This window comes from Rhizobium leguminosarum (assembly GCF_001679785.1).
Classification (GTDB): domain Bacteria; phylum Pseudomonadota; class Alphaproteobacteria; order Rhizobiales; family Rhizobiaceae; genus Rhizobium; species Rhizobium leguminosarum_R.
This window is the reverse complement of record NZ_CP016286.1, coordinates 4,102,501-4,160,171: the sequence shown is the minus strand read 5'-3', so window position 1 is coordinate 4,160,171 and position 57,671 is coordinate 4,102,501. Positions and strand designations below refer to the sequence as shown.

The following is a 57,671-nucleotide window of genomic DNA, read 5'->3' as shown; positions in this document are numbered from 1 at the left end:
CTGTCGCGCGAGAAGGCTCGCCGCGAAGAAAGCTGGGTCAAGCTCGAAGCCAAGTTCGAAGCTGGAGAACGTGTCGAAGGCGTGATCTTCAACCAGGTCAAGGGCGGCTTCACGGTCGACCTCGACGGTGCAATCGCCTTCCTGCCGCGTTCTCAGGTCGACATTCGTCCGATCCGCGACGTGACCCCGCTGATGCACAACCCGCAGCCCTTCGAAATCCTCAAGATGGACAAGCGCCGCGGCAACATCGTGGTTTCGCGCCGTACGGTTCTGGAAGAATCCCGTGCCGAGCAGCGTTCTGAAATCGTTCAGAACCTCGAAGAAGGCCAGGTTGTCGACGGCGTCGTCAAGAACATCACCGATTACGGTGCGTTCGTCGACCTCGGCGGCATCGACGGCCTGCTGCACGTCACCGACATGGCATGGCGCCGTGTGAACCATCCGTCGGAAATCCTGAACATCGGTCAGCAGGTCAAGGTTCAGATCATCCGCATCAACCAGGAAACCCACCGTATCTCGCTCGGCATGAAGCAGCTCGAGAGCGATCCGTGGGATGGCATCCAGGCCAAGTATCCGGAAGGCAAGAAGATTTCCGGTACCGTTACGAATATCACCGACTACGGTGCGTTCGTCGAGCTGGAGCCGGGCATCGAAGGCCTGATCCACATCTCGGAAATGTCCTGGACCAAGAAGAACGTTCACCCCGGCAAGATCCTGTCCACGAGCCAGGAAGTCGAAGTCGTCGTTCTCGAAGTCGATCCGTCCAAGCGCCGTATCTCGCTCGGCCTCAAGCAGACGCTGGAAAATCCGTGGGCAGCATTCGCCCGCAGCCATCCGGCCGGCACTGAAGTCGAAGGCGAAGTCAAGAACAAGACCGAATTCGGCCTGTTCATCGGCCTCGACGGCGATGTCGACGGCATGGTGCACCTCTCCGACCTCGACTGGAACCGTCCGGGCGAACAGGTCATCGAGGAGTTCAACAAGGGTGACGTCGTCAAGGCCGTCGTTCTCGACGTCGATGTCGAGAAGGAACGCATCTCGCTCGGCATCAAGCAGCTCGGCAAGGATGCAGTCGGCGATGCCGCTGCTTCTGGCGACCTGCGCAAGAATGCCGTCGTTTCCTGCGAAGTCATCGCGGTCAACGACGGCGGCGTCGAAGTGAAGCTCGTCAACCACGAGGACATCACTTCCTTCATCCGCCGTGCCGACCTCGCCCGCGACCGCGACGAGCAGCGCCCCGAGCGCTTCTCGGTCGGCCAGGTGTTCGACGCCCGCGTCACCAACTTCTCCAAGAAGGACCGCAAGATCATGCTGTCCATCAAGGCTCTGGAGATTGCGGAAGAGAAGGAAGCCGTTGCCCAGTTCGGTTCGTCCGACAGCGGCGCTTCGCTCGGCGACATCCTGGGCGCAGCCCTGAAGAACCGCGGCGGCGAATAAGCCTCACCGCCTTTGAATTGAAGAACCCGCCGGAGCGATCCGGCGGGTTCTTCATTTTCAGGCGATGGAAAAGTATTATTCCCAGCCGACCATGCGCTGATAGAGCGCATAGACCGGGTCGGCGGCCGCGCCTGCCTGATAAGCCGACGGTTCTGTATCGATCATCCTCGGCGTCCTGCGCTCGGGCGCCGCGCCGGTTTCTTCGGCATCGGGCTCGGCATCCTCGCCCCCGGACTGCGCCTGCTGCTCGTCCTGCTGAGCGTCGTCGCGGTGATGCTGATGCTGGTGGTGCGTTTCGCCTGCCTTCTCGTTCGACGGCGTATCCTTGGCGAACTGGTAGGGCAGCTGGGTGTAGGCCAGCCCTTCCGGCATCTTTGCCGCAAGCGGCACATAGGAAGCCTCGGCCGTCTCGGGAACCGGCATCATCTGCGGTTGCGCGGAAATTTCTTTCGGCTGACGGGCTGCTGCCGCCACGGTCTCGATATCCATCTGCGGTGGGCGGAGCGCTGCGGACTGGCGAGGATCGGGTGGTGTGAATTCGGCTGGCTGCCTGGTCAAGGTTTCGGTCGCATCGCTGATGACGGCGTCGTCGAGGATCGCATCGATCTCCACTGCCGCCTCGACGGGAACATCCTCCAGCACGGTTTCGATGTCCTGCTCGCGGATGATGGTGGCGATCATCTCGGAGACTTCTTCGGTCATGGAGGCGACAATTCCTGCCCAGTTCCTGGGAATGACAGGATCCACCTTTTCCGACATCGCACCGGTTTCGATGGCAGGCGGCTCCGGCGTTGCCTGCGTATCATCGGCTGCTGCGGCTTCCGTCGACGAGGGTTGCCGGGTTTCAATCTCCTGCGACGCAGATTTTTCCGGGGCGACCTCCCTTGTGGTCGCTGGGGAGGATTGAGCCTGGTTTTCAGCCTTCGGCGCTTCCGGATCGGCAGCTTCCACGGCTTCGGCGATGACCGCTTCCTCGGTGGTCGCCGGAGCTGCTGCCTCGATCAGCGAATCGGCTGACGCGGGCGCCGCGTCTGCCGGCTGACGCATGGCGACAGGCAGCCTGTCCTCATGCAGTCTTATCTCGGGCAGCCGGATCTCGGGGCGAGCTTCGGCGCGCATCGGCGATGCATCGTTCTGGCCATAGGAGCGGACGACCGCGCGGGCGGCGAGATCGCGATCCTTATAGCGGACAATCTCCAGATAGGCGACGATGCGGGCTGCTTCCGGGCCTGTCGGGTTTTTCAGAGCTTCGGCAATGGTCCGCAGCGGCAGACCGTGGCCTTGCGCGGTCAGCTGGCGCTCGACCTCGTCGATTCTCGCGGCCGGCAGCCGCCGGATCGCATCGGCAAGCCGGGAGGCGAAGGCAAGATTGCTCTCATCATCTCCACGATCGAGCGAAATCGAGCGGCCTGCCGCATCGATGACATCGAAAAGGGCTTCGACCATGCGCTCGCGCGCCGCAAGGAGCAGAATATTGAGCTTGCCGGCAATGGCGGAATTGAGGTCTGCGGCTTCGACGGCGTTGACAGGCGCGGGGGCAATCACCGAGTGGCCGAGACCACTGGCGACGATCGCCGCTGTCTGACCCTGGGACGAAAAGCTTGCATTGGACGCTGCACGAACGGGAGTCAACATGGCATGCTCCTTTCGTAAAGTGACGATGAAAGCAGGCTCTAGAAAAGGACCGCGCTCATCCGGTCCCCCTGCATCCCAGCAGATCCTCCTGTCCGCATGACGCAGTTCCGGCGCCATCGAAATGCATAAAAATTAACAGGAATATTAATGAACAGGCGTTAACGAATCGCTAACGGCCGCCGGCAAGCCTGCCGTACGGCTATTGGCAAACGCAGAATGAAGGAAATTCGCTCAGCTATGGGCGAAGATATCGGCCTCTTCCCAGCCGAGCAGGTCGAGCTTGGCGCGAGTCGGCAGGAATTCGAAGCAGGCCGTCGCATGATCATAGCGGCCGTCGCGGATCAGGCGTTCCGTCAGCTTATCGCGCAACGCATGCAGATAAAGCACGTCGGAGGCGGCATATTCGAGCTGGGCCGGAGACAGCCTCTCGGCCGCCCAATCGGAAGATTGCTGCGCCTTGGAGACGTCGACGTCGAGCATCTCCTTAAGATTATCCTTGAGGCCGTGGCGATCCGTATAGGTCCGGATCAGGCGCGAGGCGATCTTGGTGCAGAAAACCGGGGTCGTGGTGACCTCGAAGGTATGGAAGAGCACGGCAATATCGAAGCGGCCGTAATGAAAGATCTTCTGGTGGGTGGGGTCTTCCAGCAGGGCGACGAGATTGGGCGCCTCTTTCTGACCGGCGGCGATGCGAATGATATCGGCGGTGCCGTCACCCGGCGAAAGCTGGACGACGCAGAGCCGATCGCGGCGCGGCACCAGGCCGAGCGTTTCGGTGTCGATCGCAATCGCGCCGGTGTAGCGAGCAATGTCGGCCGCGGAAATATCGCCTTCGTGATAACGTATGGTCGCTGCCATGAGACTGTCTTTCGTTCGATGCATCCCCTACAGCGCCGCACGTCTTTTCGAGAGCCGCAAAGGACGCTCTAGCGCTTGAATGGCTGCATAACTTTATGCAGCAGCGCTATAACGCAAAGACGCAGAATACGAAACCGCTTTCCTGCCGCGGACCGTTCAGAATGTCGGCGGCGTATTGATCCAGAGAAGCACGGTTTCGCCATCGTGACGGTTGCGCCAGGAATGATCGCGGCGGCTTTCGAAATAGAGTGAATCGCCGGGGCCGAGATCAAAGAACTGATCGCCGTCGAGCACCAGTTCGAGCCGGCCGGACAGAACATGCATGAATTCCTCGCCCTCGTGGCGATAGGCGCCCTCGCTGGCAGCACCGGGCGCCAGCACGAAACGATGGCAGTCCATCATCCTACGGCCTTCGGCGAGGAGCTGCACCGTGAGGCCCGGCGTCGTTTCCGGCCAGTTGCGCCATTCGCCGGCGCGTACTAGCGCCGGCACATCAGCGCTTTCCTCACCGGAGAGGCGGGAGACGGTGGTGCCGTAGTACTCCGCCAGATCGTGCAGCGTCTTGAAACCGACGCCCTGCGAGGTGCGCTCCAGCGTGGACAGCGTCGACGAGGTGATGCCGATGTCGCCGGCCACCTGATCGAGTGTCTTGCCGCTCGCATGGCGCAGGCTGCGGAGCTTGCGGCCGAGGCCGCTATCCTGGCTTGCCTCGGCGCCGTCGACGGAAGGTTCTTCGCTCTCCAACGCCTCTCGGATTGCCGCGGGATTAAGGCCCCGCTCGACACGATACCAGGAGATGCGCTTCAGCCGCGCCACATCGTCGGCGCTGTATTGCCGATGGCCGGTTTCGGAACGACCGGGAACCACCAGACCCTGGCTTTCCCAAAGACGCAGTGTCGAGGCCGACACGCCCGCCAGCCGCGCGGCTTCCGCCACCTTGTAGCGCACAGGCCCGTTATCGTTCATCCGCCAATATCCCTGATTCCAATCGCCCCAGAACCTCCATCAAAAAGCGTGATGTTTGAAGCAAAAAATGCCGCTTGATTTCTTGCAGGAAAAATGTAGGAACTTTCTACACATCTTGCAGAACTTATGCAAGATAGTTCTGAAGCCCCTTTCAGCGCAGGAGCGCATCGATGAACGCGACAAGCCTTACGGACCGGAAGAATGCAGCCATTTCACGTGGCGTCGGCATGACGACCCAGATCTATGCGGATCGCGCAGAGAATGCCGAGATCTGGGACAAGGAGGGCCGCCGCTACATCGATTTCGCCGCCGGCATCGCCGTTCTCAATACCGGCCACCGCCATCCCCGGGTCATCGCAGCGGTCAAGGATCAGCTCGACCGCTTCACCCATACCTGCCATCAGGTAGTTCCCTATGAGAGCTACGTACACCTTGCCGAACGGCTGAACGCGCTGCTGCCTGGCGATTTCGAGAAGAAGACGATCTTCGTCACGACGGGCGCCGAAGCGGTCGAGAACGCCGTCAAGATCGCGCGTGCCGCAACCGGCCGCTCGGCCGTCATCGCCTTTGGCGGCGGCTTCCATGGCCGCACCTTCATGGGCATGGCGCTGACCGGCAAGGTCGTGCCCTACAAGGTCGGCTTCGGCGCCATGCCGGGCGACGTGTTTCATATTCCTTTCCCGGTCGAGTTGCACGGCGTCACCGCCGATCAGTCGCTGGCGGCATTGAAGAAGCTCTTCGCCGCCGATGTCGATCCGCAGCGCGTCGCGGCCATCATCATCGAGCCGGTACAGGGCGAAGGCGGCTTCTACTCCGCACCCGCCGCCTTCATGAAGGCGCTGCGCGAGCTCTGCGACCAGCACGGCATCCTGCTGATCGCCGACGAGGTGCAGACCGGTTTTGCCCGCACCGGCAGGATGTTCGCGATGGATCATCACGAGGTGGCGCCCGACCTGACGACGATGGCAAAGAGCCTTGCCGGCGGCTTTCCGCTCGCCGCCGTCACCGGCCGCGCCGCGATCATGGATGCGCCGGGACCGGGCGGGCTCGGCGGCACCTATGGCGGCAATCCGCTTGGGATCGCCGCTGCCCATGCCGTGCTCGACGTCATTGCCGACGAAGATCTCTGCAACCGTGCCAACCAGCTTGGCGGACGGCTGAAGCAGCGGCTGGAATCGCTGCGCGAGACGGTGCCGGAGATCGTCGATATCCGCGGACCGGGCTTCATGAACGCCGTCGAATTCAACGACCGGACGACCGGACTGCCGAGCGCGGAATTCGCCAACCGGGTGCGGCTGATCGCTCTCGACAAGGGCCTGATCCTGCTCACCTGCGGCGTCCACGGAAACGTCATCCGCTTTCTTGCACCGATCACCATCCAGGACGAGATCCTCGGCGAAGCGCTGGATATTCTCGAAGCCTCGATGCTGGAAGCGAGCGCGGGCCGTTAAGCGCACCCGAACCGGACTTCAATGGCTCCCGGCAACCGGCAGCCGCACTCTCAAGGAGGATATGACATGGCTTTCACCACCGCACTGACCAAGCACGTTCCCTTCTCCTCGCCCTTGCTGCGCGATGCCGGCTATATCGACGGCGTCTGGACATCAGGCGATGCCACGAGGACTTTCGACGTGCTGAACCCGGCAACCGGCGAGCTGCTCGCCTCGCTGCCCGATATGGGTGCGGCCGAGACGCGGGCGGCGATCGACGCAGCCCATGCCGCCCAGCCGGGCTGGGCTGCCCGCCCGGCCAAGGAACGTAGCGCGATCCTGCGCAAGTGGTTCGACCTGATGGTCGCCAATGCCGACGAACTCGCCGCGATCCTGACCGCCGAAATGGGCAAGCCGTTCCCGGAAGCGCGCGGCGAGATCCTTTATGCCGCGGCCTATATCGAATGGTATGCGGAAGAAGCCAAGCGCATCTACGGCGAGACAATCCCCGCGCCTTCCGACGACAAACGGATGATCGTCATCCGGCAGCCGGTCGGCGTCGTCGGCACGATCACGCCGTGGAATTTCCCTGCGGCGATGATCACCCGCAAGATCGCCCCGGCGCTTGCCGTCGGCTGCACCGTGGTCTCGAAGCCCGCCGAACAGACGCCGCTGACGGCGATCGCGCTTGCCGTGCTCGCCGAGCAGGCGGGCATTCCCGCCGGTGTCTTAAACGTCATCGTCGGGGTCGACGGCCCGGCGATCGGCCGCGAGCTCTGCGGCAATGAAAAGGTGCGCAAGATCAGCTTCACCGGCTCGACGGAAGTGGGCCGCATCCTGATGCGGCAGTGCGCCGACCAGATCAAGAAGGTGAGCCTGGAGCTCGGCGGCAACGCGCCCTTCATCGTCTTCGACGATGCCGATCTCGACGCTGCCGTCGAAGGTGCGATCGCCTCCAAATACCGCAATGCCGGCCAGACCTGCGTCTGCGCCAACCGCCTCTACGTCCAGTCGAACGTTTACGACGCCTTCGCCGCCAAGCTTGCCGCCAAGGTCGCCGAGATGTCGGTCGGCGACGGCTTCAAGCCGGGTGTCGTGATCGGGCCGCTGATCGATGAACAGGGCCTTGCCAAGGTGGAAGACCACGTCAGCGACGCGCTTGCCAAGGGCGCCAAGGTGCTGACCGGCGGCAAGCGCATCGACGGCGCCGGCACCTTCTTCACGCCGACGGTGCTGACCGGCGTTGCGCGCGGCATGAAGGTGGCGCGCGAGGAGACCTTCGGGCCGGTGGCGCCGCTCTTTCGCTTCGACACGGTCGAGGATGTCATCAATCAAGCCAACGACACGGAGTTCGGCCTCGCCGCCTATTTCTACGCCGGCGATCTGAAGAAGGTCTGGCGGGTGGCGGAAGCGCTGGAATACGGCATGATCGGCATCAATACCGGCCTGATGTCATCCGAGACGGCACCCTTCGGCGGCATCAAGCAATCCGGCCTTGGTCGCGAAGGCTCGCGGCACGGCGCCGACGACTATCTGGAAATGAAATATCTCTGCATCGGCGGCGTTTGATTGCACCGAGGGCACGCGGCATTGGGCCGCGTGCCGTCAATAATGCGGCGGCCGGGTGATGCCAGGCGCTTCCAGCGACTGCTCTTCCAGCGACAGGAAGCGTTCGGTCAGGCGGTCGAGTTTGGTGCGCATCTGCTCGACCGTCTTCCATTGCTCGGCGAGTTGATCGGAAAGCTCTTCGATCGTCTTTGCCTGGTGGGCCAGCATTTCTTCCAGCCGGGTGATGTGGTTCGTCTCGTCAGACATCGATGCTCCTTTGCCGAAACCGGCAGAACAGATGGTTCTCCCAAAGCGGAAATAGGCCGCCTCGTCAATGCTTTCCATGCCCGGCGCGGCCACGGGCAAAACTGTACCGTTTGGTTACTAAAAGACCTTGCCGCGCCTGATGTTGTGGGGTAGCCCTTATCCATCAGGGAGGAATACTGATGGATGCAGGAAACGGCTTTCTTCATCCGGACCGGCTTTTTCCGGCTGATCCGGCAACACGGACCATCGCGCGAGACCTCTACGAGACGGTGCGCAATCTTCCGATCGTCAGCCCGCACGGGCATACCGAACCCTCCTGGTTCGCCGACGACAAACCCTTCGAAGATGCGGCCTCGCTGCTGGTCATTCCCGATCACTATCTCTTCCGCATGCTGCACAGTGTCGGGGTCAGCTTGGACGAGCTCGGCGTGCCGCGGCTCGACGACAAGCCGGTGGCAACGGGACGGGCGATCTGGCGGACCTTTGCCGCACATTATCATCTTTTCCGCGGAACGCCTTCGAGCCTTTGGGTCGACCACGCCATGTCGGCCGTGCTCGGCTGCACCGAGCCGCTGACGGCTGATAATGCCGATGCGCTCTACGACCATATCAATGCCCAGCTTGCGCTTCCCGAATTCCGCCCGCGGGCGCTGCATCAGCGATTCGGCATCGAAACGATCGCGACGACGGATGGCGCGCTCGACCCACTGGCGCATCACCAGAAGTTGGCGGCGGACGGCTGGATCGGCAAAGTGCGCACCACCTACAGGCCGGACAGTGTCACCGATCCCGACGCCGTCGGCTTCCGCGACAATCTCATCAAGTTCGGAGAGATCACCGGCACCGACGTCACGCGTTGGGACGGCTTGATCGAGGCGCATCGGCGCCGGCGCGCCTATTTCCGCCAGTTCGGCGCCACCGCGACCGATCACGGTGTGCCCACCGCCTTCACCGCAGACCTGCCGCTTGTGGAAAAACAGGCGCTGCTCGACAAGGCGCTGAAGGGTCCGCTTTCGGCCGAGGATGCCGAGCTCTTCCGCGGCCAGATGATGACCGAGATGGCCGGGCTTTCGGCCGAGGACGGCATGGTGATGCAGATCCATGCCGGATCGAGACGCAATACAGACCGCGGGCTTTTCTCGACTCGAGGCCCCAATATGGGCGCCGATATCCCGACACCCACGGACTGGGTTGGCGGCTTGAATGCGCTGCTATCAAAATATGGTCACGCACCGGGTTTGCGTGTGCTGCTCTTCACACTCGACGAGACGACCTATGCACGCGAGCTGGCGCCGATGGTCGGCCATTGGCCCTGCCTGATGATCGGCCCGCCCTGGTGGTTCCACGACAGCCCGCTCGGCATTCGGCGCTATCTCGACCAGGTTGTGGAGACGGCAGGCTTTGCCAATATGGCGGGTTTCAACGACGATACGCGCGCGCTGCTATCGATCCCGGCCCGGCATGACGTCTGGCGCCGCGAAGTCTGCCGCTTCCTTGCCCAGCTCGCCGCCGAGCACCGGATTTCCAAGCGGGAAGCCGAAATCGCCGCAGGCGAGCTCTCCTATGGCAATGCAAAGAAGGCCTACAAGCTGTGACCGAACGACTGCAAACTCTTTCCGGCCTCGCCTCGACGGCGAAGCTTCCCGCCTATGACCGCAACCAGCTGAAAAGCGGCATCCTGCATCTTGGGCCGGGCGCCTTCTTCCGCGCGCATTTCGCGCCGTTTACGGATGCTGCGCTCGCAGCCGCAGGCGGCGACTGGGGCATCGAGGTAGCAAGCCTGCGCACGCCCGATGTCGTTGACAATCTGAGCGCTCAGAACGGGCTTTATACGACGCTGATCCGCGACAGCTCGGGCACGACGGCTGAGGTGATCGGTTCGATCCTGAAGGCGCATGTGGCGCCGCGCGATCCGGCTGGCCTGCTGGCGCGGCTCGAAGATCCCGCTATCCGCATCGTCAGCATGACGGTGACGGAAAAGGCCTATGGTTTCGATCCGGCAACCGGCGGCCTCGACCTGAAGCACCCCGATATCGTCGCCGATCTCGCCAGCCGGCATGCGCCGCGCGGCGTCATCGGCTACCTCGTCGAAGGCCTTGCGCGCCGCCGGCAGAAGGGGATCGCGCCCTTTACGCCGCTCAGCTGCGACAACCTGCCGAGCAACGGCGCGGTTCTGAAACGCCTCGTCCTCGAATTCACCTCGCGCATCGATTCCGACCTGCATCGCTGGATCGAAGCGAATGTGCCCTTCCCTTCGACGATGGTCGACCGCATCACGCCGGCAAGCACCGAAGCGACCTATGCCGATGCCGAGCGGCTGACGGGCCGCACCGACATGGCGGCGGTCGAGACAGAGCCTTTTACGCAGTGGGTCATCGAAGATCATTTCGCCAATGGCCGGCCGGCCTGGGAAAAGGTCCGCGGCGCGCTGATGGTCGAGGAAGTCTCGGCCTACGAAAAAATGAAGCTGCGGATGCTGAACGGCGCCCATTCGCTGCTCGCCTACCTCGGTTATATCGGCGGCTATGAATTCATCCGCGACGTGATGGACGATGCAGCCCTGGCAGCACTTGCCTACCGCCACATGCACGCGGCCGCGCGTACGCTCGATCCGGTGCCGGGCATCGATCTCGATGACTATGCCAGCGAATTGATAGCGCGCTTTGCAAACAAGGCGATCGCACATCGCACCTATCAGATCGCCATGGACGGCACGCAGAAACTGCCGCAGCGGCTGCTGGAGCCGGCAAGCGAGGCTCTGGCGCATGGCGACAGGGCGGAGACCTATGCGATCGCCGTAGCGGCGTGGATGCGCTATGCGATCGGCGAGCACGGCAATGGTGATCGCTACCAACTGCGCGATCCCCGTGCTGCGGAAATCGCCGCTCTCATCGCCGATATCCCGCGCACAGGCCTGGCGATCTCGGCGGCTCTCTTCACCCTTCCCGGACTTTTCCCGGCGGCTTTGACAGGCCACCGGGCCTGGACGCAGGATGTGGCTGACAAGCTGGAGATCCTGATCCAGGACGACCGGCTGCCGCTGTTCTGAGATTTGGAGCCTCTGGCGCAGGCTCTGCTTCAGCCCAGGAGTGTCGTTTTGCGCAAGTATAGTAAGTCACGCCAACGCGGGGTGGCTGGGTTCTTGCAATGAGAGGGCGTGCTGTGGCCGCCCCCCTCTGCCCTGCCGGGCATCTCCCCCACAGGTGGGGAGATTGGCTGGGCTCACTGGCTTCCCCGGTAGTGTGCGGAAGGTTCTGCAAATTCACTGAGAGGGGCGGTCATGGCAGGCTGGTGATGTTCAACGTCACCTGATTCCCTGGAAGGAACGCCACCATGACCAAGACAGAAGATAAGACTGCTGTTGCTACCGTCAAAGACATTCTGCTTTCGAACCCCGATGGGCTGCACGAGGTGCTGCGCGCGGTGATGCAGGAGGTCCTTGAAGCCGAGATGGACGAGGCTTTGGGAGCCGCGAAAGGCGAACGCACGCCCGAGCGGCTCGGCTACCGCTCCGGCCATTACGGCCGCACGCTGATAACGCGGGTGGGCAAGTTGGAACTCAGGGTGCCGCAGGACCGCTCGGGACACTTCTCCACCGAGCTGTTCGAACGCTACCAGCGCTCGGAGCGGGCGCTGGTCGCCACGCTGGCCGAGATGTATGTGCAGGGGGTGTCGACGCGCAAGGTCAAGGCGATCACCGAAGAACTGTGCGGGCATGCGTTCTCGGCCTCATCGATCTCGGCGATCAACAAGCGGCTCGATGAAAGCCTAAAGGCCTTTGCCTGCCGCCCGCTTCAAGAGCCCTTTCCCTATCTCATCCTCGATGCCCGTTATGAGAAGGTCAGAGAGGGCGGCGTCGTCAGGAGCCAGGCGGTGCTGATCGCCGTCGGCATCGACTGGGACGGCCGGCGGCAAATCCTGTCCGTCGAGATGGCCGGCCGCGAGAGCCGCTCGGCCTGGAAGGACTTCCTGTTGGGATTGAAAGCCCGCGGCCTCAAGGGTGTCGAGTTCGTCGTCTCCGACGATCATGCCGGCCTCGTCGCGGCGATCGGCGAAGTCATTCCGGAAGCCGCCTGGCAGCGCTGCTATGTGCACTTCCTGCGCAATGCGCTCGACCATCTGCCACGCAAGCACGGCGACGATTGCCTGCAGGAACTGCGATGGATCTACGACCGGCGCGATCTCGCCGAGGCGAAAACCGATCTTTCCGCCTGGCTTGGCAAATGGTCGGGAAAATATCCACGGCTGACCGGCTGGGTCGAGGAAGCCATCGAGCAGACGCTCACTTTCTTCCGGCTACCGCGCACTCACCACAAGCATCTCAAGAGCACCAACATGCTCGAGCGCCTCAACGAGGAAATCCGTCGTAGAACCTACGTCGTGCGCATCTTTCCCAACACCGAAAGCTGCCTGCGCCTGGTCAGGGCGCTTGCCGTCGAAACCCACGAAAACTGGATGGAGGCCAATCGATACATCAACATGGACGATCTCAGAGAGCATAAGAAACTCGCTCTCCGCAATGCCGCATGACCAGTCTCATGACCGCCCTTTTTGCTGAACTTGACGCACATAACCGCTTCCCCAAACAATCAGCGTCCAGCCCGACGAAACGGTAGATGAGTAGGAAGTTTAAGCCACTTGCGATCTCCCCACCCGTGGGGGAGATGCCCGGCAGGGCAGAGGGGGGCTCACACGGCCTGCCCTCTCCTCGTCATCTCTGTCCTCAAAGCTTCGCTCGAAGGCAAAGAATGAGGTAATTCGAGTTCGTCAAGCCTTCACCCGCGCCATATCGGGATCATAGAGCGGCGACAGCGATACCTTGCAGGGGATGCGTTCCCGCGCGACATCGAGCTCATAGGTGCCGGAGAGCACGAAATCCTCGGTCACGCCGTCGGGGCTGCGGACGTAGCCATAGCCGATGGGCTTGCCCAGCGTATAACCGAAGCCGCCGCTCGACAGCCAGCCGACGCGCTTGCCGTCGCGATAGATCGTTTCGCGGCCGAGCAGCACGGCATCGGCATCCTCGGGAACAAAGCAGGCGAGGCGCTTCTTGACGCCGCCCGAAAGCTGCCGCTCGATCGCCTCACGGCCGCGGAACGGAATATTCTTCCGCATCTTCACCGCCCAGCCGAGACCGGCTTCAACAGGCGTATGGTCGGGACCGATATCCGACCCCCAGGCGCGATAACCCTTTTCCAGGCGGCAGCTCTCGATGGCGCGGTAGCCGGCATTGACGAGGCCGAGCTCGCCGCCTGATGCCATCAGCACGTCGTAGACCGTGGTCGCATATTCAATGGGAATATGCAGCTCGTAGCCGAGCTCGCCGACATAGGTGATGCGCAGCGCCCGCACGGGGCAGCCTGCAATGCCGATGGTCCTGACCTTGCCGAAGGGGAAGGCCGCATTCGAGACGTCGCTGCCCGTCACCTTTTCCAGGACGGCGCGGGAATTCGGTCCCATCAGCGACAGCACGGAATAGGCGGATGTGACGTCGACCAGCTCGGCATGCATCTCCGCCGGGATATTGCGTGCGATCCAATTGAAGTCATGGGTGGCGAAGCCGGTACCGGTGACGATGTAATATTCGTTCTCGGCGATACGGGCGACCGTCACGTCGCATTCGATACCGCCCTTGTCGTTCAGCATCTGCGTGTAGACAAGCGATCCCACCGGCCTTGCCACATCGTTGGCAGCGATCCAGGACAAGGCTGCCTCGGCATCCCTGCCCTTCAGCACGAATTTGGCAAAGGAGGTCTGGTCGAAGATGACCGCCGCTTCGCGCACCGCCTTATGCTCGCGGCCGACTGCGTCGAACCAGTTCTGCCTGGTGTAGCTGTAGATATCCTTCGGCTCCTCGTTGGCGAAGAGATCGGCAAACCAGTTCGGCCGTTCCCAGCCGAGCTTTTCGCCGAAACAGGCGCCCTGCGCCTTCAGCCGGTCATAGAGCGGCGATTTGCGGCAGGGTCGGCCGCTCGAATGCTCCTCGAACGGCCAGGCCATGGTGTAATGTTTGCCGTAGGCTTCGAGCGTGCGTGTCCGCACCCAATCGGTATCGAAATGCGGCCGGCCGAAACGGCGGATATCGACCGGCCAGAGATCATAAGGCGGTTCGCCCTTCGTCACCCATTCGGCAAGCGCCATGCCGGCACCGCCAGCCGAGGCGATGCCGAAGGCGTTGAAACCGGCGCCGACGAAGAAATTCTTCAGCTCCGGGGCCTCGCCGAGAATGAAGTTGCCATCCGGCGTGAAGCTTTCCGGGCCGTTCAGCAGCTGCTTGACGCCGACGTTTTCCAGCGCTGGAACGCGGCCGAGCGCCTGTTCCATGATCTGTTCGAAATGGTCGAAATTGCTGTCCAGCAGCGTGTAGTGGAAACCTTCGGGGATGCCGCTCTTTGCCCAGGGAATGGGATTCGGCTCGTAGCCGCCCATGACGATGCCACCGACCTCTTCCTTGTAGTAGGTCAGGCGATCGGGATCGCGCAGCGTCGGCAGGTTGGAGGGCACGCCGAAGGATTCGGTTATGATGTATTGATGCTCGACGGAGACCAGCGGCACGTTGACGCCGAAGCGGGCGGCGAAGGCGCGCGTCCATTGACCGGCACAGACGACGACGCGCTCGCATTCGATGCGTCCTTGCGCCGTGATGACGGCGCGGATCTTTCCCTTGTCGATTTCAAGGTCGAGGACTTCGGTATCCTCGAAGATCGAAACGCCCGACATACGGGCGCCCTTGGCCAGCGCCTGGGTGATGTCGGAGGGATTGGCCTGGCCGTCGGTCGGGAGGAAGGCGGCGCCGACGAGATCGTCAACCGTCATCAGCGGCCAGAGATCGAAGGCTTCCTGCGGTGTCAGCAACTGCATTTCGAGGCCGAAGGACTGGGCGGTGGTCGCTTGGCGCCTGACCTCGGTCCAGCGTTCCTCATTGCAGGCAAGGCGCAGGCCGCCATTCATCTTCCAGCCGGTGCCGAGACCCGTTTCCTCTTCCAGCCGCTTGTAGAGATCGACGGAATAGCCGAGAAGCTGGGTGATGTTGGCGCTGGTGCGCAACTGGCCGACGAGGCCGGCGGCGTGGAAAGTGGTGCCCGAGGTAAGCTTCTTGCGCTCCAGCAGCACGGTATCGGTCCAGCCGAGTTTGCCGAGATGATAGGCCGTCGAGCAGCCGATGATGCCGCCGCCTATAACCACGGCTTTCGCCGTCTTCGGTAATACCTTCGTCATTTATTGGTCCTGTTCAAAGGCTTGATAGGCGCGTTCGAAGCGCGCGAGATTTTCGGCCGTATAGCCGGCGTAATCGAAATCGATGCTGGAATGAATTTCCGAAATCATGCTCCAGAGCGTCTCGCGCAGCAGCGAGGCGCATTTCATCGCGGCGTAGCGCCTGTTGAGATCATCGGTCAGCGGCCGGTCGAAATAGGTCTCCAGCATCGTGTGCTCGGCCGCTTCCGAGAACTCGTTGTTGGAGGCCAATCCGCCGAGATCGAAAAGCGGCGTGTTGAAACCGGCATAGTCCCAGTCGATCAGCCAGAGCCGCTTGCCGTCATCGAGAAAGTTGGCGGCCAGCAGGTCGTTGTGGCCGAAGGCGATCTCGAAAGGCCCTGCCGCTTCTTCCAGCGTCTCAGCCCTACCGACGAGCCCCGGCAGCAGCGGAAGATAGGTGCTTTCCGACGCCTTCAGATTGGCGGCGTAATCGCGGATGACGTGGAAGACCCAGAAGATCATCGCCTGGCCGCGGAAATGCCGGGCGATGTCGCGATGGCAGGCACGCACCAGCGGCAAGACCCGGGCGAGCATATGCGGCGTCCTGATATCCTGCGGCGACAGCGCCCGCGCCTCGATATATTCGAGCACCAGGACCCCTGGCGAATGGTGGATGACGGCAGGCGATATGCCGGCCGCATGGGCGGCACGGCTCGCGGCAAGCTCGTTCTGCCTGTTGATGTGATGAATCGGAATATCGGTACCGAGCCTCACCACGCAGCGCGCGACGGCATCGCTGACCAGATAGTTCCTGTTGGTGATGCCGCCGGCTATCGGCGCGATTGCGATCGGCCCCTGCCAGATGCCAAGCGCATGAATCCTATCTTCAGGCGTCATGCTTGTTCCCCTTGCGGCCCCTCGCGAAAATGATGGGCCAGAGGAGGATCGGCTGTCAAGCAGCCGAGCGCTTAGATCGTCTTGCCAGCCGCGTCGAAGACGTGGCAGCGGGCCGGGTCGAAGGAAGCCTTGACATTGGCGCCGCGCTCCACCTTCTGCTGGCCGTCAAGCGCGACAGTGAGGAGCTGGCTATCCGGCGTCGTAGTGTAGAGCATGGTGGCGCCGCCGAGATTTTCGACGAGATCGACGTTGACGGTCGACAGTGTGATTGCGCCTTCGGCCAGCGAAAGATGCTCCGGGCGAATGCCAAAGGTGACCTCCTCTCCCGCGCCGCCTTTCAGCCGGCGCGGCAAGCGGACGGAATTGCCGCAGACATGGATGCTGGTTTCGGTCTCGCCAACCTGCTCTATGCGGGCCTTCAGGAAATTCATCTTCGGGCTGCCGATGAAACCGGCGACGAAGCGGTTGGCCGGGTTGTTGTAGAGATCGAGAGGCGCTCCGACCTGCTCGATACGGCCGGAATTCAACACTACGATCTTGTCCGCCATCGTCATGGCTTCGACCTGGTCATGGGTGACATAGATCATCGTATTGCCGAGGCTACGGTGCAGGCGGGAGATCTCGACGCGCATCTGCACGCGCAGTTCGGCATCGAGGTTCGACAGCGGCTCGTCGAACAGGAAGATCCGCGGCTCGCGCACGATGGCGCGGCCGATCGCGACGCGCTGGCGCTGGCCGCCGGAGAGCGCCTTCGGCTTGCGCTCCAGCAGCTTCTCGATCTGCAATATCTCGGCGGCGCGCTTCACCTTCGGCTGGATATCGGCCTTCTTGTAACCCGCCGTCTCCAGGCCGAAGGCGAGGTTTTTATAGACCGACATATGGGGATAGAGCGCATAGGACTGGAAGACCATGGCGATGCCGCGCTTGGCAGGCGCCACCTCGTTCATGCGCTCGTTGTCGAGCAACAGCCCGCCGCCTGAGATCTCCTCGAGACCGGCGATCATGCGCAGAAGGGTGGATTTTCCACAGCCCGAGGGGCCGACGAAAACGACGAATTCGCCGGGATCGATCGTCAGGTCGATGCCATGGATCACATCCATCGCGCCGTAGCGCTTCTCGACCTTCTGAAGAACGACACTGGTTGCCATCTTCTCAAAACCCTCTCTTTTTATTTTACCGGTTACTTCGTTCTTGCGCGCCAATCGGCGTATTTCGGACTATCAGAACCCACCGGCAGCGGCACGTCGGCGCCGCTATCGGAAGACTGATAAATGGCGGTGACAAGTTCCAGCGCACGGCGGGCGTCCTTTGTCGTCACCGGCAGCGGCGCATGGCCGCTGAGGAAAGCGTGGAACTGGCCCATCTGGGTGGTGAAGCGCGGCGCGACCGGCTGCCAGTCGCCAACCACCCTGTCGATCTGCTCCTGAACGTCGTCGTTTGCGGCGATGATCTTCCAGGGGTCCTTGCCGGGTGTATAGGGTTCGTGGCTGCTCTCGAAAGTGACATTCTCGAAGTGCAGCCTGAGCCGGCTGATCTGCTCCTGCGAACCAAGCGTGCAGGAAAGCGAGACAAAGGCGCCGCTTTCCATCAGCAGGCTGGCGGAGGCACAATCCTCGACCTCGATATCGTTGACGCGGGTGGCGACGCGGCCGAAGACCCTGGCAGCCGGACCCATCAGATGCATCAGCATGTCGTGCAGGTGCAGCGCATGGGTGACGAGCACGCCGCCGAGCTCCGTCGCCCATTTGCCGCGCCAAGGCACGGCGTAATATTCGGGCTTGCGCAGCCAGAAGGTTTCGACCGAAGCGGTATAGGGCTTGCCGGCAATACCGGCGTCGATGATCCGCTTGGCCTTCTGAATGCCGTCGCCGTAACGGTACTGGAAGATCGGCATCAGCACGCCTTTGGCGGTCTTTTCCGCTTCCATGATGGTATCGACGGCGGCAAGCGAGCCCGTCAGTGGCTTTTCGCAGACAACATGCTTGCCGGCGGCAAGCGCTGCGACCACCTGTTCCAGATGGATGCCGGGAGGGGTGCAGATATCGATGATGTCGATCGTGTCGTCGGCCAGCAGCTCCGCAAAAGAGGTGGTGCGCCGTTCGATGCCGAACTCGTCGCCGACCGCTGCCATGCGCCGCTCGTTCAGGTCGCAGATCGCCACGACCTTGAACTTGTCGGAATGCGGCAGGTAACCCTCGACGATGTGGGAGCGGCCGATGCCGCAGCCGACGATCGCGACCGTCCTGATGCTCATGTCGCTCTTTCCCGTCATCGCCATCAACGCTTCATGCCCGTCGTTGCGATGCCCTCGATCAGCAGGCGCTGGAAGAACAGGAAGAAGAAGAACACCGGCACGAGCGTCAGGGTCGACATGGCGAACAAACCGCCCCAATCCGATGCGCTGGTGGAATCCACGAAGGTGCGCAGGCCGAGCTGGATCGTATAGGTGTTCATGTCGTTCAGGTAGATCAGCGGGCCGAAGAAATCGTCCCAGGTCCAGATGAAGGAGAAGATGGCGGCCGTTGCCAGCACCGGCAGCGACAGCGGCAGCATGATCTTCCAGTAGATGCGCCAAGCGCTGCAACCATCCATCATTGCCGCCTCATCCAATTCGCGCGGGATACCGCGGAAGAACTGCACCATGAGGAAGATGAAGAAGGCATCGCTTGCGAGGAACTTCGGCACAACGAGCGGCAGGATGGTGTTCACCCAGCCGAGATCGAGAAAGAGCACATATTGCGGGATCAGCGTCACGTGATAGGGGATCATCAACGTGCCGAGCATGATCGCGAACCAGAAATTCCGGCCGGCAAAACGCAACCGCGCAAAGGCGAAAGCCGTCAACGAACAGGCAATGACGTTGCCCGTCACCACTAGCAGCGAGATGACCAGCGAATTCCAGAAGAACTGGCCGAAGCTGATATCCAGGCCATTCCAACCGCGCACATAGGAGGAGAGATCGATCGACGACGGGATAAGCGAGGTCGACGAGAAGATCTCGTTTTCCGGCCTGACCGATGCCGAAACCATCCACAACAGCGGATAGAGCATGAGAAGCGAAGCGGCGATCAGCAGGGCGTGAATGATGAGCGACGCCGGCAGGCTGCGTTTGGTGATGTCGGATGGCGGCCTGGCCGCAGTGACGGAAGCGGTCATCTCAGTCATCGTAGTGCACCCAATAACGCGAGGTCAGGAAGGAGAAGGCAGTGAAGATCGCGATGATCATCACCAGGATCCAGGCGAGTGCCGAGGCGTAGCCCATGCGGAAATTACCGAAGGCTTCCTGATAGAGGTAGAGCGTGTAGAACAGCGTCGAATTGATCGGACCGCCTGTACCGCCGGAAATGATGAAGGCCGGTGTGAAGGCCTTGAAGGCTTCGATCGTCTGGACAACGGCGTTGAAGAAGATCACCGGTGTCAGAAGTGGCAGCGTGATCTTGTAGAATTGCCGGAACTTGGAGGCGCCGTCGAGGCTCGCGGCCTCATACATATCCTGCGGGATCTGCCGCAGGCCGGCGAGGAAAATAATCATCGGCGAGCCGAACTGCCAGACGGACAGCGCCACCAGCGTATAGATCGAGTAGCTCGGATGCGAGATCCAGCTCGGACCTTCGATGCCGAAATGCGAGAGCGCGGCATTGACGAGACCATCGCTAGCGAAAAGCTGACGCCAGAGCACGGCAATCGCCACGCTGCCGCCCAGCAATGACGGCAGATAGAAGATGGCGCGGTAGATCGGCAGCCCGCGCAGGCCGCGATTCAGCGCCATGGCGACCAGCAATGCGAAGGTCAGCTTGAACGGCACCGAGAAAACGACATAGGTCAAAGTGACGTGCATGGCGGCCGAAAATTTCGGATCCGCCGTGGCGATGCGCACGTAATTCGCCATTCCCACCCACCGCGGCGACTGCAACATGTCGTAGTCGGTGAAGGAGAGGTAAAGCGACATCAGGGCCGGGCCGAGCGTCAGCCCAAAAAAGCCGACGAGCCATGGCAGAAGGAAGAGATAGCCGGGTGCATTGGCATTCCAGAGACGCCTGAAGCGCCCTTCGGCCACGGCCCCCTGATATCGTTCCACATTGATGGCCCCTGCGGGCGTGCGCATCGCATTGCTCATACGGGATCAACCTCGAGCGAGAATCTGCGTAATTTCGGTGACAAGCTGCTTACCGCCATCCGAAGGAGTCAGCTGTCCGAAGGCTACCTGTTCGGCGATGTTGCGCAGAATGAGCTGGCCTTCGCCTGCGCCGGTTGGCGGCGGGGGCGGCAGTGGGCCGGCCAGATCACCGAGGCCGGCGACATAGTCGAGCGGAACTTTGCCGGTTTCGTCGAGCTTGGTGGCGACGACATCGCGCATTGCCTTCGATTCCGGAATGCCTCGCTCGACGTCGAGGATCACAGCAGCATCCGGATTCTTGACGAAGAAGTTGACGTAGTCGACCGCCAGATCCATCACCTTCGACTGCGCCGAGACGGAGAAGAACATCGATGGCTTCCGGTAATGACCGCCCTTGGAGTCCGGCGTGATGCGCATGTAGTTGGTCAGGGCCAACTTATCCTTGACCATGGCTTGATAGCCGACGAACTGGTTGCTGTGCGCGTAGTCGCAAGCAGCCTTGCCTACGGTGAGCGGGCTGGTATCGATCGTATCCTTGTATAGGGCCTGGATATCAGGGGTGACGCAAGCTCCGGCTTCGCGGAACTTAGCCCACATATCGAACCATTCAGAAGCTTCCTCAGGACCGAAAGCGATCTTCGAGTCCGCCGTATAGAGCGCCTTGCCGCGTTGGCGGAGGTAGTTTTCAAGGGCCGGTTCGACACCGCTGCCGTCGGCAAAACCGAAGTAACCCTTGCGTTTACCGGCCTTGGTCATCTCAGCACCGATCTTGCCGAATTCTTCCCAGGTCGTCTTCTGCGTCGGTATATCGATGCCGGCTTCCTTGAAGGCCGCGGCGTTCACCACGGTTGCGGCCGAGTTGGCGCCGAGACTGACGCCATACAAATGGCCATCGACCTTGCCACCTTCGATCTGCGCAGGATCGAAATCCTCGAGCTGCAGCTTCGACGGCATGTAGGATTCCAGAGGGGCAAGGGCGCCACGCCGGGCATACTCGACAATATAGCGGTAGTCCATCTGGATGATGTCGGGGGCGTTGCGGCCGGCGACCTGGGTCGCAAGTCGTGGCCAATAATCGGCCCATCCGAGAAACTCGCCGTTGATGGTGGTGCCGGCATTTTTCGCCTTGTAAAGTTCCGAGACCTTATTGGTGCGGTCGGCGCGCGGCTGCGAGCCCCACCACAGGAGACGCAGGCGCGTTTCCTGTGCCAAAGCGCTGGTTCCCAGCGCCGAGAGCGAGAGAAGCGTGGCGCCTCCCGCGACGAAATTGCGTCTGCTTACACGGAATGTCATTTCTTTCCTCCTCTAAAGGGAAGCGCCTCCACACGCTTCCAAACCTAGTCACTCTTGCATAAATAACTAATTGGTTACAAGCTACGAGCAAAGCGGCGAGCGTGTCAAGCGGTGTCGCTCGCGGGGCTTTCAAATTCGGTTTTTACAATTTCGCACCGAAGGCTTATGAGCGCAACATATGAAGGCGGAGGTGGAGAAATGAACGACAGCGGGGGGAATGGGGAAAAGAAAAGGTCTCGGCGCCCATCTGCCGAACGGACGGCCCAACGCGATCCGGAGCGGACGCGCGCTGCGATCCTCGAAGCGGCAACCCGGGAATTTGCCGAAAACGGCATGGGCGGAGCTCGTGTCGATGCCATCGCCGAGCGCGCCGGCACCAACAAGCGCATGCTCTATCATTATTTCGGCGACAAGGAGCAGCTCTACCTCAAAGTGCTCGAAGAGGCTTATGTCGGCATCCGCACCGCCGAACGCGCGCTGCATATCGGCAACCGCAGCCCCGAGGAAGGCATTGGCGAACTGGCGCTCTTCACATGGCGTTACTTCCTGCAGCATCCGGAATTCCTCAGCCTGCTCGGCACGGAAAATCTGCATCGCGCCCGCTGGCTGCGCCAGTCCGTCCGGCTCAAGGAATTGCATTCGCATCTGATCGGCGAGCTTTCCGACGTGCTCGAGCGGGGAAAGAAGCAGGGGGTCTTCATCGAGACCGCCGATCCCCTGCATGTGTACCTGACGATCGCCTCGCTCGGTTATTTCTATCTGTCCAACCAATACACGCTGTCGACGATCTTTGGCCGCGACCTGATCGAGCCGACCCATCTCAATGCCTGGGAAAGACATATCGTCCACGTCACGCTCGCCTCGATCAAGCGCTAGAGCATTTCCGGGTTAGATTGCAGCATTCTGTTGGCTCAAACGGAGTCGGATGGTCGACCGGCCGGCGCGTGTCGTAGCCCAGCTCTACGGCCAAGCCGGCCGGTCGATCAGGCGGCCCGTTTCAGCCAACCCGAAGGGCCGGGCATCTTCCCGCCAGGATCAGAGGCGATCGGCTCGGACGTACCAAGAGGTATGCCCTTCGCCAATCGCCTCTGCCCTGACGAAAACCTGCTCCGGCAGAATGGCGCAATCTAACCCGGAAAGGCTCTGATCTCTAAAATCGGATTTGACTATTGACAGCCGCGCCGCTCTTCTGCCATCAAGTAACTGTTTAGTTACCGGCTTGGGAGGGCCGGGCCAGGACGCCCGCTCCCGCCGCAAAAATCTGCTGGGAGGAAAACATGGCACGCTTGGGGATCATCTTGCACGGCGTTACCGGCCGCATGGGTTACAATCAGCACCTGGTGCGTTCGATTCTCGCCTTCCGCGACCAGGGCGGCATCACGCTGAAATCGGGTGAGAAACTCGAGATCGACCCGATCATCGTCGGCCGCAACGGCGCCAAGATGGAGGAGCTGGCGAAAAAGCATAACATCAAGCGCTGGTCGACCGATCTCGATGCCGCGCTCGCCAATCCCGACGACACGATATTCTTCGACGCCGGCACGACGCTGATGCGGGCCGAGCTGCTGTCCAAGGCGCTCGATGCCGGCAAGCATGTCTATTGCGAAAAGCCGATTTCCGACGATCTGCAGGTGGCACTCGACCTTGCCCGCAAGGCGCGCGGCTCCGGCCTCAAGCATGGCGTCGTGCAGGACAAGCTCTTTCTGCCCGGCCTGCGCAAGCTGGCGCTGCTCAGGGATTCCGGCTTCTTCGGCAAGATCCTCTCGGTGCGCGGCGAATTCGGCTACTGGGTTTTCGAAGGCGATTGGGGCGTACCGGCCCAGCGCCCGTCCTGGAACTACCGCAAGGGCGATGGCGGCGGCATCATCCTCGACATGCTCTGCCACTGGCGCTACGTGCTCGACAATCTGTTCGGCGAGGTCAAAGCCGTATCCTGCCTCGGTGCGACGCATATTCCGCGCCGCATCGACGAGCAGGGCAAGCCCTATGACTGCGACACCGACGATGCGGCCTATGCGACCTTCGAGCTCGAGGGCGGCGCGATCGCGCAGATCAATTCCTCCTGGGCCGTCCGCGTCCGCCGCGACGACCTCGTCACCTTCCAGGTCGACGGCACGCATGGTTCGGCCGTCGCCGGTCTGACGAAATGCTGGAGCCAGCACCGCGTCAACACGCCGAAGCCGGTTTGGAATCCGGACCAGCCGCAGACGATCGACTTCTACAAGACCTGGGACGAGGTTCCCGATACGCAGGCCTTCGACAACGGTTTCAAGGCGCAGTGGGAAATGTTCATCCGCCATGTCGTCGAAGACGCACCGTGGCCCTATGGCCTGGAAGCCGGCGCCAAGGGCGTGCAGCTTGCCGAACTCGGGCTGAAATCCTGGGCCGAGCGTCGCTGGCTCGACGTTCCCGCACTGGAGTTCTGAGCCGTGACGACGATCAATCTCCCTCTCGACGGCAAGATCGTTCCCTATACGCTGACCGGCACGCCGATCGCGCTCGCCAAGCGCGACGCCAAGGCCTTTCCGCGCATCGCCTTTGCCGCCGCCCATGTCGTCGCCGATCCGCTCGCCGACAACGATCCGTGGCTGACGCCGGCGATCGATTGGGAGCGCACGCTGGCCTTCCGCCACCGCCTCTGGGATCTCGGCCTCGGCGTTGCCGAAGCGATGGATACGGCGCAGCGCGGCATGGGGCTCGGCTGGCCGGAAGCGCGCGACCTCATCCGCCGGGCGCTCAGTGAGGCGGCCGGCCGCAAGGATGCGCTGATCGCCTGCGGCGCCGGCACCGACCATCTGACGCCGGGACCCGACGTCACCGTCGACACGATCCTCAGGGCCTATGAGGAGCAGATCGAAACCGTGGAGGCGGCCGGCGGCCGCATCATCCTGATGGCGAGCCGGGCGCTTGCCGCCGCCGCCAAAGGGCCGGACGACTATATCCGCGTCTATGACCGGATCCTTCGCCAGGTCAAGGAACCCGTCATCATCCATTGGCTCGGTGAAATGTTCGATCCGGCGCTCGAAGGTTACTGGGGCAATGGTGATCATATCCAAGCCATGTCCACCTGCCTCGAGGTGATCGAAGCCCATGCCGGCAAGGTCGACGGCATCAAGATCTCGCTGCTGTCCAAGGAGAAGGAAGTGGCGATGCGCCGCCGGCTGCCGAAAGGCGTGCGCATGTATACCGGCGACGATTTCAACTACGCGGAATTGATCGCCGGTGACGAAGAGGGCCATTCCGACGCGCTGCTCGGCATTTTCGATGCCATCGCTCCGGCTGCCTCGGCAGCCCTCGAAGCGCTCGGCCGCAAGAGCAACCATGAATTCTTCGATCTGCTGGAGCCGACCGTGCCGCTGTCGCGCCACATCTTCAAGGCGCCGACCCGCTTCTACAAGACCGGCGTCGTCTTCCTCGCCTATCTCAACGGCCTGCAGGATCATTTCGTCATGGTCGGCGGCCAGCAGAGCACCCGCTCGCTGACGCATCTGGCCGAACTTTTCCGCCTGGCCGACAAGGCCCGGGTTCTCGCCGATCCGGAACTCGCAACGGCGCGCATGAAACAGGTGCTTGCCGTCCACGGCGTCAACTGAAACACGCGGAACGGGAGGAAAATGACATGCAGGTCGAAGGACTTTCGATCAACCTGGCGACGATCCGCGAGCAATGCGGTTTTGCCGAGGCCGTCGATATCTGCCTGAAACACGGCATCACCGCGATCGCCCCCTGGCGCGACCAGGTCGCCAAGGTCGGTCTCGACGAGGCGGTGCGTATCGTCAAGTCGAACGGCATCAAGCTGACCGGCCTTTGCCGCGGCGGCTTCTTTCCGGCGGCAAACGATGCCGACTGGCAGAAAAACCTCGACAACAACAGGCGGGCCATCGATGAGGCGGCAGCGTTTTCCGCCGATTGCCTCGTGCTCGTCGTCGGCGGCCTGCCGGGCGCTTCGAAGGACATCGTCGCCGCCCGCCAGATGGTGTTCGACGGCATTGCCGCCGTTTTGCCGCATGCGCAGGCTGCCGGCGTGAAGCTCGCCATTGAACCGCTGCATCCCATGTATGCCGCCGACCGTGCCTGCGTGAACACGCTCGGTCAGGCGCTCGATATGTGCGAGCAGCTCGGCGAGGATGTCGGTGTTGCGGTCGATGTCTACCATGTCTGGTGGGATCCCGATCTTGCCAACCAGATCGCCCGCGCCGGCCGCATGAAACGCATCTTCGCCCATCACATCTGCGACTGGCTGGTGCCGACAAAGGACATGCTGCTCGACCGCGGCATGATGGGCGATGGTGTGATCGACCTCAAAGGCATAAGACGGATGGTGGAGGCCGCCGGTTTCTTCGGCGCTCAGGAGGTGGAGATCTTTTCGGCCGAAAACTGGTGGAAACGCCCGGCCGACGAAGTGATCGCCACCTGCGTCGAGCGCTTCAGGAGCTGCTGCCAGGCCTGATTTTCATTATAAGTTTCATCACGCATGCAGGAGGATCATTCGATGGAGAAACGCCGTTTTGCCCTGATCGGTACGGGAAACCGCGGCACCACCATGTGGGGCAAGGATCTGCTTGCCGGCTGGCGCGAACATGTCGACCTGACCGCGATCGTCGAGAAGAATTCGCTGCGCGGCGAGCGCGCCCGCAACATGATCGGCAGCAATGCGCCGCTCTACGAAAACATCGATTCGATGCTTGCTGAGCAGAAGCCGGATCTCGTCATCGTCTGTACGCCCGACCATACGCATGACGATATCGTCGTGCGGGCGCTGGAGTCCGGCATCGATGTCATTACCGAAAAGCCAATGACGACCTCGGTCGAAAAGATTCGCCGGATTCTGGATGCCGAAAAGCGCACTGGTCGCCGGGTCGATGTGTCCTTCAACTATCGCTATGCGCCGACGGCTGCGAAGATCAAGGAATTGCTGAATGCCGGCGAGATCGGCCGGGTCACGTCGGTCGATTTTCATTGGTATCTGAACACCAAGCACGGCGCCGACTACTTCCGCCGCTGGCATGCCTATACGGAAAATTCCGGCAGTCTGTTCGTCCACAAGGCGACGCATCATTTCGATCTGCTGAACTGGTATCTCGACAGCGATCCCGAGGCCGTCACCTCCTTCGCCGACCTGCAGAATTACGGCCGCAAGGGCCCGTTCCGCGGCCCGCGCTGCAAGCTCTGTCCGCACGCGCATGAATGCGACTACTATCTCGATCTCGAGGCCGATCCCTTCCTTGATTCACTCTACGAGGATCCCTCGAAGATCGACGGCTACTTCCGTGACGGCTGCGTCTTCCGCGAGGACATCGACATTCCCGATACGATGGTGGTGTCGCTCCGGTACCGCAACAACGTCCATGTCTCCTATTCGCTGAACACCTTCCAGCCGATCGAAGGCCATCACCTTGCCTTCAACGGCACCAAAGGGCGGATCGAGCTTCGCCAGTATGAAGCCCAGCCCTGGGAAGAGCCGAAGCAGGACACGATCCTGCTCATCCGCAATTTCCCTGATGGTAAGGAGGCAGTGGAGCGCATCGTCGTTCCGCATTTCACCGGCGGCCATTACGGTGGCGACGACCGGATGCGCAACATGATCTTCAAGCCCGATACGGAAGACAGGCTCGCCCAGCGCGCCGGCACGCGGGCGGGTGCCATGTCGGTGCTCTGCGGCATTGCGGCGCTCGAGAGCTCGCGCACCGGCAAGGTGGTCGAGATTGCCGATCTCATGCCTGAACTTGCCAATGACGGTTCGCCAAATTCGCTGAGGACGTCGCGCTGATACCCTTCGCTAGAGCGTTGTTTTTACGCAATTTCCAGCAAAACCGCTGCGCACTTTTGCTGGAATTGCTCGAAGCCGCTCGACGCGCCTCAGGCGATGTTTTCGAGATTTGCCTGGTGGATCTGGTAAAGCAGCGGCTTGCCGGTCACGAAGCGCTCTATCTCATCCACCGCCATCTCGCCGAGACGGGTCCGTTCCAGCCCGATGGCGCCGGCAATATGCGGTGTCAGAAAGACGTTCGGCATATCGTAGAAAGAAGAGCCCGCATCCGGGATCTCCGGATCTGTGACGTCGAGGACCGCGTCGATGCGGCCGGTCTTCAGCGCTGAAAGCAGGGCGGCCTCATCGATGAGAATGCCGCGCGCCGTGTTGATGAGCGTCGCGCCGTCCTTCATCAGCGACAGCCTTCGCGCATCTATCATATGCTGTGTCGACGGCAGCGACGGCGCATGCAGGGAAACGATATCCGATTGCCGCAGCAATTCGTCGAGATCGACCTTTTCCGTTCCGAGGCCGGCGGCCTCGGCGGCATCAAGCGTCGGATCGGAAAGCAGCAGTCTATAGTCGAAGGGTCTCAAAAGCTCGATCACGCGCCGGCCGATGCGCGAAGCGCCGACGATGCCAACGGTGCGGCGGTAGTTTCCGATCGCTTCACGCTGCATCAAATGTGTCCGGTTGCGGTTTCGGTCGGCAACGTAGAGGTCGCGGAAACGGAAGACGCGCTTGCCGGCGAAGATGATCGCCGCCAGCGTGAATTCGGCCACCGGCACGGCGTTGGCCTCAGCCGAATGGCTGACCGGGATACCGGCTTCGAAGATGGCGTCGTCGATGACACCCTTTACCGTGCCCGCCGCATGAACGATGAACTTGAGATGCGGCGCCGCGGCGGGAATTTCGGGCCCGACATAGGGCCCGCCCCAGCCGGTGATCAGGATTTCCGCCTCGGCCAGCAGACGTTTCGCACGCTCGTCGTCGAAGCGCTGCAGCGGCTTGGAATCCAGCAGGCGACCGATGCCGCTCAGCCGGCGCAGGACCTCATCCGGCAGGACGTGCTGCGTGCGCGACGGTTGCATGGCAAGGACAATGGCCGGCTGGCTCATGGCATTTGTCCGGGCGCTTCGATGGCGCTGACTGTCACACCCTTTTCCCTCACCAGGGCCTCCAGCGCCGCAATCTCAGGCGCTTTTGGCGGTCTCGCCCAGGCGGACGAGAGGGCGGCGGGATCGTCAAGCGCTAGCACTGCCGTCACCAGGATGGTTTCGCCGGCCGGAATCTGCCCGCGCAGCTGCGGCACCAGGGTTTTCGCGACGATCACATTGGTGTTGGGCATTGCCTTCTGGACAATACCCGAACGTTTGACCGAAGAGCCGAGATCGAGAATGCCGGTGAAATCGGCTTCGCCGATCGCATAGGCAACGCCAGCCGAAGCGGACAGCGTATCCAGCTCGAAATCCCGGCGGCCGATGGCAAATCCGCCTTCGGCAATCCGCAACGGCCGGCTTGTCCTGATCCTATGGAGACGGATATGCCAGGGTGCGGCGGGCACGAGCCAGGTTTCGACGTCGACATCGGCAAAAGGCGACCATTTCGCATACAGCACCTCGCCTGCGATCTTGGCTTCCTCATTCGTTTCGCGCACGCGGTAGTGCAGGCCGTCATCGCTGAAGGCAAGCGCTGAATCGAAGGCGGCAAGCGCAAAGGCACGCTCATCGGCCTCGACGCTGAAGCCGTAGCGGGCGGAATACGCGAACTTCGCATATTTTTCCGTGCCGCACCGCATCTGCAGGTTTTCCTGGCCGGAAGACAGCGCCACGACATCGCCGCCCGCCCGCATGATCACCATGCCGGGATGACGCTGGGGGACGACATCGGGCGCCTGCTGCGGCTCCTTTTCCCTAGCGGTCCAGAAGGGATGATCATTGGCGATCGCGAGCGGCAGGAAAGCCTTCAATGCCCAGTAGGGCGAACCGGCTGAATTGTAGCTCTCCGACATCAGCAGGTTCGGGTAGCCGAAACCGATCGACAGCACGCCGTCGCGATCGGCAATCGGCCTGTCTTTCCACCAGCGCAGATGCTGCAGGCAAAGATGCTTGACCTCGCCCCAGGGCAGCGCCTCGACATCGGCAAAGGCGAGCGCCGACCAGAAGCCGGCGCAGGCAAAGCGATAGGTCAGGCTGCGGCCGAAGGGGATCGTCGCCCCGTCGGCGGCAAACCAATGCCGGAAATCCCGAGCGAAGAGGACCGCGCGCTCGCGGTAGCGCTTTGCATAATCGTCGTCGACGAGCTTCGAATAGATCAGGCCATAAAAATGCATGGCGAAGGGAATGTAGTGGTCGATGCGGCGCACATTTCCGTCGCGATACCAGCCGTCACCGATATAGAAGCCTTCGAGCTCCTCGAGATATTGCCGCGTCAGGCTGCGGTCGAAATCGGCGCCGAGACGATCGAGCGCGATATCGACGAAGATCCGGAAGAATTTCCAGTTGTTGTCGGCATAGTCGAACTGCCTGACATGCTTGAGGTAGGCGACGACATTGCCGCGGGCCCGCGCATCGAGCGGCTCCCAGATCTTTTCCGGCACCAGCGCCAGGGCAAAACCGAGAGCGGCAAGTTCGACCATGCGCTGATCGCGGCTATTGACCGTTCCCCAATATTCGGGATGGGCGGGATCGGTGCCGTTTGCGAGACCCTCGGCAAAACGATGCCAATGGGCAAAGTCTCCACCGCCGGCGCCGAGCGGCGCCAGTCCCCAGAGCGGGCGGGCGAAACCTTCGAGATCGGCGGCTGCCCGGTCGAAATGGGCGGCGGCGCCATTGAGCCTGACGCGGGCATTACCCTTCGAAAAACAGGCAAGCAGCGGATCGAAGAGCGCGAGCAGGGCACGGCTCATATCGGCGCGGGTTTCCAGCGGATTGCCTGCGAGCGGGTTGGCGCTGGCGGGATCATAGGTCATCGGTATCACTCACGGGGGGTTTTCGATGTTCGGAACGGTCCCTCCCGGAATAGGAACGACCGCCTGGCAGATGTGGCGCGCAGAGGCCGTCCTGTTGCGGAAACGGGATAGCATCAGCGAAACGGCTTCGCGCCCGAGAGCGGCGCGATCGACGCGCATGGTGGACAGCCGTGGATTGGTCATCAGCGCGCAGGGCAGATCGTCGAAGCCGACGATCGCGAAATCCTCCGGCACGCGCAGGCCGGCCTCGGTCACAGCCTCGAGCACGCCGACGGCAATGAAATCATTCATGCAGAAGGCGGCGGTAAAACCGGCATTCTCGGCAAGTGCTTCTGTCGTACGTTCATGCGCCTCTCGGCTGGCGCTGCCTTGAAGGGCCAGGGACACGAGACGGCCCTCGGCGCCAGGGACGGCGGCGATCGCCGCCTCGAAACCGCGCACGCGCTCCCGGATCGTATGGCGGTGAGAGCCGCTCAGATGCAGGATGCGGCGATGGCCGGCCTCTATCAGCCGGCTGGTCGCCTCATAGGCGCCAAAGAAATTAGCCGGCGAAACGCCATCGAACTGCATCCTCGGATCGGTGCCGTTGACAAGAACGGTGGGGGTCATGCTGGCTTGCAGCCAGTCGCGCAACATGTCGTTCGGATCGATACCGACGAGAAAGAGACCGTCAGCGCTCGCGGTCTGCATATAGTCGCGCACGGCATCCGGGGTGGTTCGATCCTCGCGGACCAGCCGGACTTCGAAGGGCATGCCCGCTTCGGCAGCGCCGGCGCGAAGGCCGTCGACGATCGCTTCATAAAAGACGCTGAGGGTGCCGGTGACGCCGTCGCTGGCAATCAGCGCCAGTCCCCCCGCAACGGCTTCGGAAGCAGGCTTGACGGGATAGCCGTTCTCGGCCGCCACCTTCAATATCTGCCGGCGCACGCTTTCGCTGATACCAGGTTCGTTGGCGAGCACGCGTGACACCGTGGAGACCGAGACACCGGCCAATGTGGCTATATCGGCCTGACGCGGCCGTCTGATTTTTTGGTCGTTCATGGAGCAAACATTATGCAAATAATGCAAATTTGCAAGAAAATGGGTGGTTCTTGCAAATAAAATTTTTTTGCGTAGTCTATTTGCTGAAATGCCCTGACAACGCCATTGGAGGATGGCAGCGGGCATGTTGGAACAAGGAGGATATCATGCAGGTCAATCGCCGTTCATTCCTGATGGGCTCAGCCGGCGCGGCCGCCGGCCTCGCCTTCGGCGCCGGAAGCGCCATTCCGGCCCTTGCCGAAGACGCACAGCTACGCGCCATGTGGTGGGGGTCCAACGACCGCGCCAAGCGCACGCTCGAGGTTGCCAAGCTCTATCAGTCGAAATCGCCTGGCGTCACAGTCGTCGGTGAATCGCTTTCGGGCGACGGCTACTGGACAAAGCTCGCAACGCAGATGGCCGGCCGCTCGATCGCCGACATCTTCCAGCTCGAGCCGGGAACAATCTCAGACTATTCGAAGCGCGGCGCCTGCCTGCCACTCGATGAATTCGTCCCCTCCGTGCTGGACGTCCAGTCCTTCGGCGCCGACATGCTGAAACTGACCACCATCGACGGCAAGCTCTATGGCGTCGGCCTCGGCCTCAACTCCTTCTCGATGTTCTTCGACACAGTCGAATTCGAAAAGGCGGGCATCCCTCTGCCGACCCCCGACCTCACCTGGGATGAGTATGCCAAGCTCGCCGTAGAACTCTCCAAGTCCTCCGGCAAGAGCGGCGGCCCCTATGCGGCACGCTACGCCTACGTGTTCGATGCCTGGCTGCGCCAGCGTGGCAAGAGTCTTTTTGCGAGGGAAAGCGTTGGGCTCGGCTTCACGGCCGACGATGCCAGGGAATGGTTCGACTACTGGGAGAAGCTGCGCAAAGCGGGTGGCACTGTTGCTGCCGACGTGCAGACGCTCGATCAGAATACGATCGACACCAATAGCCTTGGTCTCGGCAAATCAGTGATCGGCATGGCCTATTCCAACCAGATGATCGGCTATCAGCTGATCATCAAGAACAAGCTCGGAATCACCATGCTGCCGCGTGAAAAGAAGGGCGGTCCATCCGGCCATTATTACCGTCCGGCATTGATCTGGAGTGTGGGGGCGACGACCAAGCAGGGCGAAGCTGCCGCGAAGTTCATCAGCTTCTTTGTCAACGATCCCGAAGCCGGCAAGATTCTCGGTGTGGAACGCGGCGTGCCAATGTCGCCTACCGTGCGCGAAGCCATCCTGCCGCAGCTTAACCCGACGGAGCAGGAGACGATCAAATACGTGAACCTGCTCAAGGATCAGGTCGGCGAATATCCGCCGCCGGTGCCGATGGGCGCAACCCAATTCGACCAGCGTGTGCTGCGCCCCATTTGTGACGAACTCGCCTTCGAACGGGTCTCGCCCGCTGATGCGGCAACCCGGCTCATCGAAGAGGGTAAGGCAACGATCAAGGGATGATCGGTCGCCGGACGTGAGAGGAGAGGCCCGCAACACCCCGGCGGGCCTTTCTGATTTCCGGCTATCAGTTAGCCAGACTTTTGACCACGCGCCAGTCCGGCCGGCCGAGATCGAAGGGCCAGGCGTGCACATCCCGGTCGTTGAAATAGACCACTTCCTGCAGATTCGGGAAGGCGCTCTGCTTCAACGTAACCGTTTCGATCCACGGCTTCATATAGGCGTCGCCGCCTTCATAGCCGAGCTCCGCCACCCAGATGGGCTTGCCGTAGCCGGCAACGAGATCATATCCCTGCTTCAGCGCTTCAGAGAAGGTCCGGTGCTCATTATAGGCAAGCTCGTCGTAGCGCTGCAGGCCGAAGACCGAGAGCCCGACGAGGTCGACGTAATCGTCGCCGGGATAATAGGCCTCGAGGCCAGGCTCTCCCTTCGGCGACCACATGAGCTCGGTACCGGGCGCCTCCTGGCGGACGATGTCCATCATCCGCCTGTAGGCCGTGATATAGTCCTGCGGGTTCCAGCCGGACCATGAAAACCGCCTCGACTTGTCTTCCATCTCCTGCCCCCAGCGGACGATCACCGGGCTTTTCAGCGCCGATATCATCTGCGCGATCGCACGCATGTTGACATCATAATCACCGCGCAGAACCTTTGCGCGAAGCTCGGCGGAGGTCAGCCGCCAATCGACGTCCCAGGACCATGGCTCCACGGTGATCAGCAGGTTGCGGCCTCTGGCCTGTGCATAGGCATCGGCGATGCGCAACGTCTCGAGGTCGACGTCCTCCCACGGCAGGAACAGGGCTTCGGTCGCGACATTCGCCTGTGCGCCGAAATCGCCGTGCGGATCGTAGGCACCGAACTTGATCCCCTCGGCATGAAGGACGGGGCGCTTGTCGATGATCGTCCGCACGGCCGCCGCCGGGTTCGGAGCAATGCCGGCATATTGCACTTCGCTTCGGCCCGGCAGATCCGCGACACACAATAGCAGCAGCGCTATTGCGGCGGTCGAGAGGTTTTTGTTCATCAGCTTCTTCATGGCTCACCCTCCTTTTCGGGCTACTTCCTGGCTCAGCAGGATCTGCTTCAGTTCGCTTGCCTTCGCGCTCACGGTATCCGTGGGAACAAGCTTCTGGAACTCATCACCCTCACGCACCGATGCATGGCGGAAGACGTACCACTTGCCGTCCGGCTGGCGCCGCTGGTAGATCGTATTGCCGATCTTGCGGTGACCGAAACAGGTGCTGGCGCGGGCCGCGCCCTCGGCATTCGTCCAGGTGGCGCGCATGCAGAGCTGACCGAGATCGTCGACCACCCATCTGCCTTCGGCGAAGGACGGCTTCCCCTTGTCGTTGCTCCAGGCGACGAACCGCCGGCCGTCATCGAAGAAACGGCCGCCGCCGGTGTTCCAGGTCCAGGTCTTGTCGCCGTAGATCCGATAGAGCTCATAGGCGCTGAGCGGCGTCGGCGCGTTCTTTTTGGCAACCTCGGCGCCGTGCGCTGCCACCGGCAGGCACAGGCTGAGAGCAAGCGCTGCTCCCCATAGTCTCGATCCGATACTCATTACATCCTCCATACTCGACACTTGCCGGTTCCGCCGGCTCACGCACCCTGTTCGTCTCGGCCGGTTCTGCCGAAACCATTCCATCTCAGGTGGAATTTCACGATCCTGGTCTTGCCACCGCCGAGGCCGGCGCCGGCCACGGCAAATTGCGTTTCGGTGAAACTGACAAACGTCTGGCCGTGCGAAAGAGCTTCAAGGCCGCGCAGGCCGTGGCTCCCCGCCTGCGTGCCGCCGGCGACGAAAATCGCCAGCCCGGTGGCTGTCGCAAGCCACAGCCCGCGCGATTGCGGCAGCAGCGGCAGATCGTTTTCGACCGCATGGCGAACGACGATCAGCGCCGTCAGCGACAGATAGACCGAGAGGTTCATCATGGCGAAAACATAAAAACCCTGGGCGGCCGCGGCATCGGTCGCAAGCATCATTGCGGCGGCGGAAAGGCCGGCGAGCCCGATATAAGGCGCGATGACGCGCAGCGGCAAAGACCGCTGCTGCTGCCTTCCCTTCGGCGTGATGCGGAAATCGACGAAGGAGCCGCAGATATAGTCGCGGACAGCGGCAAGGCTGCCGGCCAGCGACCACGGCCAACGCAGAAAGATGAAGGCAAGCCCTTCCCAGCCGAGCAATTTCGCATCGTGCGGCCTGAAGGTTGCCGTTGCCCGCCAGAAGAAGGCAAACAGCGTCAGCACGATCGACATCGGCACGAAATGCAGCAGGAAATCCGGATAGGTGACATTGACGAAGACACGGCCCGTCAGCAGCGCGGCAACCGGCAGCAGGAACATCATGGCCATGAAGGCCGAAAAGAGCGGGTACCAGAGTTGCGAGAACACGAACTGGAACCTCAGCCGCCAGGGCAGGTGCATGATGTGGCGGCTGGAATGTTGCAACAGAATGGTGACCAGGCTGCGCGACCACTGGAATTCCTGGACGACGAGGTCGGTGAAATTTGCCGGTCCGTCGCCATGCGCGATCGCATCGACGGCATGCAAGCCACGCCAGCCGCCGGCATTCATCATCAGCGTCGTCGAATGGTCTTCCGCAAGTTCCGGGCCGAGGCCGCCGATCTGACGAAGGGCGGCGGTGCGGACCGCATAATGGGAGCCGATGCAAAGAGGCGCCCAGCCATTATTGTAACCCGTCTGCAGCGAACCGTGCAGGCTTGCCTCCGCATAGAGCCTGCCACGCGCCGCCCAGCTTGTCCCGGCATTGGCATCGCAAATGCTCGGAGCGGAGACATAGCCGATCTCAGGATCGGCGAAGGGGCGCAGAACTTCACGGAGGTAGGTCGGCGTCGGCACATGGTCGGCATCGAACTGGGCGACGAAATCGTAACGCGCATAGCCGAAATGGTCGTAGAAATAGGCGAGGTTGCCTTCCTTGCAACGCGTCCGGCGCGGCCAGGTGGTGCGATGATACTCCGACACACCCTTTCGGGTGGAGATCAGCACGCCGTGCGCCGCACACCAGCGCCTGGTTTCCTCCGAAGGGTCCTCGTCGGCGAGCCAGACATCGAAATCGACGCCGACCTGGTCGAGCATCGCCTGTAGCGTGGTGCGGACGACGGCAAAGGGCTCGGACGGCGCCTTGGTGACGACCATAGCCACCCGCCCTTCCGGCAGCCGCGCGCGAGGGCTGACCGTCCTCGCATCGAGAAAGATCAGGATAAAATAGGCCGGCACAAGCGTGATCCAGGCAAGCACGAGGGTGATGAGCACGAAGGTGGCCCAGGAAATGATATGGGCGGATTGGCACCACCAGATCCAGAAATAGCCGAGTGCCGTCAGCCAGCAGAGGATGCCGAAGCCATAGGCGACACGGTTCCAGCCGGTGAAAACAAGATCGAATGCATCAGCAGTGGCGGCTTTGGCCGTCCTGAAGCCGTGGCCGATTTGCGAAACGTTGCTCATGCCCTCATCTCCAGCCCGAAGGTGGGGCCGGCGGTGCGGATGATCGTATCGATATCCGAGAAAACCGGCGCGAAGCCGAGTTCCGCTTTCGCCCTTGCGGTATTGGCAAAGAGGATCGGCGGATCGCCGACGCGGCGCGCGCGATAACACACAGGGACTTCGCAGCCGCTGGCGCGATGGATCGCCTCGAGAATCTCGCGCACCGAGGTGCCCCGGCCGGAGCCGAGATTGACGCTGAGCGAGCCGCCGTCCGCCATCAGATGATTGACGGCGGCGAGATGCGCCTGCGCGAGATCGCTGACATGAATATAGTCGCGAACACAGGTTCCGTCCTCGGTCGCATAATCGGTGCCGAAGATATCGAGCCGCTCCAGCCTGCCGGCGGCGGCGAGAAGGGCGCGCGGGATGAGATGGGTCTCGGGTTGATGGCGCTCGGCGAGCTCGCCGTCTGGATCGGCTCCGGCCGCGTTGAAATAACGCAGTGCGGCAAAGCGGATGCCGTAGGCAGCGGCAAAATCCTCGAGCGCCATTTCGAAGATCAGCTTGGTGCGTCCATAGGGATTGACCGGGTGCTGCGGGCTTTCCTCCAGTATCGGCAGCGAGGCGGGGATGCCATAGGTGGCGCAACTGCTCGAAAAGACGATCCGGTCGATATCCTGGTCGAGGCAGGCCTCGAGCAGTGTCAGACTGCCGACGACGTTGTTCCGGTAATATTTCCTCGGCATCTCGACGGATTCACCGACATAGGCATTGGCACCACAATGGATGACGCAATCGGGCGAAAACTCCGCAAGGGTCCGGCGCAGAGTGGCGACGTCGGCAAGTTCCGCCCGGATGAGCGGCCCCCAGCGGACACTGTCGGCATGCCCTGTCGAGAGATTATCGTAGGTAACCGGGATCATGCCGGCGCGCGACAGTGCTTTGCAGATATGACTGCCTATGAAACCGGCGCCGCCGGTGACGAGAATGTAGCAGGGCATCTCATACGACCTCCGCCTTCTCTGTGCCGGCGAGCAGTCCGTCGAAATAGTCGACGGTGCGAGCCAGGCCGGCTTCGAGCCCGATGCGGGGCTGCCAGCCCAGCTCGGCCATGGCCCGGGAAATATCCGGCCGCCGCTGACGGGGGTCGTCGGTGACCGCAGGCAGGTGGACGATCCGGGAACGCGAGTTCGTCAGGTCCCGGATGATTTCCGCCAGACGCCGAACGGTCATTTCGGCTGGATTGCCGAGGTTAATCGGGCCGTTGCAGGCGCTGCCGGCGGCCGAAAAACGCAGGAAACCCTCGATGAGATCGTCGACATAGCAGAAAGAACGGGTCTGCTGGCCATCGCCATAGATCGTCAGATCCGCGTTGCGCAGGGCCTGTACGATGAAATTGGAAACCACCCGCCCGTCGTCCAGGCGCATGCGGGGTCCATAGGTGTTGAAGATGCGGCCGACCTTGATGTCGACACCGTAAGTCCTGTGGTAATCGAAGAACAGCGTTTCGGCGCTGCGCTTGCCTTCGTCGTAACAGCCGCGCGGTCCGATCGGGTTGACATTGCCGCAATAGGATTCGTGCTGCGGGCTGTGGATCGGGTCGCCATAAACCTCCGACGTCGACGACTGGACGACGATCGCACCGGTCTTTCGCGCGCAATCAAGGGTATTGACGGCACCAAGCACGTTGGTGAGCAGCGTTCCCACAGGATCCCGCTGATAATCGGGCGGAGAGGCGGGGGAGGCGAAATTGAAGATGAGCGATGCTTCGATATCGAAGGGCTGCCTAACATCATGCTCGACGATGCGGAAGCGGGTGTTCGATGCAAGATGAGCGACATTCGCACGGCGGCCGGTCGAAAAATTATCGAGGCATGTGACGCTGTGGCCGCGCTGCAGGAGCCTTTCGCAGAGATGCGAACCGAGGAAGCCGCCCCCGCCATTCACAAGGACGGTGCGTCGCCCTTGGAGCACCGGTATGCCTGATACTTTAGAATAGCCTTCGTTGGGAACGAAACTACGCATTACAAACTCCTTCCCAGGTATTTAGTCTTTTGTTTTATTTATGCACTGCATGCATCCGTTATCCGCACTCGATATTCATAAAACTGAGCGTCCACCCATGAATAACTTTGTAGTTACTCTTCGGATACCGAATTACTATTAAAATAATACAACGAACGCAGGCGAGGTCAACTTGAAAAACTCCAACCATCCAAAGTAATTACGCAAGTATACTTAAAGTAACAAATGATTAATCACTTTCAACGCTATACCACCAATACGCCTCTCATCCGCCTTCTCAAGCTTCACTCAATCCAGCTAATATATGAGGGAACGCAGCAGATTGGCCGAGCTCAACCGCACCGCCGGTCTTGCATCCGGAAGCGCCATATGCGAGGGGTTTGGTATGTTGAAAAAACAAGACGCAACGCAGCTCAAAGGCTGGCGCCTCCGCTCGGCGATGTTCGTCTGGGGAACGGCACTTCTTGCGATCGGAACGACGGCTTGCACGGTCGTTGACGACGATATCGCGGTCGTCGCGAAAAAGAACATCGGCGGGATCGAGGCGCCGCGCGTCTCGAAGGCCTACGCCTTTCCGGTAAACCGGGCCGAGCGCCCGGCTACGCCGACGGTCCGCACCGCAGCCTATCACGGCTCAGCGCCCTATATCTGCTCTCCAAGCGGCTTCGGACAAAAATCGCGCTGCTTTGCGCGTCCCTCGACCTGAAGCAAAAGCGCTAGATCAATTGCGCCAGCGGCCGGACATGTCGTCTTCGCCGGCGGGATGCTCATTGAAGAAGCGGGATGCCGCTTCCGTGCGGTTTCGCACGTTCATCTTCTTGTAGATGTTGCGGACGTGAACCTTCACGGTATTCTCGGAAAGATGCAGCTTGTCGGCGATGATCTTGTTCTGCGTCCCCTTGCAGATGAGATCCAGGATCTGAACCTCCCGGGTGGTCAAAGCGGAGATGCTGTCGCGTCTCAGCTTGAGCGCATTGCTGCGGGCCGCATCGACCGATTTTGTCTGATAGAGCGAAGGCTCCAGCTGGGCGTTTTTGTTGGTGAGGCGATTGAGAAGTGCTGACGGAAAATGTTCGCCGCCCTTCATCAGTAAATCCACTGCAGCCATGAAGACATCGAGCCGCAGATTGAGCGGCAGGACGCCATCGATGATCCGCGCTTCTACCAGCCGGCTGACATAAGTCTCGAGCATGTCGATAGCTTCGACGACAAGTCCGATCGAGGTTTCAGGGTGGTTTTCGCGGACAGCCTGCAACGCTTCATGGAGCTCCGGGCCGGGTATATGGTAGAATAAGACGAGTTTCATATCGCCGGTATCTTTTTCCAGCATTGGCTTTGTACTCGTTATGCTTGCCACATCACAGTTCGGAAATTTCTTTGCCAGTGCTTCTACCATGCATTCTGAAAAAAGATCCGCCTTTGCTACCACTAATATAGTATCTCCGGACGAACCCAACTTCCTTCCCTGGTCCGCATTCTCCATTCCTGAGCCTGTCATGAACATATACGCCTCCCCTAGCGTTACACTTTACTCAACTTGGCGCGATGGCGGGTATTAGTTAGTAAGAAATGCCGACCCCAAAGTCATCGCTTTATTTTTTAGACATTTCTTAATTATGTTAATACGGATTGAGAAGGAAGGAAATGGCCCAAAGTAATTAGTTTTAGCGGACTAAAAACGATACGATACCAAGCAACGGTTGCATTCTTACTGCGGTATATACTTAGAGGCTATATTTGCCTTCACTATAGATGAGAGCTAAATGTAATGTTTCAGTACAGATTGTTATATTTTCATCATGCATGAAGTGTCGGATATGAGACAGGCAGACCTCGAAAGCTGCTCCTCAGCCCAGCGGCGAATGCCGGAAGTCCTGGATTCTCGCAGCTTAGCGTCGCCCCGGCTGAAGAAGTCTCAACGCTCCAACTGCAGGGCTAGCCGGAAGTGGCAAATCGGCCTTAGCCCGAATTGGTATCTATCGGATCCATATTCTTTCCAGCATTCTGTGATCGTCGTCCAAGTGGCGGCATGGAGAAACCAGGTATTGTCTCGCGTTTTTGATACACGGTCTCCATTTAGGGCAACTCAACGAAAATAAACCCTTACTACTCCCTCTCCGTTCCAGGATTCGGAGCCGGATATGTGCGACCTTGTACTGAGTACGTATGTTCCCAATACCAACGGTTTGATCAACAAATCGCGAAAAGCTGCAGATGACCAGTATCGAATACATCTGCCGATGTTAACCGCATCGGAGCGAGCGCGAGTAAAATCCCATTTGAGATGAGAGGGATTTCGAAAAGCTGCTCCGGTTTTTCTGGAGAATGCAATGTCTGACGACACCGAAATCACGAAGGCCGGGGCGCTTGCCGACGGCTTTGCCAACAGCGCCATCAATTCGACTGAAATCGACGACGATTCGACCGGTTATGTCGGCGGCGTCGCCAATGGCGACAATCGCGATAATACCGACAACAGCGTCGACGTCGACGTCAAGGCGGAAATCGATGTCGCTACCAATAATGGCGACAACCGCGACAACGAATATGACTGGAGCTACAAGTCCGACGACGATACGAGCACCAAGACCACGACGATCACCGATACCGACACCAAGACCGACTACGACTGGAGCTATGACAGCAAGTCGTACAGCGACAACGACACCGACACCAAGACGATCACGGACACCGATACGAAGACCGTGACCGATACCGACATCAAGACCGTTACCGAGACGGATACGAAGACGATTACCGACAGCAACAACACCTCCGACAGCTTCAACAAGACGGACACAGACTTCGCCGTCATCGAGGACGTCAAGGACTCCAATCTCGGCGTTGCCGGGCACGACCTCACCTTCAACCTCGGGGACGACTTCTCCTTCACGCTCGACGTCGACAGCATCCTCAACGATTCGCTGAACGGCCAAGGCAACGACAGCGGCTTCAGCGCCGTCCAGGCGAACCATCTGGCTGACCAGGATAGCGCCTGGAACATCAAGATGGAGAACGAAGGAGCTCAGAACCACCTGAATGCCAATGGCGGCACCGCCAACAGCGCAGAAGGCATGGAGATGGACGGCAAGAGCTGGGATCTCAAGGCCGACGACGACGCCACCGGATCGAGCGCGGCCGACGCTTCGGCAATCCTTGCCAATTCCGGTTTCCACCTCGAGCTCGTTCAGGGCGCGAACCTGCTCAGCAATACGGTCGACTCCAGCGTCATCGGCGGCAATTCTCATGCCTCCGACGTCGGCGAGGATACCGGCACCTGATACTGACCTCCAACGACCAAGAGGAACTGCACCGGCTCCGCCGGTGCAGTTTGACTGCTTGAAAACGATTTGACGACCACACCACGGCTCCCGGCGGGCGCTACCAAGGCCGATCGTCATCTCGAATGGGAGGGCCGAACCATGCATATCGAGAAGATTTCGGAAATCATTGCGCACTTCATCGGTCTCTTCGAGATGACGACCGACGAGATGAGGTTGCGTACCAACTATGCCGAAGGCGCAGGACCGGGCGCGGATGGACCGGCTCTGCCGGATCAGGATGCCTTTACCGCCGCCTTCTCTTCCGATCTCCAGCTCAAGGATTACGATCCGGGCATCAATTACAAAAGCGGCAGCTACGAAATCGAATTTGGCCCGGCGCGCCATTTCGGCCGCGTCTTCGAAGAGAGCATCGAGAAGCTGGCGGCGATAGCCGGAAAGGACATCCCGTTACCGCATTTCGGCGACCCTACGGATATCGTGCTCACGGATGAGCCGGACCTGACAGTCTTTGCCGGGCCTGGTTCAGCGATCAGTCATGTCCTCCAGGTCAACGCCCTCTACGACGACGACTATCTCGATATGACGGATGGCGTCCATGCGCCTCGAGACACGAGTTTCGTCATCGAGCAGCTCGCGGATTTCAGCACCAAGGCCGAGATCTTCACGCCTTTTGCGAGCCTCCACCGGACAGATACCTATGATGGCGCCCTGAAGATCGCCGAGGATCTCCAAAACTATACCCGGAATGCCAGAAATACCGAGGATAGCGGGGTGACCTCGCCCGATAGCGACGTGACGCATCATTTCGCCACCACCGAACCCATGGACGACAAAGTCTATGTCAACGGCAAGGCCGAGACCGATATACCGGTCCTCGACGACTTCCTGCCCGATCGCGGTCTCGCCAAGCTCCCGGAAGAACCCGATGACAGCAATACATCCGTCGAGCAGACCGACCCGAGCGGCAGCAGCCTCGATGTCACCGCCGGTGCAAATCTCGTCGTCAACGTCGCCTCGGTGATCAATACCGGCGTCATCACCTCGGTCACGGCGGTGATGGGCAATTATCACCAGGTCGACGCGATCTCCCAGGCCTTTGTCTACAGCGACAACGACGAGATTGCTGCAACGCTGCATTCATCCGGCCATTCGGCCGAGGAAGTGGGGACGGTTGCCAAGAATATCGCCCTCTTCGAACACAGCACCTTCGAACCATCGAGCCATGCCGAGCCCGTTTCAGCCGAGTCGACCTTCCCGAACAGCTGGCGTGTCAGCGTCATCGACGGCGACGTCTCCTTCGTACAGTGGATCGAGCAATATCACTTCGTCACCGACAACGACACGATGACGGTCACCACCTCAGGGTCCGAAGCCACGGTTCTGACGGGCGGCAATACTTCGATTAATTTCTCCTCCTTTTTCCAGATGGGCCTGCAATATGATCTGGTGATCATCGGCGGCAATGTGCTCGACATCAACAGCATCACGCAGGTCTCGCTGCTCTACGACAATGACTGGGTGCGGGCAGAGGGCGACCTCGATCCCGGCGCCGACCTACAAACAGGCAACAACCTGATCTGGAATTTCGCCTCCATCCACAATGTCGGGACGGGCGGCCCGTTCGAGGCCATGCCCGACTACATGGCCGCGACGCAGAAGGCGATCGAAGATCGCGATGCCAACATGCCGGAAGGGCTGTCCTTCGATGTGAATTTCCAGGGATATGCCGGCCTCAACGTGCTCTACATCACCGGCAATCTCTACGACATGACGATCATAAAGCAGGTCAGCATCCTCGGCGATTCCGACGATGTGACCCAGGCGGCATCGACCATCCTCGAAAACAATCCCGACGCAACGGTTACGATCGACACGGGCAACAATGCGGTGGTCAACATCGCCGAGATCGTCGACTACGACAGTTTCGGCCAGACGACTTATCTGGCAGGCCAGCTCTATTCAGACGCCATCCTCATTCAGGGCGGGCTGGTGGAGCATGACACGACACAGCCGCAGCCGGCCGACGACAGGCTCGCCAATGAAGTCATCGCCTTTCTCGACAACGACGATCCGGCGGGCGGCGATTGCGCTGACGGCGTCATCAATGCCGGGAATGACTTTTCATGGTCGTCGACGCACCCCGCCGACGTAATGCAAGCCATGGTCGCCTGACCTTGAGTATTGCGAAGGAACCACGATGAACCAGATTTCGAAACAAATCTTTGCGGCAGGCAGCGCCCTCGATCTGAGATCGGGCACTATTCCCTCCGCTGCTCCCTCGGATGCGCCGATGACCGATGTGTGCATATCCGCGATCGACGAGGCGGTCGAGAACCTTCGCAGGCTGAGCGGCGCCGCTGCTTCGTCTCGCCATGGCCGCAAGGAGACGTCCGAAGCTGCGGCCAACGAGGCTGCCGATATCGGACGCGCAAGCGCTACGCGGGCGCCGCTCCCGGAAAAGATGGTGGTGCCGCAAGCTAAAGTGGAAACGGCACCTCCTGTCGCGGTGGCGCAGGGCCCGGCGACAGCAAAAACGCCGGAAGCGCCGGCCCGGCCGCAGATCGAAGCGCGGGTGACCCCCGAACTGCCGAAAGAGAAGACCGAGCTTAAATCGAGCCCGACGATGCCCTTCGGCAAGACCATCGAAGGAGAAAGCGGTCCGATCAGCGAGAACGACAGGCGGCTGCGCACCGGCGGCGGCGGAAACGGCAAGAATTCCGATCCCGGCGGGGGCGAGGGCGGGGGCGGGGGAAGCGGCGGCGGTTTTCACAAGCGTAGCGAGCCTGTGAATTTCGCCGCCAGCCTCTCGCGCGGCATGGCGGCGGTACGGCGCAATATGGTGGTCGTCATGATGTTCACGATCGCCATCAACGTCCTTCTGCTGGCGATACCGCTTTATCTCTTCCAGATATCCGACCGGGTGCTGACAAGCCGGTCCGTCGACACGCTCGTCATGCTCTCGATCGCCGTGATCGGCGCCGTGCTGCTGCAGGCCTTCATGGATTCGGTGCGGCGCTTCATCCTGATGCGCACCGCGGTGGAGCTCGAAGTACAGCTCGGCGCGCCGATTCTCAGCGCTGCAGCGAGGGCATCGCTGCATGGCAGCGGCAAGGACTATCAGACGCTGCAGGATCTGCAGCTGCTGCGCGGCTTCCTGACATCAGGCACGCTGATCGCATTTCTCGATGCGCCGCTGATGCCGTTCTTCGTGGTCGTCGTCTATTTCGTGCATCCGCATCTCGGCATCATCATCATGGTCTGCTGCGCGGTGCTTTTCGTCATCGCCTATCTGAACCAGAAATTCACCGCCCGGCAATTCGCCGAATCCAACGGCTATCTCAGCCGGGCGAATTTCCATCTCGATTCCATGTCGCGCAATTCGCAGATCATCAACGCAATGGCGATGATCCCCGAGGCCGTGAAGATGTGGGGCCGGGAAACGGCGGGTTCGCTGAAATCGCAAGTCGAGGCACAGGACCGCAATATCATCTTCTCCGGCATATCGAAGGCCTGCCGCATGATCACCCAGGTCACCCTGCTCGGCTGGGGCGCACATCTGTCGCTCGCCGGCGAACTGACGGGCGGCATGGTGATTGCGGCCTCGATCATCTCGGGACGCGCGCTGGCACCAATCGAAGGCGCCATAGAAGGCTGGAACCAGTTCAACCGGTCGGCAGCCGCCTACAGCAGGATCAAGGGACTACTGTTGAATTCGCCATTGAACTTCCCGCGCCTGCGTCTCCCCAATCCCGAAGGCCGACTCGATGTCGAACGCATTCTCTTCGTGCCGCCACCGCAAAAGAAGGTCATTCTCAACGGCATCTCCTTCTCGCTCAGGAAGGGGGAATCGCTTGCGATCATCGGTAATTCCGGGTCCGGCAAGACGACGCTCGGCAAGATGCTCGTCGGCTCGATCGTCCCGACATCGGGAAATGTACGCCTCGACCTGATGGATCTGCGCAACTGGGACCAGCGTCAGTTCGGCGAAAGCATCGGCTATCTGCCGCAGGACGTGCAGCTCTTTCCCGGCACGATCAAGGCCAATATCTGCCGCATGCGCGACGACGTCGACGATCACCAGATCTACGAAGCCGCGGTGCTCGCCGACGTGCACGAACTCATCGCAGGCTTCCCGCAGGGCTACGAAACCATCGTTGCGGCCGATGGCGCTCCGCTTTCGGGCGGCCAGAAGCAGCGCATTGCGCTCGCCCGTGCCTTCTTCGGCAATCCCAAATTCGTGGTCCTCGACGAGCCGAATTCGAACCTCGATACGCAGGGAGAGGCAGCACTGGCCAAGGCACTGATCCACGCCAAGAAGCAGGGCATTACCACCGTCACCATTACCCAGCGCCCGGCTCTTCTCCAATGCGTCGACAAGATCCTTGTGCTCAAGGACGGCACTGTCGCCATGTTCGGGGAAAGGATCGAGGTGCTGCAGGCGCTTTCCAAGAACAACAGCAATAACGGTCAACAAGCACCGCGCATTGAGGGATGAACGACATGGGACGGAAAAATCGGGAGACGACCGGTCCGGCGCAGCTCGAGTGGTATAGCGATGTGCCGCGCTCGATCCGTGTGCACAGCATCGTCGGCCTCACGGTTCTCTTCACCTCGTTCGGAGGATTCGGCTTCTGGGCGGCGACGGCGCCGCTCGCCTCCGCCGTTATCGCGCAGGGAAGCTTCGTCGCGACCGGCAACAACAAGATCATCCAGCATCTGGAAGGCGGCATCATCAAGGAGATGCGCGTCAGCGAAGGCGATACGGTCAAGGAAGGCGACATCCTGCTGACCCTCGATCCCACAGCATCCCGCTCGAACGAGCGAATGCTGCAGCTTCGTCGCCTGCGCCTTGAAGCTGTCGTCGCCAGACTCCGTGCCGAAGCGCAGGGCCTGCGCGAATTCCAGCTTCCCGATATCGTGACGAAGGAGGCCGGCGATCCTGATATCAACGCGATCATCCAGAGCCAGAACGTCGTCTTCCACAGCAAGCAGATCAAGCTCGAGGAGCAGCTCAATCTGATCGGGAAGAACATCGCATCGCTGGAATTCCGGTTCGCCGGCTATAGGGGCCAGCGGGAATCCTTTGAAAGGCAGCTGTCGCTGCTGACCGAGGAACGCGACTCCAAGGCTCGGCTGGTCAAGGTCGGCTATATGCGCAAGACGGATCTGCTGGCAATCGAGCGAGCGATCGCCGATGCGATGGGCGACATTGCTCGACTGAACGGCGAGCTGAACGAGAGCGAGGCGGAGATCGCCAAGTTCCGCCAGGAAGCCGTCATCGCCGTCAACACCAACAAGCAGGCGGCGCTCGATGCGCTTGAGACCGCCGAAACCGATCTGGACAGTGTGCGCGAACAAATGCGCGAGGCCGCCGGCGTGCTCGAACGCACCACTATCCGTTCGCCGGTGTCGGGCACGGTGGTGCGCTCCTATTTTCACACAGCCGGCGGTGTCATCACGACAGGAAAGCCGATCATGGAGATCCTGCCGTCACATGTGCCGCTGATCCTGGAAGCGAAGGTGCTGCGCACTTCGATCGACCAGTTGCATGAGGGAGAAACGGCGTCGATCCGCCTCACGGCGCTCAACCGGCGCACGACCCCTGTTCTGCAGGGCAAGGTCTTCTACGTCTCAGCCGATTCGATCGAGGAAAATGCGGGAGCTTCGGTCAAGGACGTCTATATCGTCCGCGTCGGAATACCCGATTCCGAGATTGCGCGGGTGCATAATTTCCATCCCGTTCCCGGAATGCCGGCCGAAGTGCTGATTCAGACGTCGGAACGCACCTTCTTCGAATATCTGAGCAAACCGATCACCGACAGCATGTCCCGGGCTTTCAAGGAGCGCTGATCGCTCGCGATCCCGCACGGGCGGACCTGTAAATATGACGGACTTGCCGTTGTTCTGATGTAATGTCCACATGTCATCCCTCGAGGGATGGATCCCCTCCGGGGAGAAAGGGTCAAACATGGCGGCGATGTCCGATGTCCTGCTGCGGGTCGGCCGCCTGAACTATGTCTGGACGAACACCGAAAGCCTGCTGATCTACATCATCGCCCATCTTCTCCGGGTCGAAAAGGATGCGGCAATCGTCGTGTTCCTGACGCTCAACACCACGCGCGCCCGGATCGATCTCATCGAGCGACTGTCCAAGCTCGCTTCGACCTCCCCTTCCGACCGCAAGGCGATCCTTTCAGCCATGTCGCGGCTGAAGAAGGAATCCAAGATCCGCAACAAGTACAATCACTGCATCTATTCCTTCGACGAAAAGGGAGAGATCTCGAGCACGCAGCTGATGCGGCTCGTCGAGGACGACAAGCAGATCCGTTACGGCAAGATCGAACAGATGGACGCGCGCGAGCTCGACCTTCTGGAAAAATCGATCGCCGAGATCGTCGCCATCAGCCGGACGCTCTGGGCCTTCATCCATGCGAGCCCGCGGATCTCCGGCGAGCTTTGATCTAATCCTTATGTACTCATGTTCTCAAAATCGCTGCACACTTTCGGGCGAGGTCCGTTGAAGCGCAGCATCCCTCAGGACTCGTTGTGCTCTATCGCTTTGAATCTGTGTATCATTTTCACCAAAACCGATTGCGATTTTGGCTTATGCGCCGGCTCAGGACTAATCCCATTTAGGCGACTTAAATCATCCGGACGGTTTATTTGAAGATCGGTGTTTGCCATTAGAATGAAACCTCCCGAGTGACGTATGGGGTCTTGGGGGGCGGACATGCGCATAGATATCATCGACACCATTGCGGGGTTCGAGGCGGTACGCGAGAACTGGGATCAGGTCTTCCTGGAAGATCCCGACGCGCAGCATTTCCTCTCCTGGATCTGGCTGAAGAACTATCTCTCCCGCCGACGCCGCTGGTTCATCCTCGCCCTTCGCGAACGCGATCCCGAAGCACCCTATGTCGCCTTCTTTCCGCTGCGCCTCATCACGCATCTAGACGAGAAGACCGGGCTCTTCTACGACGAGATCATCATGGCCGGGAATTTTGCGGCCGATTACACCGGCTTCATTGTCAGACCGGATTACGAGCATCACGCCATTGCCGGCTTTGCTTCGTTTCTCAAACATCAGAACTGGACTGACCTGAAGCTCGAATATTTCAGCGGCCCTGCTGGCCGGCGCGAGAAGATGATCGAGGCGCTGCAGGGGCCGGAGGTGATGTTTCGCGACAGCTCGCCCAAGAACAGCGAGAATATCGACAATACGATTTGCCCGATCGTCCCTCTGCCGGCAAGCTTCGACGACTATCTCGAACAGCGCATGAGCAGCCAGACGCGCCAGAAACTCCGGCGGTTCCTGCGCAAGGTCGAAGGCGACGATATTTACCGGATCACGATGGCAACCGCCGAGACCATCGATCGGGACTTGGACATCCTCTTCAATCTCTGGCGGATCAAGTGGAGTGCCCGCAAAGGCACCGAGCGGACCGAGCGGCTGATCATCACCACACGCGAAATGCTGATGGATAGCTTCAATTGCGACAATCTCGAGGTGCCGGTCTTTTGGCATGGCGACCAGCCGCTCGGCGCGCTGGCAAATATCGTCGATCGGCAGAAGAAGGCGATCCTCTTTTATATCACCGGCCGCGACGAGAACTGGAAGACGCCGTCTCCCGGTCTCATCCTGCATGGCTACTGCATCCGGCGGGCGATCGAGCACGGCTTCAAGACCTATGACTTCCTGCGCGGAAACGAACCCTACAAGTACATGTTCGGGGCGGAGGAAAGGCGGATCAGCTGCACCTTGTTCCGCACCCGCAACGGCCAGAATCTGCATGGCGTGCTCAACCCGCGCAGCGTTCGTTTCGTCTATGAACAAGCGCTCGACATGTACCGCAACGGAGCCCGGAGCAAGGCGGAGATCGCCTTCAACCAGGTCCTGCAATCGGCTCCAGGCCATACCGGCGCGGAATTCGGGCTCGCCAATCTGCTGTTCGACCGGGGCAAGCTGACGGAAGCACTGGCTGCCTACAAGGTTCTCGTCGAGCAGGCGCCCGATCCGACACCGATCCAAATGCGGCTTGGCGACACGCAGCTTGCGCTCCATCAATATGACCAGGCCGCAGAGACTTTCCGGCGGGTCGGCGAAATCGGGCCGCATCTTATCCAGGCACATTACAAGCGTGGCATCGCGCTTGCGGCCAGCAAACGGCTGGCCGAGGCGGAGGCCGTCTTCGCCGCGATCCAGGACGTGCATTCGGACGATCCGACCTCGCTCGATTATGCCGCCAAGGCGGGTGTTGCCCTCGAACGCCTGCGCTCGATCGCCGAACCCGCCGTTGGCAAGGCGGAGGACATACCGGAGACCATCGCCCGCTGGAACCGGGGACGGCAACTCAGCGAGCGACGCCGGCCACGTCTGCATTGATGTGGCCTTGCCATGGTGCGGAAATGCGGTCCGGCGGCTGGGACGCGCAGTCACCATGGTCTTTGATTTTGAGCTGCAATCGTTGCTAAAAGAAAGCGCGAGCCTATTTTTGCAATTCCTCAGTGAGAAGTCATGCAGACAATTGCAGACGGCGCCGAAAGGGAACGGCTTCTGGCCATTCTCGATTTCTGGCACAAGATCGAGTTCTTCATTCCTTACGATCTCTCCAGCCGCATCGTCTCCGGTGAAGGCCTAAGTGTTTTCTGGCTGCATGCGAAAACGCTCGGGGATGACGGTGCCGCACTCAGCCGTCCAGCGATCCCCGAGGAGAAGCAGATCACGGGTTTTACCCTGTTCCTCGGGGTTTTCAACAAATCCGAAATTGCCGATATCCGCAGACACTTCGATAGCGTTACAGCCGATATCGCCGAATATGACGATGCCGAACGCGGTGATCTCGATGGCGATACCTGCTTTGCCAGCCTGCAGCTCTCCCCCTTGGGAGAGCCGATGTTCGAAACATTTTCGGTTTCCACGCTTCCATGGGCTCTGGGACGGGTGCGGAAATCCGGCCTCTCCTCGCTCAGCCACGAGGCATTTGCCGACAGCAAGCGGCAGCTCTCGGAATTGCTTCAAAACTTTCGGGCTCAACGGCATCTGAGATCTTCGTCCGCCGAAGACACGGCAGATCAACCGATCGATGCCAACGAAATCCTGATGCTGCATGAATTGCTCTGCGATTGGGCCGGCTTTGCCTCGAAGCACGAAAAGCCCATCGCCGCTGTTGAAATACGCTATCGAGACCGGGTGGAAAAACCTGAGCTTATCTCCTTGCCGCCACCGCCTGATAGTAATGCGATCGATGCCGACGACGAGGACGAGAGTGCAAGCGTTGAAGACGACATCGGCATCCTGAACAGCTTCTTCATCGAGGACATCGAGCGGGCGATGATACGCGTCACGCATGGCGATATCCCCGCGCCGCTCAGACAATATCTCACCCCGCTGGCGCGTGAGAAACGGATCGACCTCTACTCGGAGGACGGACGCCGGGCGATCGTTCGGGCCTTGCATCCTGGAAAACTCAACCGCGGGCGCTGGCTCAGCGAACCGCACCACGCCATGAGCCTCATGCAACAGTTCGCGATCAATTCGGCAATCGACGACCTGTCGGAAACGGGACTGTTCTCGGTCAACGGCCCGCCAGGGACGGGAAAGACGACGCTGCTTCGCGACATGTTCGCGGATAATATCGTTCGGCGCGCCCGCATCCTGGCCTCCTTGAAGACGGCTCGCGATGCCTTCGATGGCGCGCCGCGCCGCGTCATTTTCTCGGACCGGAGCACGGCCTCGATATCGGCGCTGATCCCGGCCCTGGCAGGATTCGAAATGGTCGTCGCCTCCTCCAACAACGCCGCCGTGGAGAATATTTCGCGCGACCTTCCGAAGCGAATCTCGGTCGCGAGAACGTCTTCATTCCAATATCTGCAGACCATCGCGCACAAAATCGCTTGCCAGAAGGACAACGGAGCCGTCGTCAGGCTCTCCGATGGCGATCGCCCATGGGGACTGATCGCCTGTGCGCTCGGCAATTCAGGGAATCGCCGAGCCTTCAAGGAACGTTTCGCCTTCATGGAGATCGCCGACAGGCCGAAGCCCGGCTGGTCCGGTGCGGACAAACCACAGACCATCTGGGAGTGGCTAAAGGGTTATAAGGGGCCAAATTTCGCCGAAGCATCGGCGGCATTTCAGGCCGCCGACAAGATGGTTCGCGGCAAGATCGGCGAATATGCACGCTATGCCGATCTCCATGACGAAATCGCCCTGGTTTCGCAGGATGGTTTCTGCCGCGAGGCGCTTGAAAAGGTCAGAGCAGCTGCGGCCGAACTTCGACACGCACAGGACCGATGCGATATGGTTGCCGCCGATATGCTCCGCATCAGGGAAGGGTTGTCTCCTCTGAAGGAGGAGGAGTTGCTGCTCGACCGCGGCGCTCCTGCGTGGTGGGAGAAAGTGCTGTCGACCAACCCTGCCCGGCAGCATCGGCACAATGTCGTCGCCAATGCACGAAGACAGCTGGAACTGCGCAAGGCGCTGGCGGACTGCGAACATCACCTTGCGAAAAACCTCAGACCTGCGTTGGAACAGTCTTTGCGAAGACATCAACGTGCCGAACAGGCACTGCGGTCGCAACGAGAAATCTGGTCCAGGAAAAGGGAGGAATTCGGCCACCTAGGGGAAATTCTCAATCATCCCACCCTACCTAGGCGCCTCACCGATCTTGAGACCGATCAGTTCCAGATTGGCGGTCTGTGGCATCAGGACGAACTGGCAGGTCTGCGTTCGGCATTGCTTCAAGCAGCGTTGACGCTGCATGAAGCGTGGCTGGCCGATGTGGGCAAGAAAGGCGGAGGTTTTGGAGGAAATATCGTCGCCATCAACAAACTGCTTTCCAACAACGGCCCCGCCGACGGCGAGCACATTGCGTTGATCTGGCAGAGCCTTTTCATGATCGTTCCCATCGTCTCGACAACCTTCGCCTCCTTTGCCCGGCAGTTCCGCGGCCTCGACACCGGCTCGATCGGCTGGGTCTTCATCGATGAAGCTGGTCAGGCGGTGCCGCAAGCGGCCGTCGGCGCCCTGTTGCGGGCGCGGCGCGTCATGGTGATCGGTGATCCCCAGCAGATCGAGCCGGTCTTCACGCTGCCAAGCGCGCTGATCACCGCCACCTCGGCTCTCTCGCCCCACACGGCGGCAGGGCAATATTCGCCGAACACGGCGTCGGTGCAGATGCTGGCCGACGCCACCAACCGCTATGGGACAACGGTCTCAGGCGAGGAAGCCGACGGGCTCTGGATCGGCAGTCCCCTCAGGGTACATCGGCGCTGCGTCGATCCGATGTTCGGCCTTGCCAACCAGATCGCCTATCAGAACAAGATGGTCTTCGGGCTGGAAGAGCGCCGGCCGGCTGGTGACGCTCCACCGTTTTATGGCGACAGCGCCTGGATCGACGTCAGGGGAAGGGTGTCAGGCAAACAGGCCGTTCCAGAACAGACGGATTTCATCGTCGACGTTCTCACCGCCACCTATCGCCGGGACGGCGCATTGCCGGATCTCTATATCATCTCGCCGTTCAAGGAGATCAAGAACAGTCTGAGGCAAGCTCTGGCCCACGCGGCATGGATCGATCCGGACGGAAATATGCGCCCGTCTCCACCGAAGCTGTTGAGGTGGCTGAAGGAAAGGATAGGCACGGTGCATACCTTCCAGGGCAAGGAAGAAGACATCGTTTTCATGGTGCTTGGCGCCGATGCCGCTCACAGCGGAGCAGCAGCCTGGGCCGCGTCGAAGCCGAACCTTTTGAACGTTGCCCTGACACGCGCAAAACGCCGATTCTATATCGTCGGCGATCGCAGCCTCTGGGAAACCCTTCCTTACTTCAGGGAGACAGCGAGTGCCTTGGATACAATACAGGCAGCAGAATTCTTGGCTCGGAGTGAATTGAACTGAAGGATCCGAATTACTGCATCCTGGATGCCTGCCTCGACCCACTTTTGGCAATGCAAAAAGCCCGCACGAGGCGGGCTTTTTTGCGTATTGTTTTTATGGGAAGGTTTGGTTGCGGGGTCAGGATTTGTTGTTTTCTGTCCCGCTGCGTCGGCTACGCCTTCTTGCGGGCCCCTGAAGAGGCGTTAACTCCTCGACCCGTTACCAGATACGACAAAGCCCGCACGGGGCGGGCTTTGTCGTATTTGGTTGCGGGGGCAGGATTTGAACCTGCGGCCTTCAGGTTATGAGCCTGACGAGCTACCGGGCTGCTCCACCCCGCGCCAGCGCAAATCCGTGGGATTTGCTTATGTATTCTAACACAAAAGGCCGCTTGTGAGCGGCCCTTTTGTCTCGGCTTTGGGCCGTTTTTGTGATGAGAAGATTGTTTTACATAGTTGCGTTTTGCAGACCTGGCAGCGACCTACTCTCCCGCGTCTTAAGACGAAGTACCATGGGCGCAGGGGCGTTTCACGGCCGTGTTCGGAAAGGGAACGGGTGCAGCCACCCCGCCATAACCACCAGGTCGGCAAAGCGCAACTTTGTTGTTTTGAGAAGCTGGCAGGCGTTAGCCTGTTTTCTTTTTTGAACACGTCTTTGGATCTTTTCCGGCTGCGGGTGCTTGTGGCACCCATACAGGCCAGCGGCCGTCGCCAATCGTTTGGCGGGCCGTCCGCAGCGCCATTGGCGCGTCAGGACAAAAGGTCTGGCACATCGAACTTTGTTCGATGAGCATAGTCAATGAGAACGATCAAGCCGATCGAGCTATTAGTACCGGTAAGCTTCATGCGTTGCCGCACTTCCACACCCGGCCTATCAACGTGGTCGTCTTCCACGGCTCTGATAGGGAATACTCGTTTTCAGGTGGGTTTCCCGCTTAGATGCCTTCAGCGGTTATCCCGTCCATATGTAGCTACCCTGCTATGCCCTTGGCAGGACAACAGGTCCACCAGAGATATGTCCATCCCGGTCCTCTCGTACTAGGGACAGATCCTGTCAATATTCCTACACCCACGGCAGATAGGGACCGAACTGTCTCACGACGTTCTGAACCCAGCTCACGTACCGCTTTAATTGGCGAACAGCCAAACCCTTGGGACCTGCTCCAGCCCCAGGATGCGATGAGCCGACATCGAGGTGCCAAACAACCCCGTCGATATGGACTCTTGGGGGTCATCAGCCTGTTATCCCCGGCGTACCTTTTATCCGTTGAGCGATGGCCCTTCCACGCGGGACCACCGGATCACTATGACCGACTTTCGTCTCTGCTCGACTTGTCAGTCTCGCAGTCAGGCGGGCTTATGCCATTGCACTCGACGACCGATTTCCGACCGGTCTGAGCCCACCATCGCGCGCCTCCGTTACTCTTTCGGAGGCGACCGCCCCAGTCAAACTACCCACCATACACTGTCCCGGACCCGGATGACGGGCCGCGGTTAGACATCCATGACGATAAGGGTGGTATTTCAAGGATGGCTCCACGGAAACTGGCGTCCCCGCTTCAAAGCCTACCACCTATCCTACACATGCCGACACGAATGCCAGTGTAAAGCTATAGTAAAGGTGCACGGGGTCTTTCCGTCTGACCGCAGGAACCCCGCATCTTCACGGGGAATTCAATTTCACTGAGTCTATGTTGGAGACAGCGGGGAAGTCGTTACGCCATTCGTGCAGGTCGGAACTTACCCGACAAGGAATTTCGCTACCTTAGGACCGTTATAGTTACGGCCGCCGTTTACTGGGGCTTCGATTCAAAGCTTGCACCTCTCCTCTTAACCTTCCAGCACCGGGCAGGCGTCAGACCCTATACGTCGTCTTGCGACTTCGCAGAGCCCTGTGTTTTTGATAAACAGTCGCTACCCCCTGGTCTGTGCCACCCCATCATACTTGCGTAAAATGGGGTCACGCTTCTTCCGAAGTTACGCGTGCAATTTGCCGAGTTCCTTCAACATAGTTCTCTCAAGCGCCTTGGTATACTCTACCTGACCACCTGTGTCGGTTTCGGGTACGGTCTATACGGTGGAGCTATTTCCTGGAACCGCTCCGCTGCCCATCCAATCCAATTAGAATGAACAACTTGTGCAATCCGTCACTACCACCAGGCCCACGAATATTAACGTGGTTCCCATCGACTACGCATTTCTGCCTCGCCTTAGGGGCCGGCTAACCCTGCTCAGATTAACTTTAAGCAGGAACCCTTGGTCTTTCGGCGAGAGGGTCTCTCACCCTCTTTATCGTTACTCATGTCAACATTCGCACTTCCGATACCTCCAGGAGCCCTCACAGGTCTCCCTTCATCAGCTTACGGAACGCTCCGCTACCACGTGTATTGCTACACATCCTCAGCTTCGGTGCATGGCTTCAGCCCCGTTACATTTTCGGCGCAAAGACCCTTATTTAGACCAGTGAGCTGTTACGCTTTCTTTAAATGATGGCTGCTTCTAAGCCAACATCCTGGTTGTTTTGGGATCCTCACATCCTTTCCCACTTAGCCATGACTTGGGGACCTTAGCTGGAGGTTAGGGTTGTTGCCCTTTTCACGACGGACGTTAGCACCCGCCGTGTGTCTGCCGAGTAGTACTCCCCGGTATTCGGAGTTTGGTTAGGATCAGTAAGACGGTGAGTCCCCATAGCCCATCCAGTGCTCTACCCCCGGGGGTATTCGCTCGACGCTCTACCTAAATAGATTTCGCGGAGAACCAGCTATTTCCGAGTTTGATTGGCCTTTCACCCCTAGCCACAAGTCATCCCAATCTATTGCAACAGATGCGGGTTCGGTCCTCCAGTTGGTGTTACCCAACCTTCAACCTGCTCATGGCTAGATCACTCGGTTTCGGGTCTAATGCAACAAACTATATCGCCCTATTCAGACTCGCTTTCGCTGCGCCTACACCTACCGGCTTAAGCTTGCTTGTTACACTAAGTCGTTGACCCATTATACAAAAGGTACGCCGTCACCCTTTCAGGCTCCGACTGTTTGTAGGCATCCGGTTTCAGGTTCTATTTCACTCCCCTTGTCGGGGTGCTTTTCACCTTTCCCTCACGGTACTTGTTCGCTATCGGTCATGCACGAGTACTTAGGCTTGGAGAGTGGTCTCCCCATGTTCAGACAGGATTTCTCGTGTCCCGCCCTACTCTAGGACAATCATGATATCTACGCGTACGGGGCTGTCACCCACTACGGCCGCACTTTCCAGAGCGTTCCACTTTAATCACAATTGCCACTGGCCTGGTCCGCGTTCGCTCGCCACTACTTGCGGAGTCTCGGTTGATGTCCTTTCCTGCAGGTACTTAGATGTTTCAGTTCCCTGCGTTCGCTTCTTACACCCTATGTATTCAGGTGTAGATACCTTATCACAATACCTAGAAACCATTCGGGTTGTCACTCACGCTCGTTCTGCACTTCGTGCAGCGCTGCGTTAGCGCGCCGGACGACCGGCGACGCGCTCCGCGCTGTATTGGGAAACTCCCATACAGGCCAGAGGCCGTCGGCGATCATTCGCCGTAATGTCGGATCGAAGATCCGACAACCAGAATGATTTTCTAGGTATTTAAGGTGGGTTGCCCCATTCGGAGATCCATGGATCAAAGCTCATTCGCAGCTCCCCACGGCTTTTCGCAGCGTATCACGTCCTTCATCGCCTGTGCATGCCAAGGCATCCACCAAATGCCCTTACGACACTTAATCGTTCTCATTGCCAATGCTCATCGTCTCGTTGCCCGCTCCAGAAGGAACGGCAACAGACCGGGTTACCTTTTACAACCCAGTCAATCCAACAATGCCATTAACGTGTTCGACAGGTCTGCTTTATTGGAGCTACGCCGAGCAGCTCGCTTGCAGCCTGTCTTAAGACCAGCTTCTCGAGATATGATCCGATACCGCGCGGTCAGGCAACGGTAATCAAGTCGTCCGTCAGATGCCGTCCCTAAAGACAGCAAACAACAACGACCCAGAGCGACAAGCTTCCTTCCTACCTCCAGTCCCTCCACCACATCCGGCCGGCTAGGCCATCCATGGGTTCACAGGAACTGGGCTCGGACGCCTTGGGCAGAACCCAAAACACCTGGAAGCCTCCAGATCAATCTTCTCTTCACAATGTATGCAGAACACGCATCAGCCATAAGCTGATGCAAAACTTTTATTTCT

The 57,671-nt window shown here is 60.3% G+C and carries 40 protein-coding genes, 1 tRNA gene and 2 rRNA genes (1 of these 43 running past the window's edge); 20 read left to right on the top strand and 23 right to left on the bottom strand.

Going from position 1 to position 57,671, the window contains the following annotated elements; translation table 11 throughout:
- Positions 1–1,437: the 3' portion of a 30S ribosomal protein S1 gene (gene rpsA / locus BA011_RS20195; protein WP_003544285.1), read on the top strand. It extends 267 nt beyond the left edge of the window; 1,437 of the gene's 1,704 nt are visible here — the last part of the coding sequence; the start codon falls outside the window, past its left edge; the stop codon is at positions 1,435–1,437.
- Positions 1,438–1,512: 75 nt separating this feature from the next.
- Here the strand turns inward: rpsA and BA011_RS20190 are convergent, their stop codons facing one another.
- The 3 genes from BA011_RS20190 to BA011_RS20180 form a co-directional block, all read right to left on the bottom strand.
- A complete protein-coding gene (locus BA011_RS20190) occupies positions 1,513–3,072 on the bottom strand; it encodes a hypothetical protein (protein WP_065281750.1) in 1,560 nt (519 codons plus the stop codon).
- 231 nt (positions 3,073–3,303) lie between these two features.
- Positions 3,304–3,930, bottom strand: coding sequence for a ribonuclease D (locus tag BA011_RS20185; RefSeq protein ID WP_065281749.1), 627 nt, complete (start codon positions 3,928–3,930; stop codon positions 3,304–3,306).
- Positions 3,931–4,086: 156 nt separating this feature from the next.
- Positions 4,087–4,896 (bottom strand): MerR family transcriptional regulator, encoded by an 810-nt coding sequence (locus BA011_RS20180; RefSeq protein WP_065281748.1) that lies wholly within the window; start codon positions 4,894–4,896, stop codon positions 4,087–4,089.
- Between the two features lie 170 nt (positions 4,897–5,066).
- Between BA011_RS20180 and BA011_RS20175 the strand changes: the two genes are divergently transcribed.
- A complete protein-coding gene (locus BA011_RS20175) occupies positions 5,067–6,347 on the top strand; it encodes a 4-aminobutyrate--2-oxoglutarate transaminase (protein ID WP_065281747.1) in 1,281 nt (426 codons plus the stop codon).
- Between the two features lie 66 nt (positions 6,348–6,413).
- Complete coding sequence (locus BA011_RS20170; protein WP_065281746.1) at positions 6,414–7,895, top strand: NAD-dependent succinate-semialdehyde dehydrogenase; 1,482 nt, start codon at positions 6,414–6,416, stop codon at positions 7,893–7,895.
- Between the two features lie 36 nt (positions 7,896–7,931).
- Here BA011_RS20170 and BA011_RS20165 read toward each other — a convergent pair whose 3' ends face one another.
- Complete coding sequence (locus BA011_RS20165; RefSeq protein WP_064250150.1) at positions 7,932–8,141, bottom strand: SlyX family protein; 210 nt, start codon at positions 8,139–8,141, stop codon at positions 7,932–7,934.
- Positions 8,142–8,320: 179 nt separating this feature from the next.
- On the opposite strand from BA011_RS20165, the gene uxaC reads away from it, so the two are divergent.
- The 3 genes from uxaC (at position 8,321) to BA011_RS20150 (ending at position 12,671) form a co-directional block, all read left to right on the top strand.
- Complete coding sequence (uxaC, locus tag BA011_RS20160; RefSeq protein WP_065281745.1) at positions 8,321–9,736, top strand: glucuronate isomerase; 1,416 nt, start codon at positions 8,321–8,323, stop codon at positions 9,734–9,736.
- Positions 9,733–11,190, top strand: coding sequence for a mannitol dehydrogenase family protein (locus BA011_RS20155; RefSeq protein ID WP_065281744.1), 1,458 nt, complete (start codon positions 9,733–9,735; stop codon positions 11,188–11,190). The genes uxaC and BA011_RS20155 overlap by 4 nt, the downstream gene beginning before the upstream one ends.
- A gap of 284 nt (positions 11,191–11,474) precedes the next feature.
- Entirely contained in the window at positions 11,475–12,671 is a 1,197-nt protein-coding gene (locus BA011_RS20150; protein ID WP_065279141.1) for an IS256 family transposase, read from the top strand.
- A 237-nt stretch (positions 12,672–12,908) separates the two neighbouring features.
- On the opposite strand, the gene BA011_RS20145 is transcribed toward BA011_RS20150, so the two are convergent.
- From BA011_RS20145 to BA011_RS20115, 7 genes are all read right to left on the bottom strand, one after another.
- Entirely contained in the window at positions 12,909–15,359 is a 2,451-nt protein-coding gene (locus tag BA011_RS20145; RefSeq protein WP_065281743.1) for a GcvT family protein, read from the bottom strand.
- Positions 15,360–16,235 carry a phosphotransferase gene (locus tag BA011_RS20140; RefSeq protein WP_065281742.1) on the bottom strand — a complete coding sequence of 292 codons (876 nt, stop codon included), beginning with the start codon at positions 16,233–16,235 and terminating at the stop codon, positions 15,360–15,362.
- A 71-nt stretch (positions 16,236–16,306) separates the two neighbouring features.
- Positions 16,307–17,383, bottom strand: a complete 1,077-nt coding sequence (locus tag BA011_RS20135) for an ABC transporter ATP-binding protein (protein WP_065281741.1) — start codon at positions 17,381–17,383, stop codon at positions 16,307–16,309.
- Positions 17,384–17,415: 32 nt separating this feature from the next.
- On the bottom strand, positions 17,416–18,513 hold the full coding sequence (locus BA011_RS20130) for a Gfo/Idh/MocA family protein (RefSeq protein WP_186806468.1): 1,098 nt from the start codon (positions 18,511–18,513) through the stop codon (positions 17,416–17,418).
- Positions 18,513–19,400, bottom strand: a complete 888-nt coding sequence (locus BA011_RS20125; RefSeq protein ID WP_151343503.1) for a carbohydrate ABC transporter permease — start codon at positions 19,398–19,400, stop codon at positions 18,513–18,515. Before BA011_RS20125 ends, BA011_RS20130 begins: the two co-directional genes overlap by 1 nt.
- Positions 19,393–20,352 carry a carbohydrate ABC transporter permease gene (locus BA011_RS20120; protein WP_065281739.1) on the bottom strand — a complete coding sequence of 320 codons (960 nt, stop codon included), beginning with the start codon at positions 20,350–20,352 and terminating at the stop codon, positions 19,393–19,395. Before BA011_RS20120 ends, BA011_RS20125 begins: the two co-directional genes overlap by 8 nt.
- A gap of 6 nt (positions 20,353–20,358) precedes the next feature.
- The gene (locus tag BA011_RS20115; RefSeq protein WP_065281738.1) at positions 20,359–21,645 is read right to left on the bottom strand and encodes an ABC transporter substrate-binding protein; all 1,287 of its coding nucleotides are present in this window, start codon (positions 21,643–21,645) and stop codon (positions 20,359–20,361) included.
- Between the two features lie 198 nt (positions 21,646–21,843).
- On the opposite strand from BA011_RS20115, the gene BA011_RS20110 reads away from it, so the two are divergent.
- The 5 genes from BA011_RS20110 to BA011_RS20090 all read left to right on the top strand — a co-directional run bounded on the left by BA011_RS20110 (position 21,844) and on the right by BA011_RS20090 (position 27,415).
- On the top strand, positions 21,844–22,521 hold the full coding sequence (locus tag BA011_RS20110; RefSeq protein ID WP_065281737.1) for a TetR/AcrR family transcriptional regulator: 678 nt from the start codon (positions 21,844–21,846) through the stop codon (positions 22,519–22,521).
- A gap of 401 nt (positions 22,522–22,922) precedes the next feature.
- Positions 22,923–24,071 carry a Gfo/Idh/MocA family protein gene (locus BA011_RS20105; RefSeq protein ID WP_065281736.1) on the top strand — a complete coding sequence of 383 codons (1,149 nt, stop codon included), beginning with the start codon at positions 22,923–22,925 and terminating at the stop codon, positions 24,069–24,071.
- A gap of 3 nt (positions 24,072–24,074) precedes the next feature.
- A complete protein-coding gene (locus tag BA011_RS20100) occupies positions 24,075–25,238 on the top strand; it encodes a dihydrodipicolinate synthase family protein (RefSeq protein WP_065281735.1) in 1,164 nt (387 codons plus the stop codon).
- 26 nt (positions 25,239–25,264) lie between these two features.
- Positions 25,265–26,095, top strand: a complete 831-nt coding sequence (locus tag BA011_RS20095; RefSeq protein WP_065281734.1) for a sugar phosphate isomerase/epimerase family protein — start codon at positions 25,265–25,267, stop codon at positions 26,093–26,095.
- A 42-nt stretch (positions 26,096–26,137) separates the two neighbouring features.
- Positions 26,138–27,415: a Gfo/Idh/MocA family protein gene (locus BA011_RS20090; protein WP_065281733.1), complete on the top strand. Its 1,278-nt coding sequence runs from the start codon at positions 26,138–26,140 to the stop codon at positions 27,413–27,415.
- 89 nt (positions 27,416–27,504) lie between these two features.
- Here BA011_RS20090 and BA011_RS20085 read toward each other — a convergent pair whose 3' ends face one another.
- From BA011_RS20085 to BA011_RS20075, 3 genes are read right to left on the bottom strand one after another with little or no spacing between them, the layout of a single operon-like run.
- Entirely contained in the window at positions 27,505–28,515 is a 1,011-nt protein-coding gene (locus BA011_RS20085; protein ID WP_065281732.1) for a hydroxyacid dehydrogenase, read from the bottom strand.
- A complete protein-coding gene (locus tag BA011_RS20080; protein WP_065281731.1) occupies positions 28,512–30,368 on the bottom strand; it encodes a DUF2264 domain-containing protein in 1,857 nt (618 codons plus the stop codon). The genes BA011_RS20085 and BA011_RS20080 overlap by 4 nt, the downstream gene beginning before the upstream one ends.
- Positions 30,369–30,377: 9 nt before the next feature.
- Entirely contained in the window at positions 30,378–31,409 is a 1,032-nt protein-coding gene (locus BA011_RS20075) for a LacI family DNA-binding transcriptional regulator (protein WP_065281730.1), read from the bottom strand.
- A 146-nt stretch (positions 31,410–31,555) separates the two neighbouring features.
- Between BA011_RS20075 and BA011_RS20070 the strand changes: the two genes are divergently transcribed.
- Entirely contained in the window at positions 31,556–32,842 is a 1,287-nt protein-coding gene (locus BA011_RS20070) for an ABC transporter substrate-binding protein (protein WP_065281729.1), read from the top strand.
- A gap of 64 nt (positions 32,843–32,906) precedes the next feature.
- Here BA011_RS20070 and BA011_RS20065 read toward each other — a convergent pair whose 3' ends face one another.
- Genes BA011_RS20065 through BA011_RS20045 form a run of 5 tightly spaced genes read right to left on the bottom strand, consistent with a single transcriptional unit; the run spans position 32,907 to position 38,311 of the window.
- On the bottom strand, positions 32,907–33,875 hold the full coding sequence (locus BA011_RS20065; protein WP_065281728.1) for a glycoside hydrolase family 26 protein: 969 nt from the start codon (positions 33,873–33,875) through the stop codon (positions 32,907–32,909).
- 3 nt (positions 33,876–33,878) lie between these two features.
- Positions 33,879–34,400 (bottom strand): DUF995 domain-containing protein, encoded by a 522-nt coding sequence (locus BA011_RS20060; RefSeq protein ID WP_065281727.1) that lies wholly within the window; start codon positions 34,398–34,400, stop codon positions 33,879–33,881.
- A 38-nt stretch (positions 34,401–34,438) separates the two neighbouring features.
- On the bottom strand, positions 34,439–36,307 hold the full coding sequence (locus BA011_RS20055; protein WP_065281726.1) for a glycosyltransferase family 2 protein: 1,869 nt from the start codon (positions 36,305–36,307) through the stop codon (positions 34,439–34,441).
- Complete coding sequence (gene galE / locus BA011_RS20050) at positions 36,304–37,287, bottom strand: UDP-glucose 4-epimerase GalE (RefSeq protein ID WP_065281725.1); 984 nt, start codon at positions 37,285–37,287, stop codon at positions 36,304–36,306. Before galE ends, BA011_RS20055 begins: the two co-directional genes overlap by 4 nt.
- Before the next feature lies 1 nt (position 37,288).
- Positions 37,289–38,311, bottom strand: coding sequence for a UDP-glucuronic acid decarboxylase family protein (locus BA011_RS20045; RefSeq protein ID WP_065281724.1), 1,023 nt, complete (start codon positions 38,309–38,311; stop codon positions 37,289–37,291).
- A gap of 385 nt (positions 38,312–38,696) precedes the next feature.
- Here BA011_RS20045 and BA011_RS20040 point away from each other — a divergent pair, with 385 nt between their 5' ends.
- On the top strand, positions 38,697–39,017 hold the full coding sequence (locus BA011_RS20040) for a hypothetical protein (RefSeq protein ID WP_065282605.1): 321 nt from the start codon (positions 38,697–38,699) through the stop codon (positions 39,015–39,017).
- A gap of 15 nt (positions 39,018–39,032) precedes the next feature.
- On the opposite strand, the gene BA011_RS20035 is transcribed toward BA011_RS20040, so the two are convergent.
- On the bottom strand, positions 39,033–39,815 hold the full coding sequence (locus BA011_RS20035) for a helix-turn-helix transcriptional regulator (RefSeq protein ID WP_017962682.1): 783 nt from the start codon (positions 39,813–39,815) through the stop codon (positions 39,033–39,035).
- A gap of 826 nt (positions 39,816–40,641) precedes the next feature.
- Here BA011_RS20035 and BA011_RS20030 point away from each other — a divergent pair.
- The 7 genes from BA011_RS20030 (at position 40,642) to BA011_RS20000 (ending at position 53,488) form a co-directional block, all read left to right on the top strand.
- Positions 40,642–41,592: a fibrinogen-binding protein gene (locus tag BA011_RS20030; protein ID WP_065281723.1), complete on the top strand. Its 951-nt coding sequence runs from the start codon at positions 40,642–40,644 to the stop codon at positions 41,590–41,592.
- Positions 41,593–41,733: 141 nt separating this feature from the next.
- Positions 41,734–43,767: a hypothetical protein gene (locus BA011_RS20025; protein WP_065282604.1), complete on the top strand. Its 2,034-nt coding sequence runs from the start codon at positions 41,734–41,736 to the stop codon at positions 43,765–43,767.
- A gap of 25 nt (positions 43,768–43,792) precedes the next feature.
- Positions 43,793–46,090, top strand: coding sequence for a type I secretion system permease/ATPase (locus tag BA011_RS20020; protein WP_065281722.1), 2,298 nt, complete (start codon positions 43,793–43,795; stop codon positions 46,088–46,090).
- A 5-nt stretch (positions 46,091–46,095) separates the two neighbouring features.
- Positions 46,096–47,445, top strand: a complete 1,350-nt coding sequence (locus BA011_RS20015; RefSeq protein WP_065281721.1) for an HlyD family type I secretion periplasmic adaptor subunit — start codon at positions 46,096–46,098, stop codon at positions 47,443–47,445.
- A 118-nt stretch (positions 47,446–47,563) separates the two neighbouring features.
- The gene (locus BA011_RS20010; RefSeq protein ID WP_012759596.1) at positions 47,564–48,055 is read left to right on the top strand and encodes a hypothetical protein; all 492 of its coding nucleotides are present in this window, start codon (positions 47,564–47,566) and stop codon (positions 48,053–48,055) included.
- A gap of 270 nt (positions 48,056–48,325) precedes the next feature.
- The gene (locus tag BA011_RS20005; RefSeq protein WP_065281720.1) at positions 48,326–49,978 is read left to right on the top strand and encodes a GNAT family N-acetyltransferase; all 1,653 of its coding nucleotides are present in this window, start codon (positions 48,326–48,328) and stop codon (positions 49,976–49,978) included.
- A 132-nt stretch (positions 49,979–50,110) separates the two neighbouring features.
- Positions 50,111–53,488, top strand: a complete 3,378-nt coding sequence (locus BA011_RS20000; RefSeq protein ID WP_065281719.1) for a DEAD/DEAH box helicase — start codon at positions 50,111–50,113, stop codon at positions 53,486–53,488.
- 243 nt (positions 53,489–53,731) lie between these two features.
- Here the strand turns inward: BA011_RS20000 and BA011_RS19995 are convergent.
- The 3 genes from BA011_RS19995 to BA011_RS19985 all read right to left on the bottom strand — a co-directional run bounded on the left by BA011_RS19995 (position 53,732) and on the right by BA011_RS19985 (position 57,212).
- Positions 53,732–53,808 (bottom strand) — tRNA-Met (locus BA011_RS19995).
- A 127-nt stretch (positions 53,809–53,935) separates the two neighbouring features.
- Positions 53,936–54,050: ribosomal RNA gene (gene rrf, locus BA011_RS19990) — 5S ribosomal RNA — on the bottom strand.
- 221 nt (positions 54,051–54,271) lie between these two features.
- A 23S ribosomal RNA gene (locus tag BA011_RS19985) occupies positions 54,272–57,212 on the bottom strand.
- Between the last annotated feature and the right edge of the window lie 459 nt (positions 57,213–57,671).

What these genes read in the sequence shown, in the direction of transcription:
- BA011_RS20190 (WP_065281750.1), bottom strand. Translation starts at nt 3,072, where the DNA reads ATGTTGACTCCCGTTCGTGCAGCGTCCAATGCAAGCTTTTCGTCCCAG.
- BA011_RS20185 (WP_065281749.1), bottom strand. Translation starts at nt 3,930, where the DNA reads ATGGCAGCGACCATACGTTATCACGAAGGCGATATTTCCGCGGCCGAC.
- BA011_RS20180 (WP_065281748.1), bottom strand. Translation starts at nt 4,896, where the DNA reads ATGAACGATAACGGGCCTGTGCGCTACAAGGTGGCGGAAGCCGCGCGG.
- BA011_RS20175 (WP_065281747.1), top strand. Translation starts at nt 5,067, where the DNA reads ATGAACGCGACAAGCCTTACGGACCGGAAGAATGCAGCCATTTCACGT.
- BA011_RS20170 (WP_065281746.1), top strand. Translation starts at nt 6,414, where the DNA reads ATGGCTTTCACCACCGCACTGACCAAGCACGTTCCCTTCTCCTCGCCC.
- BA011_RS20165 (WP_064250150.1), bottom strand. Translation starts at nt 8,141, where the DNA reads ATGTCTGACGAGACGAACCACATCACCCGGCTGGAAGAAATGCTGGCC.
- uxaC (WP_065281745.1), top strand. Translation starts at nt 8,321, where the DNA reads ATGGATGCAGGAAACGGCTTTCTTCATCCGGACCGGCTTTTTCCGGCT.
- BA011_RS20150 (WP_065279141.1), top strand. Translation starts at nt 11,475, where the DNA reads ATGACCAAGACAGAAGATAAGACTGCTGTTGCTACCGTCAAAGACATT.
- BA011_RS20145 (WP_065281743.1), bottom strand. Translation starts at nt 15,359, where the DNA reads ATGACGAAGGTATTACCGAAGACGGCGAAAGCCGTGGTTATAGGCGGC.
- BA011_RS20140 (WP_065281742.1), bottom strand. Translation starts at nt 16,235, where the DNA reads ATGACGCCTGAAGATAGGATTCATGCGCTTGGCATCTGGCAGGGGCCG.
- BA011_RS20135 (WP_065281741.1), bottom strand. Translation starts at nt 17,383, where the DNA reads ATGGCAACCAGTGTCGTTCTTCAGAAGGTCGAGAAGCGCTACGGCGCG.
- BA011_RS20130 (WP_186806468.1), bottom strand. Translation starts at nt 18,513, where the DNA reads ATGGCGATGACGGGAAAGAGCGACATGAGCATCAGGACGGTCGCGATC.
- BA011_RS20125 (WP_151343503.1), bottom strand. Translation starts at nt 19,400, where the DNA reads ATGACTGAGATGACCGCTTCCGTCACTGCGGCCAGGCCGCCATCCGAC.
- BA011_RS20120 (WP_065281739.1), bottom strand. Translation starts at nt 20,352, where the DNA reads ATGAGCAATGCGATGCGCACGCCCGCAGGGGCCATCAATGTGGAACGA.
- BA011_RS20115 (WP_065281738.1), bottom strand. Translation starts at nt 21,645, where the DNA reads ATGACATTCCGTGTAAGCAGACGCAATTTCGTCGCGGGAGGCGCCACG.
- BA011_RS20110 (WP_065281737.1), top strand. Translation starts at nt 21,844, where the DNA reads ATGAACGACAGCGGGGGGAATGGGGAAAAGAAAAGGTCTCGGCGCCCA.
- BA011_RS20105 (WP_065281736.1), top strand. Translation starts at nt 22,923, where the DNA reads ATGGCACGCTTGGGGATCATCTTGCACGGCGTTACCGGCCGCATGGGT.
- BA011_RS20095 (WP_065281734.1), top strand. Translation starts at nt 25,265, where the DNA reads ATGCAGGTCGAAGGACTTTCGATCAACCTGGCGACGATCCGCGAGCAA.
- BA011_RS20090 (WP_065281733.1), top strand. Translation starts at nt 26,138, where the DNA reads ATGGAGAAACGCCGTTTTGCCCTGATCGGTACGGGAAACCGCGGCACC.
- BA011_RS20085 (WP_065281732.1), bottom strand. Translation starts at nt 28,515, where the DNA reads ATGAGCCAGCCGGCCATTGTCCTTGCCATGCAACCGTCGCGCACGCAG.
- BA011_RS20080 (WP_065281731.1), bottom strand. Translation starts at nt 30,368, where the DNA reads ATGACCTATGATCCCGCCAGCGCCAACCCGCTCGCAGGCAATCCGCTG.
- BA011_RS20075 (WP_065281730.1), bottom strand. Translation starts at nt 31,409, where the DNA reads ATGAACGACCAAAAAATCAGACGGCCGCGTCAGGCCGATATAGCCACA.
- BA011_RS20070 (WP_065281729.1), top strand. Translation starts at nt 31,556, where the DNA reads ATGCAGGTCAATCGCCGTTCATTCCTGATGGGCTCAGCCGGCGCGGCC.
- BA011_RS20065 (WP_065281728.1), bottom strand. Translation starts at nt 33,875, where the DNA reads ATGAAGAAGCTGATGAACAAAAACCTCTCGACCGCCGCAATAGCGCTG.
- BA011_RS20060 (WP_065281727.1), bottom strand. Translation starts at nt 34,400, where the DNA reads ATGAGTATCGGATCGAGACTATGGGGAGCAGCGCTTGCTCTCAGCCTG.
- BA011_RS20055 (WP_065281726.1), bottom strand. Translation starts at nt 36,307, where the DNA reads ATGAGCAACGTTTCGCAAATCGGCCACGGCTTCAGGACGGCCAAAGCC.
- galE (WP_065281725.1), bottom strand. Translation starts at nt 37,287, where the DNA reads ATGCCCTGCTACATTCTCGTCACCGGCGGCGCCGGTTTCATAGGCAGT.
- BA011_RS20045 (WP_065281724.1), bottom strand. Translation starts at nt 38,311, where the DNA reads ATGCGTAGTTTCGTTCCCAACGAAGGCTATTCTAAAGTATCAGGCATA.
- BA011_RS20040 (WP_065282605.1), top strand. Translation starts at nt 38,697, where the DNA reads ATGTTGAAAAAACAAGACGCAACGCAGCTCAAAGGCTGGCGCCTCCGC.
- BA011_RS20035 (WP_017962682.1), bottom strand. Translation starts at nt 39,815, where the DNA reads ATGTTCATGACAGGCTCAGGAATGGAGAATGCGGACCAGGGAAGGAAG.
- BA011_RS20030 (WP_065281723.1), top strand. Translation starts at nt 40,642, where the DNA reads ATGTCTGACGACACCGAAATCACGAAGGCCGGGGCGCTTGCCGACGGC.
- BA011_RS20025 (WP_065282604.1), top strand. Translation starts at nt 41,734, where the DNA reads ATGCATATCGAGAAGATTTCGGAAATCATTGCGCACTTCATCGGTCTC.
- BA011_RS20020 (WP_065281722.1), top strand. Translation starts at nt 43,793, where the DNA reads ATGAACCAGATTTCGAAACAAATCTTTGCGGCAGGCAGCGCCCTCGAT.
- BA011_RS20015 (WP_065281721.1), top strand. Translation starts at nt 46,096, where the DNA reads ATGGGACGGAAAAATCGGGAGACGACCGGTCCGGCGCAGCTCGAGTGG.
- BA011_RS20010 (WP_012759596.1), top strand. Translation starts at nt 47,564, where the DNA reads ATGGCGGCGATGTCCGATGTCCTGCTGCGGGTCGGCCGCCTGAACTAT.
- BA011_RS20005 (WP_065281720.1), top strand. Translation starts at nt 48,326, where the DNA reads ATGCGCATAGATATCATCGACACCATTGCGGGGTTCGAGGCGGTACGC.
- BA011_RS20000 (WP_065281719.1), top strand. Translation starts at nt 50,111, where the DNA reads ATGCAGACAATTGCAGACGGCGCCGAAAGGGAACGGCTTCTGGCCATT.